Below are 45,064 nucleotides of genomic sequence, written 5' to 3' on the forward strand. Positions count from 1 at the left end.
GTGGCACGCCCGTCCCAAGCTCCCTGAGAGAAATAACCCGTCCCCTTTTAGCAGACGCCGGTGGCACGCCCGCCCCGGACCCCCCGAGGGAGAAGCCCGTCCCCTTTTAATCGAGGGTCTCGCGGATGGCGAGGATGAACTCGCGGGTGCCGAGCGTCTCGGGGTTCTCGAGCGAGGTGATGCGGGCGAGGTCGCCGGTCATGCGGCCGGACTCGATCGTCTTGATCGTGGCGGCCTCTAGGCGGTCGGCAAAGTCCACGAGCTCGGGCAGCTCGTCGAGCTCGCCGCGCTTGCGCAGGGCGCCCGTCCAGGCGAAGATCGTGGCAACGGAGTTGGTGGACGTGGGCTCGCCCTTGAGGTGCTTGTAGTAGTGGCGCTGGACGGTGCCGTGCGCGGCCTCGTACTCGAAGTAGCCGTGCGGCGAGACGAGCACGGAGGTCATCATCGCGAGGCTGCCGAATGCCGAGGAGAGCATGTCGCTCATGACGTCGCCGTCGTAGTTCTTGCACGCCCAGATGAAGCCGCCCTCGGACTTGACCACGCGCGCCACGGCGTCGTCGATCAGCGTGTAGAAGTACTCGATGCCCGCCGCCTCGAACTGGGCGCGGTACTCGGCTTCGTAGATGTCCGCGAAGACGTCCTTGAAGCGGTGGTCGTAGGTCTTGGAGATCGTGTCCTTGGTGGCAAACCAGAGGTCCTGGCCCGTGGAGAGCGCGTACTCGAAGCAGCTGCGCGCGAAGCTCTCGATGGAGGCGTCGAGGTTGTGCTGGCCCTGGACCACGCCCGGCCCGTCGAAGACGTGGACGAGCTCGCGGCGTTCGGTGCCGTCCTCGGCGGTGTAGACGAGCTCCACCTTGCCGGGGCCGTCGATGCGCATCTCGGAGTTCTTGTAGACGTCGCCGTAAGCATGACGCGCGATGGTGATGGGCTTCTTCCAGCAGCTCACCACGGGGTCGATGCCCTTGACCACGATGGGCGCGCGGAAGACCGTGCCGTCCAGGATTGCGCGGATCGTGCCGTTGGGGCTCTTCCACATCTGCTTCAGGCCGTACTCCTCCACGCGCGCGGCGTTGGGGGTGATGGTGGCGCACTTGACAGCGACGCCCAGGCGCTTGGTGGCCTCGGCGGACTGGGCGGTGACCTGGTCGTCGGTCCTGTCGCGATTCTCCAGGCCGAGGTCGTAGTACTCGGTCTTGAGGTCGACGTACGGGCAGATGAGCTCGTCCTTGATGATCTGCCAGATGATGCGGGTCATCTCGTCGCCGTCCATCTCGACGAGCGGGGTCTTCATCTCGATCTTGGCCATGCGTGCCTCCGGGGTCGTGGGTGCTCACGGGGAAGAATGTATCACGGCGCCCGGGGCGGTCGGCCAGGCGCCGTCAGTTTGAGACGCGTTGGACACACGGGGGCTGTGCAGTCAGGCGGATAGTGTGAAAAAATGCGCCGGCGATGTGCAATCGGGCGGATAGTGGGAAGCGTTTTTCGCGGCGCCCCCAGTAGGTGCCCGATTTTTTCGCAGGATTTGTCCCATCCGAACCCTTGGATAAGGGGTCCATCGCGCAAAATCGCTTCCCACTATCCGCCCGATTGCACGGCAACGTGATGTTTTTTCGCACTATCCGCCTGATTGCGCACGCATCAGACGCTGAGGCAGGCGCTCAGCCATGCCGGCAGCTCCGCGCTGACCACGCGGGCGCAGGCGTAGCCGTCGGAAAGCGGGAGCGTGGCGACCCGCTCGTAGCCGGACTCCGTCGGGAGCAGGGCGAGCGCGGAGCCCCCGTCGGGGACGAGAAGGACGGTCCTGTCGGAGACGGGGTCATAGGCGGCTGTCGCCGCGCGCGGGCAGCGCGTGACGAGCGCGGTGCCGGAGAAGTCGGGCGCCGGGATGCTCCGGTCGAAGGTGGCCTCCGCGAGGGTGGCGAGGTAGAGCGCGGGGTCGCCCGCGCCCGCGGTGGAAAACTCGGCCAGCTGCCAGGGGATGTCGCCCTCGAGCGGGGAGAGGAGGGCGTAGATGGGCGCCCCGTCGCCCGTGAGCAGGCCCGTGTCAAAGGAGGCTGCCGCTCCGCCGGGGGAGACGGCGACCTTCCCCTCGGAGACGATGCGCGCGACCGTCATCGTGAGGTAGTCCCTGAGGACGGCGAGCCCCTCGCCCCAGGGCTCCGGCGCGGCGAGCGCGGCCAGGGCGGAAAGCGCGTCGTCCCAAGGCCCGAGGGCGATGGTCGAGGCGAGGACCTGCAGCGGGTCTGCGCCGTCGGGCGCGGCCTCGGCGAAGGCGCCCCACGGCCCGCCGGCCGCGGCGCTGAGTCCCTCGAGGCCCACCTCCTCCGCCGCCCCGGCCTCGACCTCGGTGAGCGCCCAGCGCTTCCCGGCGACCGGGCGGGCGGAGCGGCGCAGCGTGACGCGCACGGGCGTCACGCCGTCGGCCTGCAGGTAGCGAAGGGCAAACGAGACGTTGCTCCGCGTGCCCTCGAGCGCGCCCGTGGAGCGGGCGGCGCGGAAGTCCTCCTCGAGCACGGCGAGCGGGTCCACGTTGGGGGGGAGCACCTGGTAGAGGAGGCTGAGCTGCTCGTCCGAGCAGCGAATGTCCGCGTGGAAGTCCTGCGGGAGGTCGGACCGGACGCGCGGGGCGACGTCGGGCAGGGAGATGGCGTCGGGGGCGGGGGTGTCGCTCTCGGCGGGGGCGTCGGGCACGTAGGTGATGGTGAACGAGATGGGAGGCTCGTGCTCGGGCTCGACGGGAGCCTCCGGCTCGGCGTCGCCCGCGTCGGGCGTCTCTCCCTCAGGGTGCGCGGCCTCCGTTTGGGCCGCCTCCGACTCCGCGTGGGCCGCCTCCGGCTCCGGAGCGGTCTCCGCCCGGTCCGCCTCCGGCCCTGCTGCGGTCTCCGCCTCAGGCTGCGCGGCGGCCACCGAGACCTCCTCGCCGGCGTCCGGCGTCTCCCCGGCGCTCGGCGCCGCCTCCGCGGGCGCGGCCTCGCCCGGGGCCTCCGGCTCGGCGGGCGCCCCGGCCCCGGCGGCGTCGTCCTTCTCGTCCTTCTCGTTCTTCTCGGCTGGCGGCTCGACGTGCCGCGGCTTCACGGGCTTGAGCGCCTTTGCCCCGCGCTTGCGCTTCCAGGGCTTTCCGCTTGCGGCGGCCTTGTCCCCGGCGTCCTGGGCGCGCTCGAGCGCGCGGTCGTACTCCTCGCACGCGAGGACCGTGGCGTACACGTAGCCCTTCTTGAACACCGTGAGCTTGATGAACTCGGGGAGCTGCTCGCAGAGCTCGCGCATGTCGGCGCAGCCGAGGTCCGCGGGCGCGAGCCCGTCTGCGACGAGCGCCTCCTCGGCGCGCGGCAGGAGCGTCTGGCGGTTCACGCCGAGCTCGCGCGAGAGCAGCTGATATAGGTACACGCGGTTGCCGGGGGTTATCTTTGCCATGGTGCCTCCTCGAGTTGCTCGCCGGGTGGCGTGAAGTTGCGAGCACACTACGTTACTACCCATTCCGCTCCCGTGCCCGGCGCGTCTTGCGAGCGGTCCCGCAACGTCGCCCGCCGTCAACCGAGAGGGCGCCCGTCCCCGATGGGCGAGCTGCTAGCATCAGGGGAGCGACCGAAGGGGGGGCGCCCATGAGGGCTCGAGACGTTCTGGGGGCCGCGGGGATCGCGGCCGGGGCAGCCGCCGGCGTCGTGGCGGGCGCGTGCGCGCTGGTGGCGCCGCGCCGTGGCGGCGAGGAGATCGAGGGGCGATGGGCGGAGCTCTGCCGCCATCGCTACGCCCACCGCGGCCTGCATGCGGAGGGCATCCCCGAGAACTCGCTCACCGCCTTCGCCAGGGCGCGCGAGCTGGGATTTGGCATCGAGCTCGACGTCCACCTCACGCTCGACGGGGAGCTCGTCGTGATTCACGACTCGAGCCTCGGGCGCGTCTGCGGGCGCTCGGGCGTGGTCGAGCAGCTGACGCTCGCCGAGCTCGGCGAGTGCCGGCTCATGGGGACTGACGAGGGCATCCCGACCCTTGACGAGGTGCTGCGGCTCTTTGATGCCTCGGGCGACACTACCTCCCCCGCGCCGCCGGTGATCGTCGAGCTCAAGACCGCGGACGGTAATGCGGCCCTTCTCGCCGAGCGCACGATGGCCTGTATCGACCGCTATGACCTCAGCTTTTGCGTGGAGAGCTTCGACCCTCGCGCGCTCGGGTGGCTGCGGGCCCACCGTCCGGACGTCCTGCGCGGCCAGCTCGTGCGGAGCTTCCTGGGCGACAAGGACCTCGGCCTGGCGCGCCGCCTCGGGGCGACGGCGCTTCTCGGCAACGTGGCGGCGCGGCCCGACTTCATCGCGTGCCGGTTCCGCGACCGAGGCCTCCCGGCGGTCCGCCTTGCCTGCGGCCGGCTCGGCGCGCATCTCGTCACCTGGACGATTCACTCCGAGCGTGAGATGCTGGAGAGCGAGGCCGAGGGCGCGCCGGTGATCTTCGAGGGGTTCATCCCCGACCCGCGCTCCACGATCGTGGGGAGGTGAGTCCCGACTAGCGGCCCGCGGCGCGCGAGGAGAGCCGCTCGGCGCGGTTCCTGAGGTTGGCGACCGTCGCCTGCATGCCGTGCGGCGCGTAGGAGATCTCCTCGAGCGAGGCGAGGTCCTGGGGGAGGTAGGCGGCGAGCGAGAGCTCCGCCGTCTGCTCGGCATGCTCCGGCGCGGGGCCGGGCACGACGATGAGCGAGAGGACCTTGGCACCCTGCGCGCTCAGGCGCTCCTCGTACTCGCTCGTGGGCTCGTCGGGGAAGTCCGCCCGCGTGTCGCGCGACTCCCTGACGATGCGATAGCCGGCGAGCGGGACCTGCGTGAGCATGAAGTCGAAGAGCGGCTGGCTGTCGGTCTTGAAGGAGACCTCGCCGCCCGCGGCGAGCACGTCGCGGAAGTCCATGAGGCGCTCCATGCTCGCCATGCGGAGGTGCGCGTCGCGCTTCCGGGGGAACGGCGTGGGGAAGTTGAGGTGGATGCGCGAGAGCTCGCCAGGCGAGAAGAACTCGCGGACGCGCATGCCGGTGCCGGGGACCACGACCACGTTGTGAAGGCCGCTCTCGCAGACGCGCTGGGCGGCGTAGGCCACGCAGATGGGCTCGGCGTCCATGGCGACGAAGAGCACGTCGGGCTCGCGCCGCGCCGCCTCGACGGCGAACGCACCCTTCCCGCAGCCGAGGTCGAGGCGGACCTCGCGGTAGCGCCCGGCCCCCGCCTCGGCGCCGATGCCGCGCCAGCAGGCCTCGGCCCAGCGGCCGCGCCAACGCTCCGGCGTGAGCTCGATGGCGTCCGCATAGCGCTCGAGGCGCTCCTCGAGGACGAAGTTCTTGGGAAGCCTCGCGTGAAGGGCGTGGGGCATGGGTTCTCCGTTTCCGAAGTTGCCTATTTGGGGACAGGCCCCTTTTAGGCATGTTTTCCTGCGTGCAAACATGCCTAAAAGGGGCCTGTCCCCAAATAGGCAAATAGGCAACTAGGCGGCGGGGTCAGAGGAGCTCGTCGAGGGTGGCCCCGTAGGAGGGAAGGAACTCGGACACGAAGTCGGCGACCTCGGGGAGCTCCGCGGCCATCTCGTCCACGGCGGCGCGGCAGGTGCGCTCCGCGCTTGCGAACTCCGCGTTGCCGGCGCGGCGCTCGTCGATGCACTTGATGAGCGCGGAGATCTTGTCGGCTGCCTTCACGAGCCGGCGGAGGTAGGTCTCGTCCTCCCCGGCGGTGCCCGGCATCCAGAGGATGTCCTCGAAGCACGGCCTCAGATCGTCGGGAAGCGTCTCCAGAAGCTGGCGCTCCGCCCCCCGCTCGACGGCGCCGTACGCGCTCCTGATGGTCCCGTCGTGGTACTTCACGGGCGTGGGCATGTCGCCGGTGATGATCTCGGACGCGTCATGGTAGAGCGCCACGAGGGTGGCCCGCTCGGCGTTGAGGGAGCGGCCGTGGCGCACGTTGGCCAGCACGCAGAGCATGTGCGCGATGAGCGCCACCTCGAGCGTGTGCTCGGAGAGGTTCTCGGGGCGCGAGCTGCGCATGAGGGCCCAGCGCTCGATGTACTTCATGCGCGAGAGCAGCGCGAGGAAGTGGGACTCTGCCATGACGGCTCCTTGCTTCGTCTAACGTGCCAATTACGTCAGGTTTATTTGGCACATTCACTGTGACGCAGACATGATATATCGCCTGTCGGACGGAAATCCGACGTGCCACTGGCGTCAGGTTTGTTTGGCATGCGTCCTTTGCGTGCCAAACAAACCTGACGCCAGTGGCATAGTGGCGCGTCGGCGCAGGCCTGACGCGGCGCTAGTCGGCATCCTCCTGGATGCTCTGGAGCGTGGCCATGAGCGCGGGGATGACCTGCTTCTTGCGGCTGACCACGCCGGGCAGGCGCGCCATGCCGTTCTCGGGGTCGGTGTCGAAGGCGCGCGCGATGATGTCCTCGGCGCCCTCGCCGTACCACAGCACCTCGCTCGACGAGCTCTTGACGTCGGTGAAGAGGTAGAAGACGAGCGGCAGCTCCTCGAGCGCGGCGGCCTCGCGCAGGTACGGGCCCACGAGCGCCTCGGCCGCCTTGCGGCTCTTCTCGGTCATGTAGCTGCCCTGGCCGACGCCAAACTTGACGTTGCCGCGGCTGAAGATCTTGAAGTCGGCCCCGAAGACCTCCTCCGCCGTGCGGCCGGTGAGGTCGGCGCCCGCCTCGAACATCTCGTCGGCGTAGACGTTGATGTCGACGTCGGCGATCTTGGCGAGCGCGGCGGCGGTGTCGCGGTCGATCTGCGTGCAGGTGGGCGAGCGGAAGGCCAGCGTGTCGGAGAGGATGGCCGAGAGCATGAGCCCCGCGACGTCCCTGGGGATCTCCACGTCATTCTCGCGATACATCATGTAGACGATGGTGCAGGTGCAGCCCACGGGCATGTTTCGGAAGTAGGCCGGGCCCTCGGTCTCGATGGAGCCGATGCGGTGGTGGTCGATGATCTCCATGATCTCGGCCTGCTCGAGGCCCTCGACGGACTGGGAGCGCTCGTTGTGGTCCACCAGGATGACGTGCTTCTTCTTGGCGGCGAGGAGGTTCGGCGAGCTCACGAGGCCCACGTAGTGGCTGTTCTCGTCGATGACGGGGAAGTAGCGGTGGCGCGAGTGTGCCATCATCTTGCGCGCGTCGTCGACGGAGGTGTTGACGCTCACCTTGAGGATGCCCTCGGAGAGCATCTTGGCACGCACGGGGATGGACATGGAGATGATGCGCGCCGCCGCGTAGGTGTCGTACGGGGTGGTGATGATGGCGCAGCCGTGGCGCTCGGCGGACGAGATGACCTTGCTCGAGATGTGCGCGCTGCAGCAGACCACAAGGCAGCTCGCCTCGCTCTCGACGGCGAACTGCTGGGTCTCGTACCGGTTGGTCACGAGGACGATGTCGCCGGGCTTGACGGTGTCCTCCATCATCTCGGGCGTGGTGCCCACGCGGACGCAGCCGCTGGTGACGCGGCCCGTGGGGTCTCCGAGGATCATCTCGCCCTTGAGGGTGTCGACGATGTTGGCGTAGCAGGTGCGCGACTCGCCGATCACGCTCATGTCGAAGACGTCCATGTTGGCGTTGGCGATGTCCTTGACGGCGATGAGGCCCTCGAGGTTGTTCTCGTCGTCGGTGACGCAGAGGGTGTCGGTCTTTGCCTCGCGCATGAGGTTCCATGCCGCGAAGAGGCTCATCTCGCCGTCGATGCCGCCCTGGCGCTGGATCTCGGTGTCCTTGATCTGCGGGGTGACGGAGGTGATGAGCTCCGGCTCGGCAAAGCCGAAGTGGTTGAGGACGAAGGCCGTCTCGCGGTTGATGGCTCCCGCGCGGCGCGGCTGGTAGATGTCCGTGTGCTCGACGGCATTCTTGAGGTGCGCATACGCGATGGCCGAGCAGATGCTGTCCGTGTCCGGATGCAGGTGGCCGATGACGTTGACCTTGCGGATACCTTCTGGCATGTGCCTTCCTTCCCCCTGGTGCTTCCTCGTCTGATTGTGCCACGTACGAGGTCGTATATGGGCGCCCGGCTTGCGAACGGTAGAAAATCCGCGCGGCCGGACGTTCTTCTCGGCGTGTCGCAGGCTGCTTCTTGGCCCTGCGGGAGTCACCGCTCTCCGTCCGCTGCGGATTTGGGGGTCGTGGCAATTTCCGGTCCGAGGGCGTTGCGCGGATTGGGGTTATGGCAGATTCTGGGCTGCCATAACCCCATAACCCGCAGCACGGCGAGAAGAACGACCAGTTGGCAGTCGGCGCCGATTGCCACAACCCCACATTCGACGACGCCACGGCGACGGGAATTGCCACGACCTCCAAATCCGCAGCGCGGGGAGGGCACGGGCGCGGGGGGGTCGACACGCGGCCGGGGCGGCCCGGACCCGGGCGCGAAGCGGGCCAACCGTCGTGCGGCCGGCCACGCCCACGTGACGGATTTCTCCTGCAGGGCGCGCGTTCTTCTCGCCCGGCGGGAAGGGGCTGGGATAGACTCGGTGTGACGTCAGGCCCCGCACAGAGAGGCGAGAAACCCCATGGCAGAGTTTGTGTACCAGCTGATCCGCGCCCGCAAGGCCGTCCATGACAAGGTCATCCTGGACGACGTTACGGTGGGCGTCTACCCCGGCGCCAAGATCGGCGTGGTGGGCCCCAACGGCGCGGGCAAGTCGACCCTCCTCAAGGTCATGGCCGGCCTCGAGGACGTCTCCAACGGCGAGGCCATGCTGAGCCCCGGCTACACCGTGGGCATCCTCCAGCAGGAGCCCCCGCTCGACGAGGACAAGACCGTTCGCGAGAACATCGAGCAGGCCTTCGGCGACCTGCTGGCCAAGATCGAGCGCTTCAACCAGGTGAGCGCCGAGATGGCCGACCCCGACGCGGACTTCGACGCCCTCATGGCCGAGATGGGCCAGCTCCAGGACGAGATCGACGCCGCCAACGGCTGGGACCTGGACTCCCAGCTCTCGCAGGCGATGGACGCGCTGCAGTGCCCGGACCCGGACGCGCCCGTGAACCTCCTCTCCGGTGGCGAGCGCCGTCGCGTGGCGCTGTGCAAGCTTTTGCTTGAGGCCCCTGACCTGCTGCTCCTTGACGAGCCCACCAACCACCTGGACGCCGAGTCCGTGCTCTGGCTCGAGCAGTTCCTGCACCGCTACCCCGGCGCCGTCATGGCCGTCACGCACGACCGCTACTTCCTCGACGACGTAGCCGAGTGGATCTGCGAGGTCGATCGCGGCCAGCTCTACCCCTACGAGGGCAACTACTCCACCTACCTGGAGAAGAAGGCCGCGCGCCTCGAGGCCCAGAGCCAGCAGGACGCCCGCCGCGCCAAGAAGATGGAGGCCGAGCTCGAGTGGGTGCGCTCCAGCCCCAAGGCGCGCCAGGCCAAGAACCGCGCGCGCCTGGAGCGCTACGAGCAGATGGAGGCCGAGGCCCGCGCATCCAAGCGCGTGGACTTCACCGACATCCACATCCCCGTGGGCCCGCGCCTGGGCGCCAAGGTGCTCGAGGCCGAGCACCTCTGCAAGAGCTTTGGCGACCGCGTTCTTATCGACGACCTGAGCTTCAGCCTCCCGCGCAACGGCATCGTGGGCGTGATCGGCCCCAACGGCGTGGGCAAGTCCACGCTGTTCAAGATGATTGTGGGGCAGGAGCAGCCCACGTCCGGCACCCTCACGGTGGGGGAGACCGTCAAGCTCTCCTACGTGGACCAGATGCGCTCGGGCATCGATGCGGAGAAGACCCTCTGGGAGGTCGTCTCCGACGGCAACGACTACATCCGCGTGGGCGAGTCCGAGATCCCGAGCCGCGCCTACGTGGCGGCCTTCGGCTTCAAGGGGTCCGACCAGCAGAAGCGCGCGGGCGTCCTCTCCGGCGGCGAGCGCAACCGCCTGAACCTCGCGCTGACGCTCAAGCAGGGCGGCAACCTGCTGCTCCTGGACGAGCCCACCAACGACCTCGACGTGGAGACCCTGGAGTCCCTGGAGGAGGCGCTCGAGGAGTTTCCCGGCTGCTCCGTGGTGATCTCCCACGACCGCTGGTTCCTTGACCGCGTGGCCACGCACATTCTGGCGTGGGAGGGCGACGACGAGCACCCCGGCCGCTGGCACTGGTTCGAGGGCAACTTCGAGGCCTATCAGGCCGACCGCGAGAAGCGCCTCGGCGCGGAGGCGTCCAAGCCGCACCGCCTGCACCGCAAGCTCACGCGCGACTAGGGATTTGTGCCCCCTCCCATAGTTTTCGAACGGCTCCCTTACGGTCGCCTGACGTGACACGACTACGGTTGTGCCATGTCAGGCGACCGTCTCGTGAAAGGGAGCTGTATGTTTGAAGGCGTGTCCTACTCCGTCCACATGGACCTCGAGGGGTTCCGTGACCTCTTCCGCGCCCAGCAGATTCGTTACACCCGAAAGCTCGGGATTCTCTGTGCCGTGCTTTTTGGGTTCATGACCATCGCTTCCGTCTTTGCGTGTCTCTTTGCCCCCTCCGTCGAGATGGTCGGGGGCACGCTGCTCTTCGTGGCGCTTCTCGTGTTTGGCGTCGTGATGGCGGTGCGTCCGCCGCTTCTGCTCGCAACGCGCGCGGGCCTGGTGCGGAGGTGGTTTGCGCAGCGAGGCGCCGCCAGCGCGGGCGACGATCAGCTCGGGCAGCTCGTTGCCGACTATACGGTGACCCTCTCCGCGTTTGGCTTCACGGAGGCCTCGAGGACCGCAACGCTCAACATACCCTGGTTTGCCCTCGACGCTCGCCCGGTTGCGGGCGACAACGGGACCTACTTCGTGCTGGCAAAGGGCAAGGAGGCCTCCCTTGCCTACAACCTCATGGGAATCAACTGGGCCTTCCGCGACGAGGACGCCTCGGGCGTGCTGTTTCTTCCTAACGGGGTAGTCGAGAAGAACCCCGGGCTCGTCGATGAGGCTTCCTCTGCAATCAAGGGCGCCCGGCAGCGCTATCTCGGTCACGGAAAGAGGCCCATCGGGGACGAGCGGCTTGCCGCATGGCTGGCGGCGAAGTAGGAGGCCTCCCGTCTCGCGCTCGCGTGCTTATCGGTTTGGAGTGAGTTGGCATGTTTTTCTCTAGAAAAAGGGCAAGCCTCTCCGAGCTCCCGCTCGAGCAGGTGCGCTTCTCGAGTGAGGACCTCTTCTGCCTTCTTGGGGGCAACGACACCTGCATGGTGGCGTGCGGTCCCGCCATGCTGAGGCTCGACCACGTGACGCGCGACCGTCCCGACAAGGACGTCTGGAGGCGCAACCTCGTCAACCGCTACTCCCCGGCAGGGTGGGTCGATGACGAGGGAAACCCCTGTCCCGAGCTCGCCCGCGTCATCGGGGCACTCGCCCAGATGGGCGTGGCGATTTCCTACGACAAGGACTATGCCAACAGGAAGCTCGGCGTCGTGATCGGCGAGCGTGGGGCCGCGGGCATCGTCAAGGCCCCGGGCTTTGGCGGCGGCTGGTACCTGAGGCCCTTCCCCGAGGATCGAGCGGAGTGGGGCGCGAGGTTCCGCGAGATCTTCTCGCCCGAGAAGTTTCCGTTCGACCCGGCGGCGCGCGAGTACCACGCCGCGTTCGCGGAGCCCGAGGAGGAGAACGTCTTTCAGGCGTTCGTCGAGGGAGACGAGCCGTACGTTCGCGCCTACGCGCTGCGCCATGGCCTCGACCCGGACGCCCTCTCTGACATGGGGGGCGCGATCTATCGGAGCTCGAATCGCACGCGCCTCTTTGTTGCGGACTACACCGGGTGCGAGCCCGACCTCTCGATGGGCTGGCGCTACGTTGCCGAGTCCGTGGGGCCCTGCCGCTTCAGGCGCGTGATGCTGCTCCCGGAGATCGGCGCCGTTCTCTCGGACTGCAACGCCTGGCATCCCGGGATGCCCGAGAACTGGCTTGCCGACGTCAGGCGCTACCGCGAGGCGTCCGGGTTCTACTCGTTTGACTTCTACGAGTCGGGTGACCTCTTCGAGGCGCTCTCGAGCGTGCCCACCTATCCGGAGTCGGCGGCGACTGGCGAGGACCCGGGTCTTCCAGCACGGTGAGGGCAGGAGACGACGGAGCTGTCGGCCCTGCTGCACTTCTCGGCGAACGGCGTCGTTTTTCTGAAACACTAACGTCACAGAACGTCCACAACCAGTTAGAATGGAGGGGCGCCCCAGGGCGCCCCTTTTTTGTGAGCAGCGGCGCGCTGCGCCAGGACGATAGGAGCATCAATGCACACGGGTGACATCAGGACACGTAAGGCCGTCATCATCGGCGCGGGGCGTGTGGGCAGCCACGTGGCGCTCTGCCTCATGTTCCAGCACCTCGTGAACGAGATCGTCTTCGTGGACGTCAACGCCGACGCCGCGCGCGCCCAGGCCATCGACCTCGACGACCTGGCCTCCGGCCTCGGCGACTCCTTCACCATCCGCGTGGGTGACTACGCCGACTGCGCCGACGCCCACTTCGTGATCCTCACCGCCGGCCGCAGCCGCCGCCCGGGCGAGACGCGCCTCCAGATGCTCGACGGCACCATCAAGGTGCTCGACGGCATCGTGGGCCCGCTCAAGGAGTCCGGCTTCCACGGCATCCTCATCAGCGTCTCCAACCCGGCCGACATCGTCGTCGAGTACCTCTACCGCAAGCTCGGCCTGCCGCGCAACCAGGTCTTTGGCACTGGCACGGCGCTCGACTCCGCGCGCCTGCGCCGCGTCCTCTCCGAGACCATCGACGTCTCCAGCCGCCAGATCCAGGCCTTCTGCATGGGCGAGCATGGCGACTCGATGTTCATCCCCACCTCGCGCATCTCCGTCGAGGGCATCGGCCTGCGCGAGTACCTGTCCCTGCGCGACGACGTGGTTGACTCCATCGACTTCGACGACATCATGCGGCGCGTGCGCGAGTCCGGCGCCGCGATCATCTCCGGCAAGGGCTGCACCGAGTTTGGCATCGCCTCCGTGGTGGCTGCGCTCGTGACCTCGATCCTGCACAACGAGAAGCGCGTGGTGCCGCTCTCCGCCCACCTCGACGGCGAGTACGGCGAGTCCGGCATCTCCGCCGGCGTCCCGTGCGTCATCGGCAGCACCGGCGTCGACTCCGTGCTGGAGATCGACCTCTCCTACGACGAGCGCCGCGCGATGCGCAAGTCCTGCTCGATCATCCGCGACTACTGCGAGAAGGTCATGCCCGCACAGGAGTAGCCACCTCAGGGAGAGCTGGTCTCTGCCCGCCGTTCGCCCACCGCGAGCGGCGGGTTTTTCTGACAGGCTCCCCCTGGGGCCTCTGTCGGGAACCATTACCGAAACGTCACCCAGAACTTGCCGGGGGGGGGGGGTTCTCCTAGCGTAGAATTGCGCGCATGACCGTTTTGGCCCCCAGAGACGGGAGACCTATGATCAGGATCGACCACGTGTCCAAGTCCTACGACGGCGGCGCCACCAACGCGGTGCGCGACCTCACCCTCGAGATACAGTCCGGCGAGATCTTTGGCCTGCTCGGACCCAACGGCGCGGGCAAGTCCACGCTGCTCAACATGCTCGCCGGCGTGCTCGCGCCCAGCTCGGGCGTAATCGAGCTCGACGGCGTCAACGTTGCCGCCGACCCGCTCGCCGCCAAGCGCAACCTCTGCTACGTGAGCGACTCGCCCGACCACCTGCTGCGCCTCAAGGGCCACGAGTTCCTGCGCTTCATCGCGGACGTCTACGAGGTGCCGGACGCCGTGCGCGGCCCGCGCATCGCCGAGCTCGCGCGCGAGTACGGCATGGAGGGCGAGCTGGACAACCAGATCCAGTCCTACTCCCACGGCATGCGCCAGAAGATGATGATCATGGGCGCTCTGCTGCCCGACCCGGCCATCTGGATCCTCGACGAGCCGATGACGGGCCTGGACCCCAAGGCGTCGTGGCTGCTCAAGCAGTCCATGCGCCGCCACGCCGACGCGGGCAAGACCGTGCTCTTCTCCACGCACGTGCTCGACGTGGCCGAGAAGGTCGTGGACCGCGTGGGCGTGATCGCCCACGGCGAGCTGCTCTTCGTGGGCACCGTCGACGAGATGCGCGAGCACTTCCGCATGGGCGGCTCCCTCGAGGAGATGTTCCTCGAGCTCACGTCCGACAACTCCCCGCTCGTCGGGGAGGCCGAGTGATGGCGCGCGCGACGGCGGCCCAGGGCTTCTCCTGGCGGCAGTTCCGCGTGATGCTGCGCGTGATCATGCGCGGGGAGCAGCACCTGGACAGCACCGGCATGGGCATCGGCGGCGACGAGGGCTCGACGCGCAGGGGCTTCTGGGGCGGGCTCGGCTCGGGCGTCCGCAAGGTCGCGATGGGCTTTCTCTTCCTGCTGCTTGCCGCCATGTTCTTCATGATGGGCTTCATGATGGGAGAGACGGGCACCACGCCGTACGTGGCGTTCAGCCTCTGCGCGGTGTGCCTCGTGGGCCTCACGGTCCTCACGGGCCTCTACCAGGCCGTGAACGTCCTCTACTTTGTGCGTGACCTCGGCTACTACCTCACGCTGCCCATCTCGGCCACCACGGTCATGTGGGCAAAGCTCGCCCACTTCCTCGGGGTGTCGCTTCTCGGCGACCTCATCATCCTGCCGGTGGGGCTGGGGTGCCTTCTTGCCGTCGGGGCCGCGCCCGGGGCGTGGGTCGTCATGACGCTGGCGTTTGTGCTGTGCGCCGTGGCCGTCAACCTGGCGCTCGTGATCATCTGCGTGCCCATCATGCGCTTCTCGCGCCTGGCGCACGACAAGGACCGCTTCTCGCGCGTCTTCGGCGCGCTTGTCATCGTGTTCGCGCTCGCGATCGGCGTGGGCAGCCAGTTTGCCTTCCAGGGCGACGGGCTGGCATCGCTGGCGTCCGGCTCCGAGCGGCTGCTTGCGGGAGGCGTGCCTGCGGTCGCGATGGGCGTGCTGTGTCCGCCGTCGCTGTTCGCGCGCACGGCCATCGAGGGGGACGCGCTGGGTGCGGCCGGCGCCCTTCTCGCCATGCTCGCGAGCGTGGCCGTCTACGCGCTCGTGCTCTCCGCGGTTGCGCGCCGCTGGTACTTCGAGGGCGTGCAGGCGCTCCAGGGCGCCGGTGGGAAGCGCGGGCGCCGCGTGGAGGGCGCCGAGCTCGCCCAGGCAACGCGGACGCGTGGCGCGCTTGCCGCCAACCTCAGCCGAGACTGGAAGACGATGGCGCGCGTGCCGGTCTTCTTCAACCAGTTTGTCCTGAGCTCGCTGCTCATGCCGCTCTACTTCGTCGTGATCATGGTGGCGAGCGGCGTGGTGGGCGTCTCCCAGGCGTCGGACGCGGGCATCGAGCCGATGGCCGTGCTCGGGATGGCGCGCGAGCTCACGGCGCTTCTCACCTTTGACAGTCCCGCGCTCGCGTGGTGCGCCGTGGGCGTGCTGGTCTTCGGCCTTTTCCTGGGCTTCTCGTCCTACTCGTTCACGATGGGCGTGAGCCGCGACGGAGAGGACTTCTTCTTCATGCGCGGCCTGCCCATGGACTGGAGCGCGTACCTGGCATCGAAGTTTGTGGTGCCGTTTGCACTCTCCACGGTGCCGATGCTCCTGCTCATCGTGGCGGCGCTGGTGGTGCTGGGCGTGCCCGCGGCCGCTGGGCTCTACCTCGTTGGCATCTACCTGGGCGCTACGGTCTCCCTCGGCCTGCTGTCGCTTGGCCTGGGCGCGCTCTTTCCTCGTCTCACCTGGGACAACGAGGCACAGCTCGTCAAGGGTGGCGGCGCCACGCTGATGGTCTTCGCGGGCCTCATCGTGGGCGCGGTCGTCATGGCGCTGCCCGCGCTCGCGCTGCTCGGCGGGGCGCTATGGGAGGTCCTGGCGGTGCCCGTGGCGCTCTGCCTGGCGCTGGCGATCTTCGTTGCGGAGTGCGGCGTCCTCGTGTGGTGGGTGCTCGGTCCCTGCGCGCGCAGTCTTTCCCGCCGCGAGCGATAATGTGACCATCTGATTCGTCTCGCTTTCCACTCGTCTGGAGGAGGGCGCGCATGGAGATCGGCATTCCTGGCGAGAACGGGGAGTCGCCGGCGCCGCGTCACGGTGCGGGATACGTGGCAAAGTGGCTGCTTGCCGCCGTGTCGACGGCTCCGGCGTACCTTCTCGTGCAGGTGCTTGCCCCCCTGGTGGCGGGCATCGCCCTGCTGACGACCGACATTGACGTGCTGATGCTGGCCGCGACGCTGGCGAGTCTCGCCCTTGCCGTGCTGTGGTGGCTCTACCTGAGGCCGCGCTCGATCCTGCGCCGCGAGGAGGCGCGTCCTTCTCGCCCTGCGCGGGTCGTGCTGCTCGTCTGTACGCTGCTTGCGCTCGGCATGGTCCTGCAGGTGACGATCTCGTGCGCGCTCTCCCTGGTGCTGCCGCTCTTCCCCGAGGTGATGGACGGCTATCTCGAGCTCATGGAGCTCGCCGGCCTCTCGGACGAGATGAGCCTCGCGACGCTTGTCGAGGTTGCCGTAATCGCGCCCATCGCCGAGGAGTCCCTCTGCCGCGGCGTCGCCCTTGAGTTCTCGCTGCGCGCGCTCTGCCCGGGGCAGCGCCCCTCGTCCCGCCCTGAGGCTCCGGACGCGCGCTTCTGGGCAGCCAACGCCATTCAGGCACTGGTCTTTGGCGTCATGCACCTCAACGTCGTGCAGGGCGTCTACGCCTTTGCGCTGGGGCTGCTGCTGGGCTGGGTTTTCCGGCGCACGGGACGGCTGCGCGCCGCCGTCCTGCTCCACATGGCCGTCAACGCCTCCTCGGCGCTCATGGACCCTCTTGGCCTGCTGCTGGACGGGCTCCTCGTTCCCGCGGTCGTGGTCGGCGGGCTCGTGACCGCGGCGCTGGTGTGGGCGGTCGCTCGGCTGACCGACGGCTCCGCCTAGGCGCTACCGCGGCATGCGGTCGTGGTTGATCTCCTGGTAGAAGAGCCGTGACAGCTCGGCGGGCTCGCGGGTCTGGCCGAGCGCCCACATCGTCTTGGCGACGAGGGCCTCGGTGGTCATGTCGTCGCCCTTGAGGATGCCCTCCTTCTCGGCGTAGGCGTGGCCGACCTCGTAGACGCCGAGGTCGAGGCCCTCCTCCGGCACCTGCGTGGTGACCACGAGGGCACGTCCGGAGTCGACCCAGTCGAAGATCGCCTCCTGGTAGGACCCGTCATAGGCGGGGATGCCGCCGATGCCGAAGGTCTCGAGGATGACGGCGTCGTAGTCGGGCTTGAGGAGGCCGAAGATCGTGGGCTTGAGCTCCGGCGTGAGCTTGAGCACGATGACACGCTCGTTGAGGGTGTCATAGAAGCGCGGGCCGTCGTGGTCGCCGCGCGCCGGCCCCATGCCCGCAGGGCGCACGATGCTGCTGCCGCGGACGTACGCGAGCGACGGGTAGTTCATACTCGAGAACGCGTTGAAGCTCATGGTGCGCTGCTTGCGGGCGCGCGTGCCGCAGATGACCTTGCCGCCAAAGACCACGGAGACGTCGCGCGACGCCGGGTCGCAGGCGTAGAGGACGCTGTGGTAGAGGTTGAGCTTGGCGTCGGTGAAGGGGTTCGCCATCGGCTGCTGGGAGCCGGTGAGGACGATGGGCTTCTCGCTGTCCTGGATGAGGTAGGAGAGGGCGGCGGCGGTGTAGGCCATGGTGTCGGTGCCGTGGAGGATCACGAAGCCGTCATAGCGGTCGTAGCCCTCTCGGATGACCTGGGCGATGCTCAGCCAGTCGCGTGGCCGCATGTTGGTGCTGTCGATGTTCATGGGCTGAACGAAGTCGAGGTCGCAGAGGGTGTCGATGAGCGGCACGCGAGCGGCGAGCTCCTTGCCGGTGAGGGTGGGGGCGAGGCCCGCCCCGTCCTCGGTCGAGGCGATCGTGCCGCCGGTGGCGATGATGAGGATGCGCTTCATGGTCTATCTCTCGCTTTCGAGCAGGAACCTGTGGATGGCCTCCGCGCAGCCGTCGTGGTCGTTGTCCGCGACGACGGCGTCCGCTGCGGCCCGCGCGCCCTCGTTGGCGTTGCCCATTGCGACGCCAAGGCCCGCGGCACGGAGCATCCCGAGGTCGTTGTCCGCGTCGCCGACGGCGATGGTGGCGTCGCGGGGGACGCCCAGCAGCTCGGCGAGGGCGAGCAGTCCGGTGCCCTTGTCCACGCCGGCGGGGGAGAACTCGAGGCTCGAGACCTCGGAGTTGGCGAGCTCCACCGGGAGCCCGGCAACGCGCTCGCGCACGCGCTGGCGCAGCTCCGGCGTCGCGCAGTGGAAGATGAACTTCTGATACGTGACGGACGGGTCGAGGAGCTGCGCCCGAATGTCCCGGACCAGCGATGCGGTGGCTCGGTAGAGTCCCTGATAGATGCCCATGTGGTAGCGGTCCATCGTGTCGAGGTGCGAGTCCTGGCAGAAGAACCCGCGCCCTGAGAACGCGTCGATCATCGCGTCGCCGTCGCCGAGCGCGTCGAGCGCCCGGGCGATGACGTCGTGCTCGAGCGGGGAGGCGGAGAGCACCCTATGCTCCACGAGGTCGTAGAGGATGGTCCCGTTGCAGCAGATGGCATAGCGGACGTCGCCGATGCTCTCGCGGTCGAGCTCGACCATCTTGGGGCAGCGGCCCGTGCATATGGCGACGACCTTGCCGGCTCCGAGCGCCTCGGCGATGGCCGCGCGGGAGGAGGCGAGGACCTCCTTCGTGCTGCTGAGCAGCGTCCCGTCCATGTCAAAGGCTATGAGCTGGTAGTTCACATCCATCCTCTCCCTATGACCGACCGGACTAGGATACCGCGAGCGCCGGCGGAGCACGGGGAAGATTACCCTAGGGCTTCTGGAATCTCACTTTTGAAGCAATGGGTCTAGGCAAATGTCGCACAACCCGACAAATCAGCGACTTTTTCTTCCAATTTGTCGGGTTGTGCGACGTTCGCCCTTTTAGAGAAGAGGGCGACTTGACAATCTGGCGTCACATACAGTAATAGTTTATGCTAATCTAATAGGAGTAGTCTGATATATGAAAGATAAATCACGTTATGATAACCATTGTTTGTGAGAGTGCCCTAGAAATACTGTCAGACGATGCGGCGCTGTCGAGGCTGGGGGATCCATGCCAGGCCTCGAACCTCGAGTGGTCCACCTTCTCATGGTCGGACATCCGGGAGCTTGGCAGATACATCGCGTTTGACGAAAGGCATCCGATTCACGTGCTTGTGGATAGGCCTGTCGACCGTGTCCATTCCGATCGTGTGGTGAGTCATGTGTGGTCGGGGCCCATTCCTCCCGGCTCGCTCTATCACCTGGCGCCGGGAGTGCTCATCGCCTCTCCCGGCTTCTGCTATCTCATGGCGTCGGGGTCGCAGAGCAAGCCGAGGGCCATCTCGATCGGGATGGAGTGCGTGGGGCTCTATGGAAGACGGCGCGACGCCCGCGGCTTCAGCGACCGCAACCAGCTGATGACCAAGGAAGAGCTCGCTGAGTATCTCGAGGGTGCAAAGGGATGCTATGGATGCCGGAACGCGATCAGGTTCCTGCCCTACGTGATGGAGCGCTCACGATCTCCTATGGAGACCGTCATGGTCCTTGCCCTGACGCTTCCTGCCAGAGAGGGAGGGTTTGGCCTTCCTCGGCCAGAGCTCAACGTGACCATCAAGCCTCGCCCCGATGAGTTTGCCCTGAGCCAGCGCTCCCAGTACGAGGTCGATGCCTGCTGGGAGAGGCAGCGCCTCGTGCTTGAATACAACAGCTATTCCGATCATCTGTCCAGGGAGTCCTTGGACAGAGACGCGATGAAGGGCAACTCGCTGAGGAGTCTGGGATGGAAGGTCCTTGTTGTTACGCGTGCCCAGCTGGAGGGCGACGCCCTGACCGTATTGGCCTATCAGGTGGCGAGAGGGCTTGGGGTAAAACGGCCCCATCCCAAGGCGGAGGAGCGAGACAGGCTGCTCGATGAGCTTTTCTAGAATGGCCCGGGTCGCATACCCCGACAAAACGTGCGAAATAACGCGGAAATTGTCGGGGTATGCGACCCGGGGTTCGCCCTGTTACCGGTGGTAGTACGTCTGACGCTCGTACTTGGGCTCGCAGCAGACGTTGATGCCGAGGTTGCGGTAGGTGCGCATGTCCGCCTCGGAGAGGATGACCGAGAAGTAGGCGTCGCAGCCCGCAAGCTGCTCGAGCGCGTCCACGGTGGCCTCCGCCTGGTCGTTGGTGGCCGAGGAGAGGGAGAGTGCGATGAGCATCTCGTCGGAGTGGAGACGCGGGTTGTGGCTGCGCAGGTGCTCGGTCTTGAGGTGGCAGATCGGCACGAGAGCCTCCTCGCTCACCACGTAGGTCTTCTTGGGGATGCCCGCCATGTGCTTGGCGGCGTTGAGCAGCAGCGACGCCGCCGCGCCCATCAGCTCAGACGTCTTGCCGGTCACGAGCTCGCCGTCGGGAAGGACCATCGCGGCGGCGGGGCCTCCCGTCTCCTCCTCCTTAGCAAGCGCCGCCTGGTGCGCGGGCGAGTAGTCGCAGGTCACGTCGACTTGGCGCATGAGCAGCTCGATCTTCTCCAGCGCCTCGGCCCCCCGGCCGGTGCGGCGCATCTCCTCGGCAGTGGCGAAGTAGCGGCGCACGATCTCGTTCTTGGCGGCCTCGCGGCAGACCTCGTCGTCGGAGATGCACAGGCCCACCATGTTGACGCCCATGTCGGTGGGGGACTGGTAGGGGCTCTCGCCGGCGATCTTCTCCATCATGGCCTTGAGCACGGGGAAGGTCTCGACGTCGCGGTTGTAGTTGACGGTGACCTCGCCGTAGGCCTCGAGGTGCCAGGGATCGATGATGTTGCGGTCGTCGAGGTCGGCCGTCGCCGCCTCGTAGGCCACGTTCACGGGGTGCTTGAGCGGGAGGTTCCACACGGGGAAGGTCTCGTACTTGGCGTAGCCGGCCTGCACGCCGCGCTTGTTCTCGTGATAGAGCTGGGAGAGGCAGGTGGCGAGCTTGCCCGAGCCGGGGCCGGGGGCCGTCACCACGACGAGCGGGCGGGTGGTCTCGATGTAGTCGTTCTTGCCGAAGCCCTCGTCGGAGACGATGTGGTTGACGTCGGAGGGGTAGCCGTCGATGAGGTAGTGGCGCCACACGGACACGCCCATCCCCTCGAGACGGCTCTGGAACGCCTCGGCGTGCGGCTGCCCGGTGAAGTGCGTGATGCAGATGCCGCCGACCATGAGGCCGCGCGCGCGGAACGAGTCCATGAGGCGCAGCGCGTCCTCCTCGTAGGTGATGCCGATGTCGGAGCGGCGCTTGGCGTTCTCGATGTTGTCCGCGTTGATGACGATGATCGCCTCGACCTCGTCGCGCAGACTCTCGAGCATGCGGATCTTGGAGTCGGGCTCAAAGCCCGGCAGCACGCGGCTCGCGTGATAGTCGTCAAAGAGCTTGCCGCCGAACTCGAGGTAGAGCTTGCCGCCGAACTGCCCGATGCGCTTGCGGATCTTCTCCGCCTGGAGGGAGATGTACTTGTCGTTGTCAAATCCGATGCGCATCTGCGGGGGTCCTCTCTGCTCTTATGGGCGGTGAGCCAACAAGAAAGAGTAGCACGCCTTTCCCCCGCGACCGCCTCAGAACCTACGCGGCGAGAAAAACGAGCATCTCCACCACGGTTCCCACCGCGAGAAAGCTCACGGCGGCCACGCTCACGGCAGCTCCCCAGGGCAGGCCGACCTCGTGCCAGAACGAGCGGAAGGTGTCGTCCTCGTGCGGGGTCATGATGCCGTCCGGTCGGTCGCGCCCGGAGACGAGCAGGCCGCAGCCCCCGGTGACGAGGCAGAGCGACCCCACCACGAAGAGCAGCTTTCGGGCCCAGTCGAGCCCCGTGCGCCAGTCGAGGCCGTGGGCGAGGAAGGCGAAGACGAAGGCGACGACCCCGAGTCCCAGCGCGGCAAGGGCGCCGAGCCGAAGCGACTTCACCACGCCCGAGAGCGCCTTCCTCTTTCCGTTGCCCATGGTGTCCTCCCTCTGCCGTTCTGGGGCCGCTGCCAGCGAGTATGCGGGCATGGAGCATTGTGTTCCAGATGCGCGCGGGACGCAAATCGCGCGGGCCATCGTTTCCATTTCGTTCAGGCCTTACGCGCGAAATACACAGACGTTGCCCATAAGCGCTAGAATACGGCTTTGCTTTTGATAGTCCGTACTCACGGGGGAGTAACTATGGACAAGAAGATGGTCGTTCGTCACAGCGAGATCCTCGGGGAGGACCTCGATGTCATCGTGTATGGTACCGCCGGTCAGCCCGTCATGGCGTTCGCCCCGCTCGGGCAGCGCCCGGAGAGCCTCGAGGAGGTCGGGCTCGTCGACGAGCTCTCCGACTACCTCGACGCCGGCGTGATCCAGCTCTTCAGCGTCAGCAACGTCGACGGCGAGTCCTGGGGCTCCGACGGCTACGCCGTCGAGCGCGCCGCGCGCCAGGAGGCGTACTACCAGGCGGTCTGCGAGGAGATCGTCCCGCTCGTCGCCGAGGTGAGCGGCTCCGACGCTCGTCCGCTGGCCCTTGGCTTTGACCTGGGCGCCACTCACGCCGCGGTCTTCGCGCTGCGCCGCCCGGACCTCTTCCAGGGCTGCGTCTGCCTCTCCGGCACCTACGACGCCAGCCGCTACTTCGGCGACTGGATGGACGCCACGCTCTACGACAACACGCCGTGCGCGTTCCTTCCCAACATGCCGACCGACCACCCCTACATCGCGCTCTACAACCAGCGCCAGCTGCTGTTCTGCTGCGGCCAGGAGGGGAGCGAGGCCGAGAGCCTCCGCACCACGCGCGAGATTGACGCCCAGCTCCAGCGCCTGGGCGTCGAGGCCTGGTGCGACTACTGGGGCGGCGACGTCTCGCACACCTGGTTCTGGTGGAAGAAGCAGATCCGCTACTTCATGCCGATCGTGCTCGAGGACGTGGAGAAGACCACGGCAGCCGAGAAGGCTGCTGCCACGAAGAAGGCGCCTGCCCGCAAGCGCGCTGCCGCCAAGAAGCCGGCCGCTGCCAAGAAGACGACTGCCAAGAAGGCAGCCGAGAAGGACGACGCAGTGACGGAGGAGAAGACGGCCGCCAAGAAGCCGGCCGCGAAGAAGGCCACCGCCGCGAAGAAGGCCGCCGCTACCAAGACCACGGCCAAGGCCGCCGCGGAGGAGAAGCCGGCCACTGCCAAGAAGCCGGTCGTGAAGAAGGCTGCGGCCGCGGAGAAGGCCGAGCCCGCCAAGAAGCCGGCCGCCGCGAAGGCGACCAAGGCCGCCGAGCCCGCCGAGGAGAAGCCGGCTACCAAGACGGCAGCCAAGAAGCCTGCCGCCAAGCCGGCGGCCAAGGCCGCGGCGACCAAGACCGCTGCCAAGGCAACGACCGCCAAGGCCGCCACGACCAAGACGACGACCGCCAAGGCGACGACCGCGAAGGCCGCCACGACCAAGGCCGCCGCCGCGAAGAAGGCCGCCCCCAAGGCTGCCGCCTCCGCCGAGAAGCCCGCGGCCAAGAAGCCGGCCGCCAAGAGGACGACGCGCTCGACCGCGAAGAAGCAGGACACGAGCGCCGAGTAAATGAACTTCGTCTTTGTCTCCCCGCAGTTCCCCGAGGTCTACTGGAAGTTCTGCGCCGCGCTCCGCCGCAACGGGGCGCGCGCCCTCGGGATCGGGGACACGCCCTACGACGCCCTGGCCCCCGAGGTCAGGGCGTCGCTCGATGAGTACTACTGGGTGTCGGACCTCGGTGACTACGACCAGGTCTTTCGCGCCGTGGCGTTCTTCTCGTTCAAGTACGGCAAGGTGGACTGGGTGGAGTCCAACAACGAGCACTGGCTCTCCCAGGACGCGTGCCTGCGCGAGGACTTCAACGTTCGCACGGGGCCGCTTCCCGCCCAGGTCGCCACGTGGCAGAGCAAGGCCGCCCAGAAGCCGCTCTACGCCGCGGCGGGGGTCCCGACGGCCCGCCAGACGTGCCTCACCACCTTCGACGAGACGCGCTGGTTCATCGGTGAGATGGGGCACTTCCCCGTCTTCGCCAAGCCGGAGGTCGGCGTGGGGTCGGCGGGGGCGCGCCTGCTTGCGAGCGACGACGACCTGCGCGACCTCATCGCCGAGCACGGGGACGTACCGTATGTGGTCGAGCAGTACGTCGAGGGAGACATCTGCTCCTACGACGCCCTTCTCGACAGTCGGGGGGAGCCCCTGCTTGAGAACCAGGAGGAGTTTCCGCCCTCGATGGCGGACGTCGCCCAGCGCCAGCTCGACCTGAGCTATCGCTCCCTGCCGAGCGTCGACCCCGCGCTCGCCCGCGCGGGCCGCGCGCTCGCGCGCTCGTTCGGCCTCGCGAGCCGCTTCGTTCACATGGAGTTCTTCCGCCTCTCCCATGACCGTCCGGGCCTGGGTGTTGCCGGTGACTACGTGGGACTCGAGGTGAACGCCCGGCCGCCCGGGGGCTCGACCCCCGAGATGATCTGCCATGCGCACGGCATCGACGTCTACCAGGCGTGGGCGGACATGGTGTGCCATGATGAGGTGCGCTGCGAGCCGTGGGGGGAGCCTGCCGTCTGTGTGTACGCGGGCCGGCGGGACGTCCATCGCTACCTGCGGACGCACGACGAGGTCATGGAGCGGTGGGGCGATGTCATCGTTTCGTGCGGGCGCGTGCCCGTCGCGCTCTCGGATGACCTGGGTGACCAGCAGTATACGGCGCGGTTCGAAGCCCCGGAAGAGGCCGACGAGTTCGTCGCGTACGTCCAGGAGAGGAGGCGCTTTGGCCATGATGGTCCGAAGGGCGAAAGATGAGGACCTGCCCGGCGTGACGAGCCTGCTGCGACAGGTGTTGGAGGTCCATGCCGCGGGACGGCCCGACCTCTTTCGGGCGGGGACCCGCAAGTACACGGACGAGGAGCTGCTGGCGATCTTCGCCGACGACGCGCGCCCGGTCTTCGTGGCGGTGGAGGAGGGCGCGGCCCCGGGGGAGGTGCTCGGGCACGCGTTCTGCGAGGTCCAGGACTTCCGCTTGAGCAACAACATGCAGCCGATCCTCTCGCTCTACGTGGACGACATCTGCGTGGACGAGCGGGCGCGCGGGAGGCACGTGGGGACGGCGCTCTATCATCGCGTTGTCGAGCATGCGCGCGAGCTGGGGTGCCACAACCTGACGCTCAACGTGTGGTCGTGCAACCCCGGGGCGCGCGCCTTCTATGACGCGATGGGGCTCGTCCCGCAGAAGACGTGCCTGGAGCAGGTGCTGTGATGGCGCCGCGGGAGATGCGGCGCGCCCGCCGCGAGGTGACGGAGCTGGCCGAGCTGAGGTCGATCGTCGACCGGGCCCGAGTCCTGCACGTCGGCTCCTCGGACGACGAGGGGCCCTTCGTCGTGCCCATGAGCTTTGGCTACGAGGTGCTGGGCGAGAAGGACGACGAGCCGCGCTGGGTCTTCTGGATGCACTCCGCGGGAGAGGGGCGCAAGGTCGAGGCGTGGGACGCCGACCCGACGGTCGCGCTTGAGTTCGACGTGCCCGCGGGCGTGATCGAGGGCGATTTCGCCTGTGCGTATTCGTATGCGTACGAGAGCGTCATGGCGGTCGGCGCCATCTCGCACGTGACAGGGGCGGAGGAGAAGGTCCGCGGGCTCACGCGCATCATGGAGCACATGGCGCCCGGGGCGCCCGTCTCGTTCTCCGAGGCGGCGCTCGAGCGCACCGCCGTGTGGCGCGTCGACGTCACGCGCCTCACGGGCAAGCGTCGCGACGCGCCAGCGGCGTCAGGTTCGTTTGGCGCGCCGGACGGGCGCGCCAAACGAACCTGACGCCGCTGGCAAAGCGTGCAAAGGGGGCCGTGCAAAGGGGACAGGCACTTTTGCACGGCCCCCTTTGCACGGCCGCGCTACTTCTCCACGAGCCAGCTCTTGCCGGAGTCGTCGGTGACGCAGACCACGTCGTCGAAGAGCGGGCACTCACGCGTGCGCACCACGCGGGCGGGATTGCCCACGACGGTGGTGTGAGGAGGGACGTCGTCCACCACCACCGAGCCGGCCCCTACGCGGGCGCCGTCTCCCACCGTGATGGTGCCGAGGAGGATGGAGCCGGCCCCGACGAGCACGTTGTCGCCGAGGGTGGGGTGGCGCTTGCCGCCGTGCTTGCCGGTCATGCCGAGGGTGGCGCCGTGGTACATGAGGCAGTCGTCCCCGATGACGGCGGTTCCGCCGATGACCACGCCGACGCCATGGTCGATGGTGAATCGACGGCCGATCCGCGCGGCGGGATGGATGTCGGCGCCGTACCTGATGCGAGAGCGCATGGCGAGCCAGAGCGCGAGCGATCGATGCCCCCGCTCGTAGAGCCAGTGCTGGATACGGTAGGCGCGCACGATGCGATAGCCCGCCGAGAAGCGCGTGATGTCGGAGACGCTGTCGGCGGAAGGGTCGCGCGCGAAGGCCGCCTCGGCGTCCTCGCGGATCATGGCGCGCAGGCCGAGCCGCGCGTCCTTCTCGCCCTGTGCCGGGGTGCTCGCGGTGACCATGGCGACGGCGCCCATCAGAGGTCCATCGAGAGGTAGCGCTCGCCCGTGTCGGGCAGGACGGCGACGATCGTCTTGCCTGCCATGTCGGGCCGCTCGGCGAGCGAGAGGGCGGCCGCGACGGCGGCGCCCGAGGAGATGCCCACGAGGATGCCGAGCTCCCCGGCGAGCCGCTTCATCGTGGCGACGGCGTCGTCGGAGGCCACGGGCATGATCTCGTCTACGACCGAGCGGTCGAAGTTGCCGGGCACGAAGTTGGCGCCGATTCCCTGAATCTTGTGGGGGCCCGCCACGCCGCCGGCGAGCACCTGCGACTCCGCGGGCTCCACCGCGACGGCGCGGAGGCCGGGGTTCTTCTCCTTGAGGAAGCGAGTGGAGCCCGAGATGGTGCCGCCCGTTCCCACGCCGGCCACGAGGACGTCGACGGAGCCCTCGGTGTCGGCCCAGATCTCGGGCCCGGTGGTCTCGTAGTGGGCTCGGGGGTTGGCGGGGTTGTCGAACTGTCCCGCGATGATCGAGTTGGGGGTGGCGGCCGCGAGCTCCTCGGCGCGGGCGACGGCGCCGGCCATGCCCTCCGAGCCGGGCGTCAGCACGACCTCGGCGCCGTAGGCCGCGGCGAGGCGGCGGCGCTCGACGCTCATGGTCTCGGGCATGGTGAGGACGAGGTGATAGCCGCGGGCGGCGGCGACCATGGCGAGGCCGACGCCGGTGTTGCCGCTCGTGGGCTCGATGATGGTGCCCCCGGGGGCGAGGCGCCCCTCGCGCTCCGCGGCGTCGACCATGGCGCGGGCGATGCGGTCCTTCGCGGAGCCGCCGGGGTTGGCGGCCTCGAGCTTTCCGAGGATGGTGACGGGGCTGCTGGTGAGGTCGGAGAGGTCCACCAGGGGGGTGGAGCCAACGAGGGCCTCGACGGTGCGTGCGTGACGCATGGGTGCCTCCTTCGCGATATGTGCTGGTCGCGAGGTGTCGCCGGACGGCGATGTGCTCGCTTCGCTAAGGGTGGCACGTATAAACCCTCTGTGCAAGTAGGAATTACGCTCCTGAAACATCCCCGCGCCGGGTGTGCCATCCGCGTCATGCCATCTGCGTCAGGTTTGTTTGGCACGCCGGGCAGGCGTGCCAAACAAACCTGACGCAGATGGCATGACGCGGCTAGTAGAGGGGGAGCTCGCCGGTCAGGGGGTCGATCGTCTCGGCGGGAAGCGGCTCGAAGGCGAGGCAGGTGTAGGTGGGCTCGCCGTGGAACTCCGTGTGGCCGGCGTCGCGGACGAGCGCGACGGCAAGCCCGAGCTCGCGCCCGCGCGCGGCGAGGTCGAGCAGCTCCTCCTCGGAGTCCACATAGACGCAGACCTTGGCCACGCCGGCGTCGAACCAGTCCGTGAGCGGGCTGCGATCCGCGTCCGCATGCTCGAGCCAGGCCCAGCCGTCCGTCGCGCGGAGCTGGCCTGCGCGGCCCTCGCGCACGAGCGCCATGAGGGTCGCCTCCACGCACGCGTGACCGGCCTGCGCGGCAATCTTGCCCTTGCGCATCTTGAGGTCGCGGCGCATGACGATCATCTGCTTCGAGAGGTAGCTGCTGGATGGCATATCGGCTCCAATCTGTGCGGGATGGTGGCAGGGACGGACGTGCGAGGGGGCGTGCAAAGGGGACAGGCGTGCAAAGGGGACGGGCGTGCAAAGGGGACGGGCGTGCAAAGGGGACAGGCACTTTTGCACGGGCGTGCCGTGCAAAAGTGCCTGTCCCCTTTGCACGCCCGTCCCCTTTGCACGCCCCCTCGCCTACTGCCTCGGGGAGACGTAGGACTCGTCGACGGTGATCTTGCAGATGGCGCGCGGATAGTGGCCGCGCACGAGCTCGGAGACGCGGGCGCGCAGCTCGGAGGCGCTGAGCGCGCAGTCGGTCGGCCGCACGCAGTCAAAGATCACGTTGGTGTGCGTGGGGCCGGGGACGCAGCGCAGGTCGTGGATCGAGAGCCGCTCGTCGATGCCCTTCACGGCGAGGTCGATCCAGTGGCGCATGTCGCGCACCTGCGGGTCGTTGGTGACGATGGGGTCGTAGTGGAGCGTCATCACGAGCCCCTCGTCGTCCTTGAAGTCCTGCTCGATGTTGTCGAGAAGGTCGTGCTGGTCAAGCGGGTTCCCCTCGGCCGCCATCTCCACGTGCGCGCTCGCGAACTGGCGGCCGGGGCCGTAGTCGTGGACCATGAGGTCGTGCGTCCCGAGCACGCCGGGATAGCTCATGATCTTGTTGCGGATGTGCTCGACGTAGGCCGGGTCGGGGACCTTGCCCAGAAGCGGGCTCACGGCCTCCCGGACGAGCTGCACGCCGCTCCAGAGGATGAAGCCGCCCACGGCCAGGCCCGCCCAGCCGTCGAGGTCGACGCCGACGAGCTGCGAGACGACGGCGGACGCGAGGACCGCCGCCGTGGCGATGACGTCGTTTCTCGAGTCCACGGCCGTGGCCTCGAGGGTCTCCGAGGAGATGGCGCGCCCGAGGCGTCGGTTGAACGCCGCCATCCAGAGCTTGACCGCCATCGAGCCCACGAGCACGACGACCACGGCCGGCCCGAACTCGGTGGGCTCGGGGCTCATGATCTTCTCGACGGAGGAGCCGACCAGGTTGATGCCGATGGCGCATACCAGGACGGCGACGACGAGGCCCGCCAGGTACTCGTAGCGGCCATGGCCGTAGGGGTGGTCCTCGTCCGCGGGCCGGCTCGCGAGCTTGAAGCCGAGCAGGCTCACCACGTTGCTCGAGGCGTCGGAGAGGTTGTTGACCGCGTCGGCGACGATGGAGACCGAGCCGGACACGAGCCCGACGGCGCCCTTCCCCACGCAGAGGAGGACGTTGCAGACGATGCAGGTGATGCTCGCCACGAGCCCGTAGCGCGTGCGCACCGCGGGGTCCCCCGTGTCATCCGCGTTGGGGACAAACGTCCGTATCAGCCAGCTCGTCATGCCAATCTCCCCCTGCCATCTTGTTCGGCAAGGGAGAAGTATACCCACATTCAGCGGATGCGAGCGGCCCTGAGCAGGGGAATCCTCACAAGCTGGTCGAGGGCGAGAAGGGCGGCGAGAAGGATGAGGCTCCAGACGACGCCCGTGGCGAGAAGGGCGGCCTCCCCGTGATCGAGCGCCGCGAGGCAGAGGTCCCAGCCGAAGGAGCGCCAGAGCGGGGAGAGGAGCGCCTGGGCGACGTAGAAGCCGAGTATGGAGGAGGCGAGCCGGCGCAGGAGCGCGGACAGGCGCGGGGGCATGCGGTCGTCGGCGCGCGCGGCGGCAACGGCGACCGAGCAGACGGCGAGCGCGAAGGAGAGGGCCGAGGTCGACTTGAACGAGAGCGCCACGAGGAGGTCCGTGTTGCCCGCGAGGGCTGCCGCGGCCTCCACGGCGACGGTCAGCCCCGAGCAGCAGGCGAGCGCGATCCCGGGTCGGGGAAGCCCGCGCTCGGCGAGCGCGCCGCCCACGAGAAACGCCGCGAGATAGCTGACGGCGCTCATGAGCTTGCGCCACTCGAGGAGGTTGCGCACCTCGTCTCCCGGGGAGACGAAGGCGATGTAGGCGTTGACCGCAAAGACGCAGGCCGCAAGCGCCCAGACGACGGCGACGGGGCGGCGCAGGCGTCTCCAGACCCAGCCGATGAGGGGCGTGGCGAGCACGATGACGAGATAGACCCAGATGAACTCGAGCCAGGAGAAGACCCAGAGCGGGCTCTCGAGCGAGATGCCCTCGATGGGGACGACCCAGGCGTCGACTGCGAGCGCGCCCAGGACGTAGAGGGCGACGGTCAGGAGGATGGTGGCCGCACGTCGCGCGGCGCCCCTCGCCTGCTCGCGCCAGTAGCCCGGCTCGCCCGAGCGCGCTGCGGCGCGCGGCACGAGGAAGAGGCCCGAGATGAGGAAGAAGACGTGGTTGCCGTATGAGCCGAGGAGGTTGACGCACCCGAGCGTCGCGAGCATGCCGGGGCTCGTCACCCAGACGTCCCAGGCGTCGACCGTCGCGGCGGAGAACCACGGCTGGAAGGTGTGGAAGACGGCGATGCCGAGAATGGCCACGAGCCTGAGCGCCTCGATGCGCGCGTTGCGAGGGGCCTGGGCGTTCTCGGTCATGGGGTCCTTTCGTCGTGGTGGGGTCAAGTATACGTCCGCGACCCTGGTTGCGCGAATCTGCCACGAATCCGACGGAGGGCGTCGTTTCCGGAGGAACGGCAGGTGGGAGGGCGAGAAGTGCCGTCTTGCGGGCATTCTCGCCCCTGCGGCGGCGTCCCGCCCTTCTGCTCCGGCCCCTAGAATGCCCACAAGGACGGCGGAAGAGGGGAGAGACGATGGGGCTTGTCGTTGTGTCCGCCTGGGTGGCCGCCCGCGCCGTGCTCGCGGTGGCGCTCGGGCTGGCGGCCATCGAGGACCTTGCGCGCAGGGTCATCCCGGACGGGTGCTCGGTCGCGGTGGCGGCGTCGGGGGCCGCGTCGGTCGTGGCGCGGGCGGCGGCGGGCGAGGCGGCCGGCGCGCTCGTGGCAGACGCGCTCGCGGGGGCGCTCGCGACGCTCGCCGTGATGCTCGGCGCGGCGCTCGCCTCGTGGCGGGCGCGGGGGACGCCCGGCGTCGGGGGAGGGGACGTCAAGCTGCTCGGTGCGGTCGGGGTGTGGCTCGGCCCCGCGTGGGGGCTCGCCGCCGTCGCGCTCTCCTGCACGGCGGCGCTCGTCCTTTGGGGCGCGGCGCGGCTCGTTCGGAGGGCCGTCGGGGCCGGCGCGGCGCGCGGCGCAGCGGCGGGTGCGGGCGTGCCCCTCGCGCCGGGAATCGCGGTGACGACCCTGGGGATCGTCCTTCTCGGCCTGCCGCGGTGAGGCCTCGGCGGCGGCCGCTCGCCGCGCGTCTGACGGCAAAGCCCGACGTAGAGGGCCTGCGGCATGCCGTCTGCGACATTCTGCGCGCACATCGGGCGCGCGAGGGTTATATCTAGGATGTCGCCACCCGTGCCACCGCGCCGGGCGCGCGACGCATTCGGGCACGACGGCCCCCGACCGTCGTGCCTGGGAGGTCCCCGCGGCGGGGCGGCGCGAACGGCCCGCCCCGCCGCTGAGCGGCGGCCCCGCTGGGTCGTCACGGACGCGGCCCGCCGCCCGAACGCCGTCGTTCGGAGCCGCTAGAATGAGGGGACGAGGAGAGGGGACACCATGAGGATCATCGACAGGCTTTCCGCGCGCCAGACGTTCTCGTTCGAGATCTTCCCGCCCAAGGGGGAGCTCCCCCTGGAGACCGCCTACGAGGTGGCGAGCGAGATGGCGCAGGACCGCCCGGACTGGATCTCGGTCACGTACTCCGCCGGCGGCTCGGGCAACTCTGCGAACACCGTGCCCATCGCCGCATCGATAGAGCGCGACCTCGGCGTCACCGCCCTCGCGCACCTCACCTGCCTCGGCTCGACGAGCGAGGATGTGGACGCCTACGTCGACTCGCTCGAGGAGGCCGGGATCGAGAACGTGCTCGCCCTGCGCGGCGACCGCGCCCCCGGGCGCGAGGCGCGCGACTTCGGCCACGCGTCCGACCTCATCGCCTACCTGCGCGACCGCGGGTCCGACCTCTGCATCGGCGCCGCATGCTACCCCGAGGGGCACGTCGAGTCGCCTTCGGAGGAGGAGAGCTTCCGCTCGCTCTACCTCAAGCAGGAGGCGGGCGCCGACTACCTGGTCTCCCAGCTCTTCTTTGACAACGAGGACTTCTACCGGTTCCGCGAGAAGTGCCTGCGCCATCGCGTGCGCCTGCCCATCGTGGCGGGCATCATGCCGTTCACGAGCGTCAAGCAGATCCAGCGCATGGCGTTCACCTGCGGCGCGTCCATCCCGGCCAAGGTCGTGAAGCGGCTCGTGCTGGCGGGCGACGACCCCGCCGACCAGGCGCGCGCGGGCGTGGAGTACGCCTGCGAGCAGCTGGCGGACCTCGCCGCCAACGGCGTGGACGGCCTGCACGTCTACAGCATGAACAAGCCGTCCGTGGCGCACGCGGCCCGCGAGGCGCTCCTCGCCTGCGGCTACCTCGAGGCGTAGCGCGTGGCGGCGGCCGAGCCCTACGACGTCAGGTCGGTCGACCGCGGCGAGGTGCTGCGCTACCTCGGCTACGCGGGCCAGCCGATCACGCCCGAGCTGGACGCGCGCATCGACGAGGTCGTCGCGCGCTGCCTCGCCACGTGTCGCCCGCGCGGCGTGTGGCGCGTCTTCGACGTCGCGGCGCGCGGCGAGAAGGACGGCGTGCCCGTCATCTCGCTCGCGGGAGCCTCGCTCGAGCTCGCCGGGAACTCAATCGCCGAGCACCTGGACGGTGCCGTGGCGGTGGGGGCGCTCGCCGTGACCGTGGGGATGGGGGTCGAGGCCGAGCTGCGTCGCCTCTCGCTCACGGACCCGCTCGCGCAGGTGATCTTCGATGCTGCGGGGACGGCCGCCGTGGAGCGCGCGGCCGACGCCGCGGAGGCGGGCGTCGTCGCCGAGGCCGCCTCGCGCGGGCTCTTCTGCGGGACGCGCTTCTCGCCGGGCTACGGCGACCTGCCGCTTGCGACCCAGCCCGTCCTTCTCGCCTCGCTCGACGCCCAGCGCGCCCTGGGCATCACGCTGTCCCGGGAGCTCCTGATGTCGCCCACCAAGAGCGTGACCGCCGTGGTGGGGCTCTTCGAGCGGCCGCGCGGCACCGCGCACGCCAGCTGCGCGGGCTGTCCCTGCCGGGACTTCTGCGTGCTGCTGCGCGCGGGGAGCACCTGTCGGGGCTGAGCGCGCGGGGCGCGCGTGGCCGCGTTGCCGGAAACGGGGCTGTGGCGCCCGTCGCCGCCCGGGGGTTGAGAAAAGCGGAGTTATGGCAATCGGTGCGGAGCGTCAACAGGGCGTTCTTCTCGGCATGCTGCGGGATGGGGAGCTGTGGCAGTCCGATTGCTGCCACGGCCCCGATCGGGGCAACGCCCCGAGGCCAAAACCTGCCACGACCCGACCATCCGCAGCGGGCGCGCGTTTCCCGCCGGAAATCATCGGCTGCTAGGATGCTGTCGAGAAGAACGACCGAGAAGAACGACCGAGAAGAACGCGCGCAAGGAGGCGCCATGACCAACGTCGACACCCTCGCGGCGGCCCTCGCCGGAGACGGCTTCCTGCTCTTTGACGGCGCCATGGGCACCCAGCTCCAGGCGCGCGGCCTCGCCGCGGGGGAGCTGCCGGAGCTCCTGTGCCTCGAGCGCCCCGAGGTGGTGACGGAGGTCCACGCCGCCTACGTGGCGGCCGGGGCCGACGTGGTGACCACCAACACCTTCGGCGCCAACGCGGAGAAGCTCGGGTCCGCGGCCACGGTCGAGGAGGTCTTCTCGGCGGCCGTGGCCTGCGCCCGCGCGGCGGGCCCGCGCTACGTGGCGGCCGACATCGGCCCCACGGGGCAGCTCCTCGCGCCCATGGGGACCCTCCCCTTCGACGATGCCTACGAGCTCTTTGCCCGCCAGGTCCGCGCCGCCGACGCCGCGGGCGCGGACCTCTTCGTCATAGAGACGATGGCCGACCTCGCGGAGGCCAAGGCGGCCCTTCTCGCCGTGCGGGAGAACTCCGACCTCCCGGCCCTCGTCACGATGACCTTCCAGGAGGACGGCCGGACGTTCCTCGGCACCACGCCGGAGGTCGCCGCGCTCACGCTCTCCTCGCTCGGCGCGGCGGCCGTGGGCATCAACTGCTCGCTCGGGCCGGAGGAGGTGGCCCCGCTCGCGACCCGCATGCTGCCGTGGGCGAGCTGCCCCGTGATGGTGCAGGCAAACGCCGGCCTGCCGCGCGTGGTGGACGGCCAGACGGTCTTTGACATCGGCCCGGAGGAGTACGCCGCCGCCGTCGCCGGCATGCTGGACGCGGGCGTCACCATCGTGGGAGGCTGCTGCGGCACCACGCCGGCGCACGTCGCGGCCGAGCGCGCGCTGCTCGCCACCCGCGTGCCCGCGCGGCGCGAGCGTCCCGACCGCTTTGCGGTGTGCGGCCCCCAGGGCCTCTGCGCGCTCGCGCCCGGCCAGGTGGGCGTCATCGGCGAGCGCATCAACCCCACGGGCAAGCGGAAGATGAAGGAGGCCCTGCGCTCGGGCAACCACGACCACGTGCTCGGCGAGGCCATCGCCCAGGAGGCGGCCGGGGCCCAGATCCTCGACGTCAACGCCGGCCTGCCCGAGATCGACGAGCGCTCCGTCATGTGCCGGCTCGTGGACGAGCTCCAGGGCGTGACCACGCTGCCGCTGCAGATCGACTCGGCGGACCCCGCGGTCATCGAGGCCGCCGTGCGCGGCTACCCGGGAAAGCCGCTCATCAACTCCACCAACGGCCGCGACGACGTGCTCTCGGCCGTGGTGCCCGTCGCCGCGCGCTACGGCTGCGCGCTCGTGGGGCTCACCCTGGACGAGGGCGGCATCCCGCCCACGGCCGAGGGGCGCGTGGCCGTTGCCCGCAAGATCGTGGCCGCCACGGACGCGGCGGGCATCCCGCGCCACGACGTCGCGATCGACTGCCTCGCCATGGCCGCCTCCACCGACCAGTCCGCGCCGCGCGCGATCCTCGACGCCATCCGTCGCGTCAAGGAGGAGCTGCCGGGCGTGCGCTGCGTGCTCGGCGTCTCGAACATCAGCTTCGGCCTTCCGTTCCGCCCGCTCGTCAACGCGACCTTCCTCGCCGCCGCGCTCTCGGCCGGCCTCGACCTCGCGATCATCAACCCGGAGAGCCGGCGCATGATGGACGTCGTGGACTCCTGGCGCGTGCTCTCCGGCGAGGACGAGCAGGCGCGCTTCTACGTGGAGCACTACGCGGGCCGCTCGGACGCCTCCGCCGCCCCGGCGCAGGGCGAGAAGGGCGCCCCGGCCGCGGCGCCCGTCGACGCCGGCCTTCCGGACGATCCCGTGGAGCGCGTGCGCGCGCTCGTGCTCGCCGGCCGCGGCGGCCCCGTCCCCGACGCGGTGCGCGAGGTGCTTCTCGCGCATGACGCGCTCTTCGTCATCAACGAGGCCATCATCCCGGCGCTCGACGAGGTGGGCCGCCGCTTCGAGGCGGGGACGTTCTTCCTGCCGCAGCTCATGGCGTCGGCCGAGGCGGCCAAGGCGGGCTTTGAGGTGGTGCGCGCGGCGAGCGAGAAGGACGGGGCGCCCGCGGGCGACAAGGGCACCGTGGTGGTGTGCACCGTCAAGGGGGACATCCACGACATCGGCAAGAACATCGTGCGCATGCTGCTCGAGAACTACGGCTTCGACGTCATCGACCTCGGGCGCGACGTGGCGCCCAAGACGGTGGCCGACGTCGTGGTGGAGCGTCATGTGCGCCTGGTGGGGCTCTCGGCGCTCATGACGTCCACGGTGCCGGCCATGGCCGAGACCATCGAGCTCCTGCGCGAGCGGGCGCCGTGGTGCAGGGTCGTCGTGGGCGGCGCGGTGCTCACGCCCGAGTACGCCCAGATGGTGGGCGCGGACTTCTACGCGAAGGACGCCACGGAGACCGCCCGCATCGCCGGCGAGGTCCTCGGGCGCTAGTTTGCGCCCGGATGCGCCCGGCCCGGGCGGCCCTCACGTGACGATGCGGACCACGAGCTGGATGAGCTGGTCGATGGGCATCGGCTCGTCCTCCGAGGTCCAGGTGCGGATCGTGGAGACGATCCCCGAGAGGTAGAACTCCCGGACGATGCGCTCGGCCTGCTCGCCGAGGGGCTCCTCCGGCAGGAAGAACCGGTCCACGAGCGGGCTGATGATCTCCTTCAGCCGCTGGGTGAACGCCGGGTCGCCGTGGTCGCCCAGGAGGACCCGCGTGTACTCGCGGGACTTCTCGGCAAGCCGGAGGATGAGGCTCATGTGCTGCGAGAAGTCGAGCCGGTCGCCCTGGAGCAGGCGCTTGTTGACCAGGTGGTCGATGACGCCGAGCACCTGCCCCTCGATCTCCTCCAGAAGCTCGTAGACGTCGTGATAGTAGAGGTAGAACGTGGCGCGGTTGTAGCCCGCGCGGTCCGTGATCTCCCGCACGGAGATCTTCTCGATGGGGCGCTCGCGGTAGAGCTCCCAGAACGCCTGGCGGAGGTTTGCCCGCGTCTGCTCGGTGACCTGCGGCTGCTTTCTCATGGCTCCCTCGTCCCCGAGCGTGGAAAAGTGCCTGTCCCTTTTCCACGTTCAGCTTCTCTGTGGCTTCGTGTGCGCGCTGAGAAGACTCGACACTTGCCCGGCGGGTGTCGAGCCGGGGTTCTTCTCGCCGCCTGCGGCCAGTATACTTCCGTTTAGACAACACGCTGTCGAGTAATCGGAGATGGCATGTCATACATCGAGTTCAGCGACGTCGTGCGCAGCTACGGCGAGGGCGGCGCCAAGATCAACGCCCTCGACGGGGCAAGCTTCGTCGTGGAGAAGGGCGAGCTCGCCGTCATCCTGGGGGCGTCCGGCGCGGGCAAGACCACGGCCCTCAACATCCTGGGCGGCATGGACACCGCCACGTCCGGCAAGGTCGTGGTGGGAGGGCGCGACATCAGCGCCGCGGGCGAGAACGACCTCGTGATGTACCGGCGCGCCGACGTGGGCTTTGTCTTCCAGTTCTACAACCTCGTGCCCAACCTCACGGCGCTGGAGAACGTGGAGCTTGCGGCGCAGATCTGCCCCGACTCGCTCGACGCGGCGGAGACGCTCGAGAAGGTCGGCCTGGCGGAGCGCCTGGACAACTTCCCGGCCCAGCTCTCCGGCGGCGAGCAGCAGCGCGTCTCCATCGCGCGCGCGATCGCCAAGAACCCCAAGCTCCTGCTCTGCGACGAGCCCACGGGCGCGCTCGACTACGTCACCGGCAAGCAGATCCTGCAGCTCCTGCAGGACACCTGCCGGCGCGACGGCATCACGGTCATCATCGTCACGCACAACGCGGCCCTCGCCGACATGGCCGACCGCCTCATCCGCTTCAAGAGCGGGCGCGTGACGGACATGACCGTGAACCCCGACCCCAAGCCCATCGCCGAGATCGAGTGGTAGCGAGGCGAGAAGGACGTGGCGGCACGGGGCGGCATATCCACTGCGTTCTCCAAGGACGTCCTGCGCACGGTGCGCGGGAGCCTGAAGCGCTTCGTGGCCCTCGCCACGATCACCGCGCTCGGCGTGACCATGCTCGTGGGCCTTCGCGCCGCCTGTCTGGACCTGCGCAACTCCGCCGACGCCTTCTTTGACGAGCAGGGCCTCTTCGACGTGCGGGTGCAGTCCACCCTCGGCCTCACGGACGAGGACGTGGACGCGCTCTCGCGGCTCGACGGCGTGGGGGCCGTTGAGGGCGGCTACGTGGAGACGTGCTACACGACGGTGGGCGCCACCTCGGAGAAGGTGGACGTCAAGGCGCTCTCAGCCTCCGGCATGAACGAGCCCCTCGTGCTCGAGGGGCGCCTGCCCGAGTCCGCGGGCGAGGTCGCGGTGACCGCGCGCTACCTCAAGGACTCCGGCCTCTCCGTCGGGGACACGGTGAGCTTCCATGGCGCCGATGACGGCGAGGAGCCCAGCGAGGACGAGTCCGCGCTCGACTCCGGCTCGACGGAGGTCTTCGAGCGCGGGGACTACACGATCGTGGGGTCCGTGCTCGACCCGATGGAGATCAACGCGGGCGAGGGGACGATGTCCTTCCGCTCGAGCGGCGGCTCGCAGTACTCCTTCTTCGTGACGGAGGGCGGCGTCGTCGACCCGAGCGTCTACACCGTGGCGTACGTCATGGTCGACGGCGCCGCCGAGCCGCTCTGCTACTCGGCGGAGTACGAGGGCATCGTCGACGAGGTGCTCCAGAGCGTCGAGGACGCGCGCGCCGAGCGCGAGCGCGCCCGCGGGGAGCAGGTCCGCTCCGACGCCACCGAGGAGGTGGACGACGCGGAGGCCGAGGCCCTCGAGGAGCTGGCCGACGCCGAGCAGGAGCTCATCGACGGCCAGGCGGAGCTCGACGAGGGGCGCGCCGAGGTCGCGGACGGCCAGCGCGAGCTCGACGAGCAGCGCGCGGACGCCCTCGCGCAGCTCGAGGACGCCCAGGACACGATCGACGAGAGCCGCCGGGCGCTCGAGGAGGGCGCTGCGGAGTACGAGGACGGCCTTGCCGCGTACGAGGAGGGCCTCGCCGCGTACGAGGCGGCGCTTCCGGGTGCCGAGCAGCAGCTTCGAGACGGCCAGGCCCAGCTTGACGCCGCGCGCGCGAACATCTCCGGCGTCGAGGTCGCCGAGGGCGTCACGATAGGCGACCTCGAGGCGCAGCGCGACCAGGCCCAGGCGGCCGTGGACACCCTGCCGGGGACCATCGCGTCGATTGACGCCACCGCCGAGGGCGTGGCGTCGGGACTCGACCAGATATCGGAGGCGCTCAAGGGCCTTCTGGGGATGGACTTCGGGATTGGGGAACTGGCGACGCAGGCACGCGACGCCTGGGCTGCCGTGGTGGCCGTCGACCCGAACGACGAGGCGGCCGTCAACTCCGCCGTTGGCGGGTACGCCGAGGTGCTCTCCCGGGCCTCGAAGACGCTCTCCACCTTCTCAGGGCTTCTCGGCGCCCAGATCGACCAGCTGAGCGAGAAGATCGCAGGCCTTAATGGCCAGATCGAGGAGCTCGGCCGTGCCATCGAGGAGAACGAGGGGGAGCTCGCGGACCTCACCGACAGAATCGAGGAGCTCCAGGAGTCCGACCCCGAGTCTTCCGACCTCGAGGGCCTGCTCAATCAGAAGCTGGAGCTCGAGGGGACGCTCGAGGGGCAGCGGAAGGACCTCGAGGACCTCGAGGGGCAGCGTGACGGGCTCCAGGTACAGCTCGACTCCTATGCCGGCTATCAGACGAGCCTCGACCAGCTTATCTCCTTCGGAAGCGACGAATCCGCGGACGGCCAGGGCGCCACGGCCCTGGCGAGCGGCCGCGTCCAGGCGCAGGCGGGCCTTGCCCAGGCCCAGGCGGGGCTCGACCAGCTCAACCCCGCGATCGAGCAGGCGAGGGGCGCCGTCGAGGCGGAGCTTGCCACGCAGCAGGCGGCCATCGACCGGGGCTGGCAGGAGCTTCGGGACGCCTATGGCGAGCTCGAGGGCGCCCGCGTCCTTCTCGCCCAGAGCGCGGGGCAGATAGCCGACGGGCGGGCGCAGCTCGCGGAGGGCCAGGCCGAGCTCGACCGCCAGCGTGCCGACGCCCTGGCGCAGCTCGCCGACGCCCAGCGCCAGCTCGACGACGCCCTCGCCGAGATCGCCGACGGCCAGGCCGAGCTCGACGAGGGGCGCGCCACCTTCGAGCAGGAGCGCGACGACGCCCTCGCCGAGATCGCCGACGCCCGCGAGGAGATCGCCGACCTCCCCGACGCCACGTGGTACGTGCAGGACCGCTCGAGCCTCTCGAGCTACGCGAGCGTGGAGTCCGACGCCTCCTCGATCGAGGCCATCGGGACCGTCATCCCCATCGTGTTCTTCGTGGTGGCCGTGCTCATCAGCCTCACCACGATGACGCGCATGGTGGACGAGGAGCGCGGGCTCATCGGCGTCTACAAGGCGCTCGGGTACGGCCGCGGGAGCATCCTCTCGAAGTACGCCCTCTACGCGCTGGCGGCGTGCCTCGTCGGCGGCGTCGTGGGCAACGTGCTCGGCTTCGTGGTGCTGCCGGCCATCATCTTCACGATCTTCTCGACTATGTACGCCCTGCCGGGGTTTGCCTACGGCTTCGACGCCGCGTGGGCGCTTGCGGCGTTTGCGCTCTTCGCCGCGGGCATCGTGGGCGCGACGCTCATCACCTGCTGGCGGGAGCTCCGCGAGTCGCCCGCCTCGCTCATGCGCCCCAAGGCGCCCAGGGCCGGCTCGCGCATCCTGCTCGAGCGCGTGGGGCCCGTGTGGCGCCGGCTCGGCTTTCTCAGCAAGGTCACGGCGCGCAACCTCTTCCGCTACAAGCGGCGCCTCCTCATGACCGTCTTTGGCATCGCAGGATGCGTGGCGCTGCTCATCACGGGCTTCGGCATTCGCGACACCGTGCTCTCGCTCTCCCCGCGCCAGTATGGCGACGACGGCGTGAACCGCTATGACCTCATGGCCGTGACCTCGGCAGACGACCTCGACTCGGCCGTGGCCGACCTCGAGGGGAACCCCGAGGTCGAGGACGTGCTGCGCGTCTACATCGACAGCCTCACCGTGAGCTACGGCGACTCCAAGGAGAGCGTCTCGCTCATCGTGGTCCCGGACGGCACGGACCTCTCGGGCTACGCGCGGCTCGTGGACGAGTCAGGGCAGCCCGTCGCGCTGCCGGAGGACGGGGCCGTCATAACCAAGAACGCCGAGCAGGTCATGGGCTTCTCGCTCGGAGACGAGCTCCACCTCCAGGACTCGACCCTCGCCGAGGGGACGACGTCCGTGGGCGGCATCGCGATGAGCTACCTGGGCAACACCCTCTACATGACCGAGAGCGCCTACGAGGCCGCCTTCGGCGCGCCCTGCGAGCAGAACGGCGTGCTCGCGCACCTCACGGGGGACGCCGACGAGCAGGTCGCCTTCTCCGAGGGGCTCACCGAGGACGGCCGCTACCTCTCGGTGGTCTCCACCCAGAAGCTCGTGAACGACTTCTCGAGCGCGTTCACGCTCATCAACACCGTGGTCTACGTGGTCATCGTGCTGGCGGCGGCGCTCTCGTTCACGGTGGTGTTCACGCTCTCCAACACCAACATCTCCGAGCGCGAGCGCGAGCTCGCCACGATCAAGGTGCTTGGCTTCAGGCGGCCCGAGGTGCATCGCTACATCAACAAGGAGACGCTCATCCTTACGGGGATCGGCATCGTCTGCGGCATGCCGATGGGCTACTTCCTCGCGCGGTCTCTGACGTGGATCTTGCGCATGCCGTCGCTCTACTTCGACGTGGTCGTGGACCCGCTCACGTACGTGATCTCCGCGGTGCTGGCCTTCGTGTTCACGCTGCTGGTGAACCTCATCACTGACCGCTCGCTCGACCGCATCGACATGGTCGGCGCCCTCAAGTCCGCCGAGTAGCAAAAGGGGACGGGCGTGCCACTGGCGTCAGGTTTATTTGGCGCGGCCCGCGCCAAATAAACCTGACGCCAGTGGCACGCCCGTCCCCTTTTGCCGCCTGCGGCCCCGTGCCCGTCCCCCTTGCAGGTCATGCGCAATCTGGGATTTCCGGAAACACGCGATTGCGCGTTCTTCTCGCCATGCGCAACTCAGCTTTTTTGGTCAAATACGCGGGACTTTCCCGTTTACGTATGCTCCAGCAATGCGTAACTCAAGAAAACCGGCAAGGAGCGGACGCGTAATCGCGCGTTTCCGGAAAACCGAGGTTGCGCGTCCTCGTGCGCCGGTGGCCGGTTCCTTTCTCCGGCTTACCCCTCACGCTGGGCGAGAAACGCCTTCGTGCGCTCTTCGCGCGGGTGGTCGATGACCTGCTCGGCCGGGCCTTGCTCCACGATCACGCCGCCGTCCATGAAGACGATGCGATCCGCGACCTCTCGCGCGAAGCCCATCTCGTGCGTGACGATGACCATGGTCATGTTCTCCGCCGCGAGCTCCTTGATGACGCGCAGGACCTCGGCCGTGAGCTCGGGGTCGAGGGCGCTCGTGGGCTCGTCGAAGTAGACGATGTCGGGGTGCATGGCGAGCGCCCGGGCGATGCTCGCGCGCTGCTGCTGGCCGCCCGAGAGCTGGCAGGGCACCTTGTCCTCGTTGCCGGCGAGCCCCATCTTGGCAAGAAGCGCCCGGGCCTCCGCCTCGGCCTCCGCGCGATCGCGCCCCTGCACGCACACGGGCGCGTCCATGACGTTGCGCAGCACCGAGAAGTGCGGGAACAGGTTGTAGTTCTGGAAGACCAGGCCAAAGCGCTGGCGGGCCCGGGCGAGCACGTTCTTGTCGCCATACGCGCCCCCGCGGGCCACGGCGACGTCCTCGTAGGAGAGGTCGCCGTCGTCCAGGCGCTCAAGCAGCGTGAGGCAGCGCAGCAAGGTGGACTTGCCGCCACCGGAGGGGCCGATGATGGCAATGACCTCGCCGGGGCTGACGGAGAGCGAGATGTCGCGCAGGACCTCCACGTCACCGAAGCTCTTGCGCGCGTGGTCGAGGGAGACCACCGGGCGCGCCTCGTTCTTCTCGACGCTAGTCATGGTAGTAGCTCAGCTTTCTCTCGATCTGCCCGGCCACGAAGTCGACGAGCAGGTTGAAGATCCAGTAGAAGGCCGCCGCGATGGCGAAGGGGAGCATGCTCACCTGGCTCGCCACGAGCTGCTTGGCCACGGTGAACATCTCGATGACGCCGATGGAGAAGGCGAGCGAGGTGTCCTTGACGAGCGTGATGACCTCGTTGGTCATGGACGGCATGATGCGCTTGACCACCTGCGGAAGCACGATGCGCACGAACGTCTGCGCCTTGGAGTAGCCGAGGACCTCGGCCGCCTCGTGCTGGCCGCGCGGGATGGACTGGATGCCGGAGCGATAGATCTCGGCGAAGTAGGCGGCGTAGTTGACGATGAAGGCCACGATCGTGGCGTACCACTTGCTGTCGGTGGTGAGGCTGATGCCAAAGACGTAGTACGGCACGAAGTAGATGGCGAACATCTGCAGCATGAGCGGGGTGCCGCGCATGATGGAGATGTAGAAGCGGGCGAGAAGGGCGAGCGGCTTCACGCGGCTCATGCGGGCGAAGGCGACGAGCATGCCGAGGGGCAGCGACCCCAGCAGCGTGAAGGCGAATATCTGGAGGCTGACGAGGAACCCCTCGGCGAGCATCCCTGTCATGGTGAGCGTGTCCACGCTGCTCCTTTCACGACCAGGATGCCTAAAAGGGGCCAGGCCCCTTTTAGGCATCCCTGGGAGGAACCTTTGGGTCGGGCGCCGCTAGGCGAGGCACCAGTTTTCGTAGGAGATGCCGTCCTCGGCGTACTTCTCGCAGAGCTCCTGGACGAAGCCATCCTCGTCCATGGCGCGCAGCGACTCGTTGACCGTCTCGGCCGTGGCGTCGTCGCCCTTCTTGAAGCCGACGGCGTAGTGCTCCTCGGAGAGGAACTCGTCGAGCTGGACATAGGCGTCGGGCTTGGCGGCGAGCTGGTAGGCGGAGATGGAGAGGTCGCAGGCCACGGCGTCGACGGCGCCGGACTCGAGCTGCATGAAGGCGGTGTTGTAGTCGCCGATGGTCTCGAGGCTGGCGAAGGTGGCGGCGAGGTCCGCCTGCGTGGCGTCATCCCCGGCGAGCACGTTGTAGGCGGCGGAGTCGACCTGCGTGATCACGGCCTTGCCGGCGAGGTCGTCAAAGCTGGCAATGCCGGAGTCGGCGCGCGCGACGATGACCTGGCCGTTGATCATGTACGGCTCGGAGAAGGTGTAGTCGTCCTCGCGGCCCTCCATGGTGAAGCCGTTCCAGATGCAGTTGATGGCTCCGCTATCGAGCAGGGTGTCCTTGGCGTCCCAGTCGATGGCCTCGAGCTGGACCTCCCAGCCGTTGCGGCTGGCGACCTCCTGGGCGAGCTCGAGGTCGAAGCCGGTGTACTCGCCGTCGTCGCCGACGTAGCCGTAGGGCGGGTAGGAGGAGTCAAAGCCCACGATGAGGGTGCCGGTGTCCGCGGCTCCGGTGCCGGCGGCCTCGGCCGAGGGGTCTGCGGCGTCGTCGGAGCTGGCGGGGGTGCCGCCGCAGCCGGCGAGCGCGGCGACGGACAGGGCAGAGAGCGAGGTGAGAATGAACGACCTTCTGTTCATGGCGGTCATGGCGGTCATGGCGGTTCCTCCCGGTTTGGTGCTTCCCGGCTGTGCCGGTACTTTACTCTGCTAAAGCAGGGAAGAATATACGCTTTAGCGTGATGGAGTACAAGGAAGGTGGTCGTCGGTTTTCAGGTTGGTAACAGAGCGGCTGTGGTATGATGGCGCCTCACGAGGGAGTAGTGGCACGCCGCGTGCGGCGTGTGGTGCGTCAACACGCTGGCCGCAGGGCCTGGCGCGCCTTAATCAACGAGACTCGCGACGAGGGTGAGGGGCCCTCGTCGCGAGTCTTTTTCTTTGACGCTGAGACGAGAGGGGACGTCATGGGTATTGTCGAGCTGCTTCTCATCGCCGTTGGGCTGTCCATGGACGCGTTTGCCGTCTCCATCTGCCGAGGCCTGGGGATGCGGAGGCTCAACCTGCGGACTGCCGCCGTGCTGGCCCTCTTCTTTGGTGGGTTTCAGGCGCTGATGCCGCTCGTCGGGTGGGCTCTCGGCAGCCAGTTCATGTGGCTCATCGAGCCGGTGGACCACTGGGTGGCGTTTGTCCTGCTCGCGTTCATCGGCGGCAAGATGCTCTGGGAGGCCTTCCACGAGGAGGACGACTGCTGCGGCTGCGAGGACACGAGCGGAATTGACCTGCGGGAGTTTCTCGTGCTGGCGGTGGCCACCTCGATCGACGCGCTGGCGGCGGGAATCTCGTTCGCGGCGCTTGCCGTGGACATCGTCCCGACGGTCGCCCTCATCGGCGTCATCACGTTTTGTCTCTCGTTTGCCGGGGTCGCGGTGGGCCACTACTTCGGCGCGCGCTACGAGAAGCCCGCAAGCATCGTCGGCGGCGTGGTGCTCATCCTCATTGGCCTCAAGGTCCTCCTCGAGCACCTCGGCGTGCTGTGATTCGGGGACGGGCTATTTCTCTCGGGGAGTCCGGGGCGGGCCTGCCACCGTCCCTTATACACATCGCCGAGCCC

The 45,064-nt window shown here is 68.6% G+C and carries 38 protein-coding genes; 20 read left to right on the plus strand and 18 right to left on the minus strand.

Going from position 1 to position 45,064, the window contains the following annotated elements:
• Window positions 1–106: 106 nt before the first annotated feature.
• Both E0L17_RS09825 and E0L17_RS09830 read right to left on the minus strand, forming a co-directional pair.
• Entirely contained in the window at window positions 107–1,306 is a 1,200-nt protein-coding gene (locus E0L17_RS09825; protein ID WP_167931059.1) for an NADP-dependent isocitrate dehydrogenase, read from the minus strand.
• Between the two features lie 332 nt (window positions 1,307–1,638).
• Window positions 1,639–3,414 (minus strand): DUF3825 domain-containing protein, encoded by a 1,776-nt coding sequence (locus E0L17_RS09830; protein WP_167931060.1) that lies wholly within the window; start codon window positions 3,412–3,414, stop codon window positions 1,639–1,641.
• Between the two features lie 188 nt (window positions 3,415–3,602).
• On the opposite strand from E0L17_RS09830, the gene E0L17_RS09835 reads away from it, so the two are divergent.
• The gene (locus tag E0L17_RS09835) at window positions 3,603–4,493 is read left to right on the plus strand and encodes a glycerophosphodiester phosphodiesterase family protein (RefSeq protein WP_167931061.1); all 891 of its coding nucleotides are present in this window, start codon (window positions 3,603–3,605) and stop codon (window positions 4,491–4,493) included.
• Between the two features lie 7 nt (window positions 4,494–4,500).
• On the opposite strand, the gene trmB is transcribed toward E0L17_RS09835, so the two are convergent.
• The 3 genes from trmB to E0L17_RS09850 form a co-directional block, all read right to left on the minus strand.
• Window positions 4,501–5,352 (minus strand): tRNA (guanine(46)-N(7))-methyltransferase TrmB, encoded by an 852-nt coding sequence (gene trmB / locus E0L17_RS09840; protein ID WP_167931062.1) that lies wholly within the window; start codon window positions 5,350–5,352, stop codon window positions 4,501–4,503.
• A gap of 124 nt (window positions 5,353–5,476) precedes the next feature.
• Window positions 5,477–6,079: a 5'-deoxynucleotidase gene (gene yfbR / locus E0L17_RS09845; protein ID WP_167931063.1), complete on the minus strand. Its 603-nt coding sequence runs from the start codon at window positions 6,077–6,079 to the stop codon at window positions 5,477–5,479.
• A gap of 202 nt (window positions 6,080–6,281) precedes the next feature.
• A complete protein-coding gene (locus tag E0L17_RS09850; protein WP_167931064.1) occupies window positions 6,282–7,949 on the minus strand; it encodes a putative manganese-dependent inorganic diphosphatase in 1,668 nt (555 codons plus the stop codon).
• A gap of 567 nt (window positions 7,950–8,516) precedes the next feature.
• On the opposite strand from E0L17_RS09850, the gene ettA reads away from it, so the two are divergent.
• The 7 genes from ettA to E0L17_RS09885 all read left to right on the plus strand — a co-directional run bounded on the left by ettA (window position 8,517) and on the right by E0L17_RS09885 (window position 16,819).
• Window positions 8,517–10,196, plus strand: coding sequence for an energy-dependent translational throttle protein EttA (gene ettA / locus E0L17_RS09855; protein ID WP_167931065.1), 1,680 nt, complete (start codon window positions 8,517–8,519; stop codon window positions 10,194–10,196).
• A 108-nt stretch (window positions 10,197–10,304) separates the two neighbouring features.
• Window positions 10,305–10,997 carry a hypothetical protein gene (locus E0L17_RS09860; RefSeq protein WP_167931066.1) on the plus strand — a complete coding sequence of 231 codons (693 nt, stop codon included), beginning with the start codon at window positions 10,305–10,307 and terminating at the stop codon, window positions 10,995–10,997.
• A gap of 50 nt (window positions 10,998–11,047) precedes the next feature.
• Window positions 11,048–12,016 (plus strand): hypothetical protein, encoded by a 969-nt coding sequence (locus tag E0L17_RS09865; RefSeq protein WP_167931067.1) that lies wholly within the window; start codon window positions 11,048–11,050, stop codon window positions 12,014–12,016.
• 171 nt (window positions 12,017–12,187) lie between these two features.
• Entirely contained in the window at window positions 12,188–13,156 is a 969-nt protein-coding gene (locus tag E0L17_RS09870) for an L-lactate dehydrogenase (protein WP_167931068.1), read from the plus strand.
• A 191-nt stretch (window positions 13,157–13,347) separates the two neighbouring features.
• Window positions 13,348–14,100 carry an ABC transporter ATP-binding protein gene (locus tag E0L17_RS09875; protein WP_167931069.1) on the plus strand — a complete coding sequence of 251 codons (753 nt, stop codon included), beginning with the start codon at window positions 13,348–13,350 and terminating at the stop codon, window positions 14,098–14,100.
• On the plus strand, window positions 14,100–15,896 hold the full coding sequence (locus E0L17_RS09880; protein WP_167931070.1) for a putative ABC transporter permease subunit: 1,797 nt from the start codon (window positions 14,100–14,102) through the stop codon (window positions 15,894–15,896). Before E0L17_RS09875 ends, E0L17_RS09880 begins: the two co-directional genes overlap by 1 nt.
• A gap of 50 nt (window positions 15,897–15,946) precedes the next feature.
• Window positions 15,947–16,819, plus strand: coding sequence for a CPBP family intramembrane glutamic endopeptidase (locus E0L17_RS09885; RefSeq protein WP_167931071.1), 873 nt, complete (start codon window positions 15,947–15,949; stop codon window positions 16,817–16,819).
• 3 nt (window positions 16,820–16,822) lie between these two features.
• On the opposite strand, the gene E0L17_RS09890 is transcribed toward E0L17_RS09885, so the two are convergent.
• Complete coding sequence (locus E0L17_RS09890) at window positions 16,823–17,827, minus strand: asparaginase (protein WP_167931072.1); 1,005 nt, start codon at window positions 17,825–17,827, stop codon at window positions 16,823–16,825.
• A 3-nt stretch (window positions 17,828–17,830) separates the two neighbouring features.
• On the minus strand, window positions 17,831–18,658 hold the full coding sequence (locus E0L17_RS09895; RefSeq protein ID WP_167931073.1) for a Cof-type HAD-IIB family hydrolase: 828 nt from the start codon (window positions 18,656–18,658) through the stop codon (window positions 17,831–17,833).
• Window positions 18,659–18,939: 281 nt separating this feature from the next.
• Here E0L17_RS09895 and E0L17_RS09900 point away from each other — a divergent pair, with 281 nt between their 5' ends.
• A complete protein-coding gene (locus E0L17_RS09900) occupies window positions 18,940–19,866 on the plus strand; it encodes a putative endonuclease domain-containing protein (protein WP_167931074.1) in 927 nt (308 codons plus the stop codon).
• Window positions 19,867–19,947: 81 nt separating this feature from the next.
• On the opposite strand, the gene E0L17_RS09905 is transcribed toward E0L17_RS09900, so the two are convergent.
• Window positions 19,948–21,429 (minus strand): DUF1846 domain-containing protein, encoded by a 1,482-nt coding sequence (locus tag E0L17_RS09905; protein ID WP_167931075.1) that lies wholly within the window; start codon window positions 21,427–21,429, stop codon window positions 19,948–19,950.
• 82 nt (window positions 21,430–21,511) lie between these two features.
• Window positions 21,512–21,889: a hypothetical protein gene (locus tag E0L17_RS09910; RefSeq protein WP_167931076.1), complete on the minus strand. Its 378-nt coding sequence runs from the start codon at window positions 21,887–21,889 to the stop codon at window positions 21,512–21,514.
• 204 nt (window positions 21,890–22,093) lie between these two features.
• Here E0L17_RS09910 and E0L17_RS09915 point away from each other — a divergent pair, with 204 nt between their 5' ends.
• From E0L17_RS09915 to E0L17_RS09930, 4 genes are read left to right on the plus strand one after another with little or no spacing between them, the layout of a single operon-like run.
• Window positions 22,094–23,467, plus strand: a complete 1,374-nt coding sequence (locus E0L17_RS09915) for an alpha/beta hydrolase-fold protein (RefSeq protein ID WP_167931077.1) — start codon at window positions 22,094–22,096, stop codon at window positions 23,465–23,467.
• A complete protein-coding gene (locus tag E0L17_RS09920; RefSeq protein WP_167931078.1) occupies window positions 23,468–24,694 on the plus strand; it encodes a carbamoylphosphate synthase large subunit in 1,227 nt (408 codons plus the stop codon).
• Complete coding sequence (locus tag E0L17_RS09925; protein ID WP_167931079.1) at window positions 24,669–25,148, plus strand: GNAT family N-acetyltransferase; 480 nt, start codon at window positions 24,669–24,671, stop codon at window positions 25,146–25,148. The genes E0L17_RS09920 and E0L17_RS09925 overlap by 26 nt, the downstream gene beginning before the upstream one ends.
• Window positions 25,148–25,702 carry a pyridoxamine 5'-phosphate oxidase family protein gene (locus E0L17_RS09930; RefSeq protein ID WP_286163438.1) on the plus strand — a complete coding sequence of 185 codons (555 nt, stop codon included), beginning with the start codon at window positions 25,148–25,150 and terminating at the stop codon, window positions 25,700–25,702. The genes E0L17_RS09925 and E0L17_RS09930 overlap by 1 nt, the downstream gene beginning before the upstream one ends.
• A 77-nt stretch (window positions 25,703–25,779) precedes the next feature.
• Here E0L17_RS09930 and epsC read toward each other — a convergent pair whose 3' ends face one another.
• From epsC to E0L17_RS09955, 5 genes are all read right to left on the minus strand, one after another.
• Window positions 25,780–26,430 carry a serine O-acetyltransferase EpsC gene (epsC, locus tag E0L17_RS09935; RefSeq protein WP_167931080.1) on the minus strand — a complete coding sequence of 217 codons (651 nt, stop codon included), beginning with the start codon at window positions 26,428–26,430 and terminating at the stop codon, window positions 25,780–25,782.
• Window positions 26,430–27,341, minus strand: coding sequence for a cysteine synthase A (gene cysK, locus E0L17_RS09940; RefSeq protein WP_167931081.1), 912 nt, complete (start codon window positions 27,339–27,341; stop codon window positions 26,430–26,432). Before cysK ends, epsC begins: the two co-directional genes overlap by 1 nt.
• 223 nt (window positions 27,342–27,564) lie before the next feature.
• Window positions 27,565–27,999 (minus strand): aminoacyl-tRNA hydrolase, encoded by a 435-nt coding sequence (gene pth2 / locus E0L17_RS09945; protein ID WP_075279487.1) that lies wholly within the window; start codon window positions 27,997–27,999, stop codon window positions 27,565–27,567.
• A 192-nt stretch (window positions 28,000–28,191) separates the two neighbouring features.
• Window positions 28,192–29,370, minus strand: coding sequence for a cation diffusion facilitator family transporter (locus tag E0L17_RS09950; RefSeq protein ID WP_167931082.1), 1,179 nt, complete (start codon window positions 29,368–29,370; stop codon window positions 28,192–28,194).
• 50 nt (window positions 29,371–29,420) lie between these two features.
• Window positions 29,421–30,521: an acyltransferase family protein gene (locus E0L17_RS09955; protein WP_167931083.1), complete on the minus strand. Its 1,101-nt coding sequence runs from the start codon at window positions 30,519–30,521 to the stop codon at window positions 29,421–29,423.
• A 215-nt stretch (window positions 30,522–30,736) separates the two neighbouring features.
• Here E0L17_RS09955 and E0L17_RS09960 point away from each other — a divergent pair, with 215 nt between their 5' ends.
• From E0L17_RS09960 to E0L17_RS09975, 4 genes are all read left to right on the plus strand, one after another.
• A complete protein-coding gene (locus E0L17_RS09960) occupies window positions 30,737–31,255 on the plus strand; it encodes a prepilin peptidase (RefSeq protein ID WP_167931084.1) in 519 nt (172 codons plus the stop codon).
• A 330-nt stretch (window positions 31,256–31,585) separates the two neighbouring features.
• On the plus strand, window positions 31,586–32,455 hold the full coding sequence (locus E0L17_RS09965) for a methylenetetrahydrofolate reductase (protein WP_167931085.1): 870 nt from the start codon (window positions 31,586–31,588) through the stop codon (window positions 32,453–32,455).
• 3 nt (window positions 32,456–32,458) lie between these two features.
• The gene (locus E0L17_RS11310; protein WP_167931086.1) at window positions 32,459–33,169 is read left to right on the plus strand and encodes a vitamin B12 dependent-methionine synthase activation domain-containing protein; all 711 of its coding nucleotides are present in this window, start codon (window positions 32,459–32,461) and stop codon (window positions 33,167–33,169) included.
• Window positions 33,170–33,492: 323 nt separating this feature from the next.
• Complete coding sequence (locus E0L17_RS09975) at window positions 33,493–35,928, plus strand: homocysteine S-methyltransferase family protein (protein WP_167931087.1); 2,436 nt, start codon at window positions 33,493–33,495, stop codon at window positions 35,926–35,928.
• A 33-nt stretch (window positions 35,929–35,961) separates the two neighbouring features.
• Here E0L17_RS09975 and E0L17_RS09980 read toward each other — a convergent pair whose 3' ends face one another.
• A complete protein-coding gene (locus tag E0L17_RS09980) occupies window positions 35,962–36,507 on the minus strand; it encodes a TetR/AcrR family transcriptional regulator (protein WP_167931088.1) in 546 nt (181 codons plus the stop codon).
• Between the two features lie 186 nt (window positions 36,508–36,693).
• On the opposite strand from E0L17_RS09980, the gene E0L17_RS09985 reads away from it, so the two are divergent.
• Window positions 36,694–37,395, plus strand: a complete 702-nt coding sequence (locus tag E0L17_RS09985; protein WP_167931089.1) for an ABC transporter ATP-binding protein — start codon at window positions 36,694–36,696, stop codon at window positions 37,393–37,395.
• Between the two features lie 15 nt (window positions 37,396–37,410).
• Window positions 37,411–41,388 carry an FtsX-like permease family protein gene (locus E0L17_RS09990; protein ID WP_353652979.1) on the plus strand — a complete coding sequence of 1,326 codons (3,978 nt, stop codon included), beginning with the start codon at window positions 37,411–37,413 and terminating at the stop codon, window positions 41,386–41,388.
• Window positions 41,389–41,735: 347 nt separating this feature from the next.
• On the opposite strand, the gene E0L17_RS09995 is transcribed toward E0L17_RS09990, so the two are convergent.
• The 3 genes from E0L17_RS09995 to E0L17_RS10005 form a co-directional block, all read right to left on the minus strand.
• On the minus strand, window positions 41,736–42,509 hold the full coding sequence (locus E0L17_RS09995; protein WP_167931090.1) for an amino acid ABC transporter ATP-binding protein: 774 nt from the start codon (window positions 42,507–42,509) through the stop codon (window positions 41,736–41,738).
• Complete coding sequence (locus tag E0L17_RS10000) at window positions 42,502–43,155, minus strand: amino acid ABC transporter permease (protein WP_445332092.1); 654 nt, start codon at window positions 43,153–43,155, stop codon at window positions 42,502–42,504. Before E0L17_RS10000 ends, E0L17_RS09995 begins: the two co-directional genes overlap by 8 nt.
• An 84-nt stretch (window positions 43,156–43,239) precedes the next feature.
• On the minus strand, window positions 43,240–44,112 hold the full coding sequence (locus tag E0L17_RS10005) for a transporter substrate-binding domain-containing protein (RefSeq protein WP_286163442.1): 873 nt from the start codon (window positions 44,110–44,112) through the stop codon (window positions 43,240–43,242).
• A 305-nt stretch (window positions 44,113–44,417) separates the two neighbouring features.
• Between E0L17_RS10005 and E0L17_RS10010 the strand changes: the two genes are divergently transcribed.
• A complete protein-coding gene (locus E0L17_RS10010; protein ID WP_167931091.1) occupies window positions 44,418–44,990 on the plus strand; it encodes a manganese efflux pump MntP in 573 nt (190 codons plus the stop codon).
• Window positions 44,991–45,064: the final 74 nt, after the last annotated feature.

Origin of the sequence: Olsenella sp. SW781, from assembly GCF_012027725.1 — a bacterium.
Classification (GTDB): Bacteria; Actinomycetota; Coriobacteriia; order Coriobacteriales; family Atopobiaceae; genus Thermophilibacter.

Bases quoted from the DNA above. Each gene is read 5' to 3' on its own strand.
- E0L17_RS09825 (WP_167931059.1), bottom strand. From the start codon at position 1,306: ATGGCCAAGATCGAGATGAAGACCCCGCTCGTCGAGATGGACGGCGAC.
- E0L17_RS09830 (WP_167931060.1), bottom strand. From the start codon at position 3,414: ATGGCAAAGATAACCCCCGGCAACCGCGTGTACCTATATCAGCTGCTC.
- E0L17_RS09835 (WP_167931061.1), top strand. From the start codon at position 3,603: ATGAGGGCTCGAGACGTTCTGGGGGCCGCGGGGATCGCGGCCGGGGCA.
- trmB (WP_167931062.1), bottom strand. From the start codon at position 5,352: ATGCCCCACGCCCTTCACGCGAGGCTTCCCAAGAACTTCGTCCTCGAG.
- yfbR (WP_167931063.1), bottom strand. From the start codon at position 6,079: ATGGCAGAGTCCCACTTCCTCGCGCTGCTCTCGCGCATGAAGTACATC.
- E0L17_RS09850 (WP_167931064.1), bottom strand. From the start codon at position 7,949: ATGCCAGAAGGTATCCGCAAGGTCAACGTCATCGGCCACCTGCATCCG.
- ettA (WP_167931065.1), top strand. From the start codon at position 8,517: ATGGCAGAGTTTGTGTACCAGCTGATCCGCGCCCGCAAGGCCGTCCAT.
- E0L17_RS09860 (WP_167931066.1), top strand. From the start codon at position 10,305: ATGTTTGAAGGCGTGTCCTACTCCGTCCACATGGACCTCGAGGGGTTC.
- E0L17_RS09865 (WP_167931067.1), top strand. From the start codon at position 11,048: ATGTTTTTCTCTAGAAAAAGGGCAAGCCTCTCCGAGCTCCCGCTCGAG.
- E0L17_RS09870 (WP_167931068.1), top strand. From the start codon at position 12,188: ATGCACACGGGTGACATCAGGACACGTAAGGCCGTCATCATCGGCGCG.
- E0L17_RS09875 (WP_167931069.1), top strand. From the start codon at position 13,348: ATGATCAGGATCGACCACGTGTCCAAGTCCTACGACGGCGGCGCCACC.
- E0L17_RS09880 (WP_167931070.1), top strand. From the start codon at position 14,100: ATGGCGCGCGCGACGGCGGCCCAGGGCTTCTCCTGGCGGCAGTTCCGC.
- E0L17_RS09885 (WP_167931071.1), top strand. From the start codon at position 15,947: ATGGAGATCGGCATTCCTGGCGAGAACGGGGAGTCGCCGGCGCCGCGT.
- E0L17_RS09890 (WP_167931072.1), bottom strand. From the start codon at position 17,827: ATGAAGCGCATCCTCATCATCGCCACCGGCGGCACGATCGCCTCGACC.
- E0L17_RS09900 (WP_167931074.1), top strand. From the start codon at position 18,940: ATGATAACCATTGTTTGTGAGAGTGCCCTAGAAATACTGTCAGACGAT.
- E0L17_RS09905 (WP_167931075.1), bottom strand. From the start codon at position 21,429: ATGCGCATCGGATTTGACAACGACAAGTACATCTCCCTCCAGGCGGAG.
- E0L17_RS09910 (WP_167931076.1), bottom strand. From the start codon at position 21,889: ATGGGCAACGGAAAGAGGAAGGCGCTCTCGGGCGTGGTGAAGTCGCTT.
- E0L17_RS09915 (WP_167931077.1), top strand. From the start codon at position 22,094: ATGGACAAGAAGATGGTCGTTCGTCACAGCGAGATCCTCGGGGAGGAC.
- E0L17_RS09920 (WP_167931078.1), top strand. From the start codon at position 23,468: ATGAACTTCGTCTTTGTCTCCCCGCAGTTCCCCGAGGTCTACTGGAAG.
- E0L17_RS09925 (WP_167931079.1), top strand. From the start codon at position 24,669: ATGATGGTCCGAAGGGCGAAAGATGAGGACCTGCCCGGCGTGACGAGC.
- E0L17_RS09930 (WP_286163438.1), top strand. From the start codon at position 25,148: ATGGCGCCGCGGGAGATGCGGCGCGCCCGCCGCGAGGTGACGGAGCTG.
- epsC (WP_167931080.1), bottom strand. From the start codon at position 26,430: ATGGGCGCCGTCGCCATGGTCACCGCGAGCACCCCGGCACAGGGCGAG.
- cysK (WP_167931081.1), bottom strand. From the start codon at position 27,341: ATGCGTCACGCACGCACCGTCGAGGCCCTCGTTGGCTCCACCCCCCTG.
- pth2 (WP_075279487.1), bottom strand. From the start codon at position 27,999: ATGCCATCCAGCAGCTACCTCTCGAAGCAGATGATCGTCATGCGCCGC.
- E0L17_RS09950 (WP_167931082.1), bottom strand. From the start codon at position 29,370: ATGACGAGCTGGCTGATACGGACGTTTGTCCCCAACGCGGATGACACG.
- E0L17_RS09955 (WP_167931083.1), bottom strand. From the start codon at position 30,521: ATGACCGAGAACGCCCAGGCCCCTCGCAACGCGCGCATCGAGGCGCTC.
- E0L17_RS09960 (WP_167931084.1), top strand. From the start codon at position 30,737: ATGGGGCTTGTCGTTGTGTCCGCCTGGGTGGCCGCCCGCGCCGTGCTC.
- E0L17_RS09965 (WP_167931085.1), top strand. From the start codon at position 31,586: ATGAGGATCATCGACAGGCTTTCCGCGCGCCAGACGTTCTCGTTCGAG.
- E0L17_RS09975 (WP_167931087.1), top strand. From the start codon at position 33,493: ATGACCAACGTCGACACCCTCGCGGCGGCCCTCGCCGGAGACGGCTTC.
- E0L17_RS09980 (WP_167931088.1), bottom strand. From the start codon at position 36,507: ATGAGAAAGCAGCCGCAGGTCACCGAGCAGACGCGGGCAAACCTCCGC.
- E0L17_RS09985 (WP_167931089.1), top strand. From the start codon at position 36,694: ATGTCATACATCGAGTTCAGCGACGTCGTGCGCAGCTACGGCGAGGGC.
- E0L17_RS09995 (WP_167931090.1), bottom strand. From the start codon at position 42,509: ATGACTAGCGTCGAGAAGAACGAGGCGCGCCCGGTGGTCTCCCTCGAC.
- E0L17_RS10005 (WP_286163442.1), bottom strand. From the start codon at position 44,112: ATGACCGCCATGACCGCCATGAACAGAAGGTCGTTCATTCTCACCTCG.
- E0L17_RS10010 (WP_167931091.1), top strand. From the start codon at position 44,418: ATGGGTATTGTCGAGCTGCTTCTCATCGCCGTTGGGCTGTCCATGGAC.